The organism is Streptomyces composti, from assembly GCF_012034205.1.
Taxonomy (GTDB): Bacteria; Actinomycetota; Actinomycetes; order Streptomycetales; family Streptomycetaceae; genus Streptomyces; species Streptomyces composti.
Window position 1 is genome coordinate 1 of sequence record NZ_JAATEM010000041.1, and the last position, 56,322, is coordinate 56,322.

Consider the following 56,322-nt stretch of genomic DNA (forward strand, 5'->3'; position numbering starts at 1 on the left):
GAGTTTGGTCCCGCTGTAGTCGCCCCATACCTTCTCGCACTCCTTGATGGAGCGCTTGCGGTTCTCCTTCTGCTTCTCCTTGTTGACGAGCCGGTGCAGGGGCTCCTTCGCTCCCGGCACGCTCTTGCCGGGCCATGAGGGGAAGGTTCGCTCAGGTCGGTTCAGGGCGTCGTAGATGTGCAGGGCACTTTCGTTGACTGCGGGGTCCTTCTGGCTCATCACGAGTTCCACGCGGGCCTGCGTGAAGACGGTGCCCTTGTGCTTGCCCGCGATCTTTCCGGCGTAGTCGTAGCGGACGCTGGAGCTGTAGACGTTTCCGCCTCCAGTGAAGGGGGCGGCGTTGGGGGAGCTGGCGCTCAGGTCCATGGACACGGTGGAGAACACGCGCTGCTGGTTGCCCTGGTCGAACAAGGCGCCTTTGTCCGGTGAGGTGTAGGAGAGAGTCCACTGAGGCGTGCGGTCCCACCCTCCGAGTAGTTCGTCACGCTCCTGGGTCTGCGGTGCGGTCACCTTGGGATCGGGATCGCTCTTGGACGCGTTGATGTTGTGGCGGAAGTGCTGGCCGAGGCGCCACTTCGTGGCATCTTCGGTGGGTATCGGCTGGACGCGTATGTTCTCGATGCTGGCGACGTAGTCGACGCGCCGGCTGCCGTCGTACGCGAAGCCGAGGACCCACTGGTCGAACCAGAGGCGGCCGAGCGTGGTGGTGCCTTTCACATCACGCAGGACCAGGTCGAAGGGGCGCTTCTGGCAACTCTCGAAGCGGGACTTGATCCAGCCGGTGGCGGCCTTGGCCTGCGCCGCGTGGCTGGCGCACTGCTGCCGCAGGTCCTTTTCGTCGCCAGGCTCGGCGCCGGCTGAACCCTGCCGCGCTGCGGTCTTTGGCGTGTGAGATCCGGCGTATTCGGCGTAGGGGATGGGCTGGTCGAGGCCGCGCAGCTCGTCGTCGGGAAGCGACGCCGCGTCGACGAACACCGTGCCGTCGACCGCCGGGTCGTTCGCGGTAGGGGCGGCCTGGGCGACAGTGGTGGTGCCCGCTGTGAGCAGTGCCAGGACCGCAGTGGTGGTGGCGGTGCCGCGGGCGAGACGTATGAGTGCGGTGCGTATGTTCACCGATGGACTCCTTGGGGGCGTGTGGAAGCGACGGAACAGCGACGGTTCGTGGCGATCACGAGACGTCGCAGAGGTCGCCCCAGCACGCCTCCAGCAGTGCGCCGGTGCGTGCGGAGTAGTGGGCGGTGAATCCGTCGAAGCGGCGGTCGGTGTGCTGCAAGCCGCGGGTGGGACTGGTGGAGGTGACCGTCCATGAGGCTTCGGCGCTGTCAGCGGCTGCGTGGGAGCGGGCCTTCAGCGCTCCTGCCGGTGAAGCGGGCGGCTTGATGGTCAGTGAGTCACCTGGGACGTCGAATGCGGCTGCCGCGCGCTCCCGGACATCGCCGGCCGATACGCCCGCATCGGTTTCGGTGTCCGTTGAAGGCTCACCGGACGGCAGAGCGGCGGCGTTGCAGACCCGTACGGTGACCACGCACTCCGACAGGCCGGGCACGGTGGCCAGGCAGCTGTCGGGGTCGGTCTCCATGCAGGACTGCAGAGCCTGCTGGTCCACTCCGTTGAATGTGGCGGGCAGGCCGCCGACCCGGGTAGCGGCCGGACTGGCCGCAGGGGCCGCCGTCAGGGTGGTCGGCGAGCTCACGGCGGCGGCTTGCCGACGGGGCTTGCTCACGGTCCACTGGGTGAACTTGCTGTTGTCGGTCAGCTTGGTGGTGAAGCAGGTCGGCGGCTTGTGGCTCGCGCCGCACGCGGGCAGAGTGACGGACCTGGCCACGTTGGCGGTCGCCACCTGCTGCCACACCTTGTTCCCCGTCATGAACTGCATGCGGTTCGCGATGGAGGGGACGTCCACGTACTTCGGTCCGGTCACCTCAAGGCCGACGTCGATGCGGTTGGTGCTGCCCCCGATCACCTTGAGCTGTTTGGTGGTGGAGCCGACCTTGTTGAAGTCGTAGAGCACATCCCACTGGTTGCCGCTGGCCTGGCGGACGGTCATGTAGGTGTGGTTGCGCTTGTCCGGCTTGGTGGGGTTGACCCCGGCCTTGATGGCCTGAGTGCGGCCACCGCTGGTGGTCAGCTCCGACCAGCGGGGACCGTAGGTGGAGGTGGTTTTTCCTGTTTTCTCCGCGTACAGGCCGATCTCGATGTTGGGGGCGAGTGGCCCGCTCGACGTGTTCGGGCTGACGCGCAGATAGTTGGCTGCCTGGACGGTCGCCGAACCTGTATCACTTTGATCGAAGGTGATCGGTATGTTTCGCCACGTGGCGAAGCCGCCGATCATCGGCTCGCCCGGCTGGCTGCACGTCATCGCCCAGAAGGTGATGCGGGCGTTGTAGAGGCCGGTGCAGGCTTCCTTGGGTGCGGCGGCGCTCGCCGACGGAGCGGTGCCGAGAACGGTAAGTGCGGTGACTCCGGCGCAGACCGAAGCCAAGAATCTCGCGCGCGAACGCGACAAGTTTCCCCCTGGGACGATCAAGAATGGTCACAGGGGAACCTACAGCGGCACCTTTCCTGATGTGTCTGCTAATAAGATGAGTTGACTTGATCTCGCTGCATGATCCGTGTCACGTCGTCGGAGCGCACGCGCAGGAGCCTGCAGTCTCCGGCATCCCGTCCGGTCGCCTCCCCGGGCACTTGGCGTAGGGGCACAATCGCGACTGGCGCGAACACTGCTGCAGAAGCAGACGAGACCACCGATGCCTTGCGACGACGGCCTTTGAGAAACGGAGGGCTGCCTCTCGCTACCGCCAACCGTCAAGCGAGACCTGCGGCCCGCCGCAGAGGTAGCGGTGGAGCGCGCTGGCGGTGGTCTCGACGAAGTCCTCGGGGATGGCGTCGGCGTCGACCCAGCGGACCTGTGCGTGTTTGCGCGGTTCGCGGTTCTCGGGCTCGCCGGACCACTCGTGGGCGGCGAAGACGACCGTGAGGAAGCCGTTGGGGGCCTCTACGCCCCAGGCGCCGTGGATGATGTGGGCGACCTTGAGCGCTTCCGGCTTCACGGTCAGGCCGGTCTCTTCGTACAGCTCACGGACGGCCGTCTCGGTGATCGGCTCGCCGGGGTCGCTCTTGCCGACGGGTAGGTCCCACTTGCCCTTGGCGAATTTGGCCTGGTCGCTGCGCTGCAGGAGGACGACACGGTTGGCGGCCTTGTCGTGGACGATGACGGCGGCGACCAGCAGGGTCATGGATTCCAGGGCAGGCTTGAGCGCCTTGGGCTGGTCATCGGTTGTCGGCTGAGCCACGGGGGTCCCTTCGTCGGCCCGGTTGGTGGGCATGTTAGGCGAGCGCCTCTCGGGCGCGACGGGCGAGTTCGGCGGCACCGGGCACTTTGCGCCGCTGGTAGACCGCCAGGGTTGATCGGATGGAGGTGATCGCCTTGCGGGTGCGGTCGGAGGTCATGCCGTCCATCAGCGTGAGGGCCTGGTTCCAGGCGGCGACTGCCTCATCAGCGCGGGCCTGGGCGGCGAGGCTGTCGCCGAGGTCGGCGTATGTGAGGGCGTGGACGCGCTTGTACTTCACGGGGTCCCAGCGGACGAGCGCATCGCGGTGCTGTTGCTCGGTTCCGACGTGATCGGCGAGGTCGGTGAGGGTGCGGGCCGTGTGGCTGGCGACGGTGCCGGCGGCGGGTCCGCTGACGAGGGAGAAGCTGGGTTGTGGGCCGTCGTCACGGAGTAGGGCGTCCTCGGCTGCCAGCAGCGCCCGGGCTGCCGCGGGTTTCTCGCCAACTGCGGCAAAGGCACGGGCGTGGGCGATGTGGAGCAGCGCTTCGGTCTGGCCGTCGACGTGGCCGAGTCCGCGGCTGAGGGCTCCTTCGACGAGGTCGACGCAGTGGTGGGGCTGCTTGAGGCTGAGGGCCTGGTGGGCGAGGGCGCGCATCATCCAGGCGGCGTGGCCGTGTGGGTCGGCTTCGCAGGCGAGCTGGTAGCCGACCTGGTAATAGCGCTGGGCGGCGCCTTCCTGACCGAGGTCGTGGTGTTTCCATCCCGCGAGGTATGCCAGCTCGGCGACGGCGCCGAAGGCGGAGCGGCGTAGGGCGTCGGAGGGGAAGCGGGCGCGGAGAATGGGGGCGGCGGTGTCGGCGAGGTAGGCAGTGACCGTGGTCAGCCCGTGGCCGCCGCCCAGGCGTTCGTCGGCCGCACTGAATGCGGCGGTGATCTGCCGGACCACCTCGACGTCCTCCGCCCCGACCAGGGTCCTGCCGGTGCGGGCGCGGAGCATGCGGGATGCGGCCTCGTGGTCGTAGACCAAGGGCATGGCGACGCCTGCGGTGGTGAAGGCGGCCAGGGCCAGGAAACGGCGTCGTTCGACGTCGGCGCGGCCCAGCTCGGTCGCCGTGATGACGGGATCGGGGTCGTCAGGTACGGCCACGTCGGGATCGCGCAGGCCGATTTCGGTGAGGGTGATGGTGCGGCCGGCCCTGCGGGAGAGAGCCTCCGCGAGATAGTGGCCGGTCTGACCTGTTGGCTGCCGCGTGCCGTTGGCCCAGTGGGAGATCGCCGACTTGTTGGTGTGGATGATCTCGCCATTCTCCGCGGCGATTCTGCGCACGTCCTTGGCCAGCGCGTCGTAGGTGCAGCCGACCGTGCCGATGACCTCGCGTAAACGGACATTGGGTCTGTTGGGTGCCGCCATGACCTCCTCCGTCCTGGGGCTGTAAACCGCGTATACCGCTTGGCCTCGCCCTCACCGTACCCACTGTGCGTGACGGCAGGTTCACTTAGTCGCAGCCGCCCGGAACTGCCCGACCGCAATCCCCTGGTCCCGGGCGGCTCCCCGAAGTTCCGTACGCCCGATCCGGGTTCGGGCATTCCTGTGCCCGCCCCCGGCCGATCAGAGACGGAGACACGGTGACCACCATCGACACCACGGCCATCACGGTCGAGCTGCCGCAGGCGTTCGACGAGCGCTGGAGCCGCCTGCCGGGCATCCAGGTCGACGGCCGGCGCATCACGATCGACCCGGCCGAGTACTTCTTCCGCTTCGAGTCGAACACCTGGCTCGTCGCCGACTGGGAGCTGGTCAAGTCCCAGCTCCTGGACGTGCAGGAGACCACCGAGAGCGCGGTCGAGCAGCTCGCGCTGGACTTCATCAAGGCCCATGGCGAGTCCACCTCGGACGCCGCCCGCGTGCTGTCCACCGCGTACGAGGTGTACGCCTACCTGTTCCGCGACGAGCACCTCGACGGGCTCGGCCTGCCGCAGATCAACGCCGAGCACCTGCGGATGCTGCGCGAGGCCGCCACGCTGATGGCGCTCAACAAGGTCGAGGTGGACGGACACATCTCCAACGTCGGCCCCTGCTGGTTCTTCCCCGCCGCCACCTCGGTCGTCTTCGACCTGGACGACGAGATGGGAGGGATGCTGGACGAGGTCTACCACGGCGGTTGGTTCAACGAGCACCGCCGCATCGAGTCCATCAAGGCCCACGCCGCCCTCGGCGGACGGCTCGTGCACGGCTGCCAGTCCGTGCCGGACCAGTCCGGCGGCGTCGTCGCGCCCTACGGTGCGTCGATGGCGAACTTCCGTGACGACCTGGCCGCCTTCAAGGCCGGCTGGATCGAGCAGGTCTACGCCCACCGCGTGACACCCGCCGCGTAACACCCAGCAGGGCTCCGGGGCGGGCAGGCACGCTCGCCCGCCCCGGACGCCACCACAACGCAACGGAGACCCTGTGAACGACAACCTCACCGCCGACCTCCTCACCAACCTGTGCACCCTTGTCGACCAGCCCGCCCCCAAGCGTGAGGAGGTACGGGTGTGGTCGATGTCCGGCGTCGAACGCGTGACCTTCCCGGACGGCGGTACCCGGATCTTCAAGTACGCGAAGAGGCCCTTCGACAGCGAGGACCAGGCCCTCCGGCTGGCTGACACCCTCGGAATCCCCGCCGCGAAGGTCCACACCTCGGTTCACGTCGAGGGCTGGCTCGGCATGCTCCTGGAGGACCTCGGCACCCCCATCCGGGAAGCGGACGACCTCGACGGGGCCGCAGCGGCCGTGGTCCTCCACCGCACCCGCACCGCCGGCGCGCTGCCCGTACTGCACGAGGAAGGGCTGCGGGCCTTGCCCAGCCGCGCCCTGGACCACCTCGACCAGCTCCGCAAGGCCGACCGATGGCAGGACACCGACGACGTCGAGCACGCCCTCGATCAGATCGCCCAGGCCGCCGAGACCCGCGCGCAGGGAACCACCCTTGCCCCGTTCGGCTGGGTGCACTCCGAGTTCCACCCCACCAGCCTCCACATCGGCCAGCGCGGCTGGCGCCTGCTGGACTTCGCCCGCGCCTTCACCGGGCCGGGCCTGCTCGACCTCGCCAGCTGGCACGGCACCATCGACGACCCCGACCCCGTGCGCCTGCGCGTCTTCCTGGAGTCCTACGTCACCGAGGGCGGCACCCCCGACGCCCTCGCCGAGCGCGGCGGCCTGCCAGCGGAAAAGTGGGCGTTGGGATGGCACCGCGTTTGGGCCGTCGAGTGGTTCATGGAGCAGGCCATCCGCTGGATCAACGACCCTGCCACTGACCCCACCTACATCAAGGTCGTCCGCCGGCACCTCACCGACGCCCTCCAGCTCCTGGAGGTGTAGGTGCTCGCCCAAGCCTCTCCCTGGCACGCCCACGCCCTCCAACGCACGGCCGCCGGTCCGGCCGAGCCGCTCGCCCCACCCGCACGGATGGAGTGGACCACGCGGCCGGGCATCGGCCCCGGAGCCGAAATCCTCGGCTCCGACCTGCGCCGCAAGCGAGTGGTGGAACTCGGCTGCGGCCCCGGACACAATGCCGCCTACCTCGCCACCCGGCACGCGGCCCACGTCACCGGCGTCGACCTGGTCGGCCTGCAGGTACGCCGCGCCCGCTCGCACTACGGACGGCTGAACAACCTCACCTTCGTGGCCGGCCACGCCCTGCACTACCTGCACGCCTCCGACGAGCAGTTCGACTCCATCTACTCGGTCTTCGGCGCCGTCGGGCTTGTCGCGCCCGAACTCCTGCTCCCGGCCATCGCCCACCGCCTCAAGCCCGGCTGCACCCTCGCCTTCTCCGTCCCCCACCCCCAGCGCGTCGGCAGGACTCCTCCTGCCGACGACCGGCCCCGCCGCGACCACGTCACGCTGCCCGACCGCACCCGCCTGCCCGTCGCGCGCTGGGACTTCGACGCCGCCCGCTGGGAGAAGCACCTCGACCGCGCGGGCCTGTGGCTCGCCTCGGCCCAGGAGTTTCACGACCCCCGACAGGGCCGCTGGCCCACCACCCTGCTGATCACCGCGCGCAAGCTCTGACCCCCGGCTCCCCGTGGAGGAATCGATGCGCCCGCCCTACCTGCTTCTCGACATCGACGGCGTCCTCATACCCTTCCCCGACGCGGACGGCTCGACCCCGGACCCCCACGCCCGCCACGACGTCGTCCCCACCGGCCGCAGCGAAGACGACCCGGTCACCATCTGGCTCAACCCCGCCCACGGCCCCATGCTCATGGGCGTGATCCGTACGGGCCTGGTCACACCGGTCTGGTGCACGAGCTGGCGGCAGGACGCCACCACGCTGATCGGCCCACTCCTCGGCCTCCCTCCCCTGCCGCATGTCGACCTGCCGCGCCCTCAGATCACCACCAGCCACCCCAGCGGCTACCTGTGGAAGCGCGACCACGTCGATGCCTGGCTGGGGGACGCGCCGGCTGTCTGGATCGACGACGACTTCACCCGCCTGGACCACGCGTGGGCTGCGGAACGCACAGCCAGTGGTGCCCCGACCCTCCTTGTGCAGCCGAATCCCCACGTCGGGCTGCGGGCTGAACATCTGGCCGAGGCCCAATCGTGGGCCAGTCGGCTGCTCGATACGCGGACTGCCGGGCCCGCCGCTCCGAGCGAAACCGAAGCAGCCTGATGCGACCTGGGCGAAAAGTCGATGCCCTCGCCACGGCGCGTGACGAGGGCATCTGACCGGCGTCAGCGGTGCGGACGGTGATCTTCGGGCCTCATGGCCACCGGTGCGGCCGGAGGGTGTGGCCTGGGAGGCATGGGCGACGCGCCGCTGACGGTGCTGCGCCTCCGAGCCGCTTGAGCCCGCCTGTTCGGTTGCGCGGTGATGCGCCAGTTGAGCACCTCGGCGGGGCGCTCGGCGCTGTCGAGTTCTCGCTGGGCGCCGACTGTGGCCAGGAGGCGCCGGGTGTTGTGGCCAGCGGTCTCGGCGCGGGCGAGGGTTGTGGTGAGGGCGGTCCAGGCGGGGTCGGCGAGGACGCGGTCGGCGTGGCCGGGGAGGGCCGCGCGAAGGTCCTGCTCGTAGCGGCTGGCGGTTGTGGCGCGTGGGGCGCGGCGGGCGAGGTCCGCCAAGGCCGGTTTGGCGGCCTGCTGGTACCCCGCCTGGAGGTGGCGGAAGGCTTCCTCAGCTGCTGCCGCCTGTTGCGCGTGGCCGCGTTGTTCGTGCCACTTGGCGGCTGCGCGGGCCACGTGCATGGCCGCGAAAAGCACGGCTATCGCGAGCCCACCCGGCTCGCTGGAGGCATATACGAGTTCCTTGGCGGCCCGTCGCAGCGCGGTAGCGGCCTGGTGGTCGGCCCGGATCATTGAGCGGCGGGCGCGGTTGAAGGCCCTGGCCGCCGCCACCAATTCGTGCCGGTGCGGGCCAGGCGTGGCGCGAGTCACGTTGTGCAGGGCGTCGCCGAAGGCATCCAGGTGGCCCTGGGCCGCGGCGTCGTCGTCTGAGCCGAGGACGCCACTCGCCGTGTTGAGGGCGCTCTCGAAGTGCCACCATGGCGCGTTGGGGTCCGCCACGTGCTCGGGGCGGTCGGCTACTTCCTGGGTGTCGAGCCGTTCGCGCAGGCGGTTGATGGACAGGTCGGGGGCGAGTTTGGAGCCGCCGTACCAGACCGGTTCGCCGACCGCGTTGGTGTCGCCGGGGGCGGCGATGCTGTAGCCGATCACGTCGCCGGTCTCGGGGCCGAGGCGGGTCTTGACCTGGATGCCCAAGGACTGGAGCACGGTGAAGTAGTCGTCCACCGTGCGTACGGCTGCGGCCACGGCGTATGCCCGCTCGCGCAGCCACTGGCGGGCGGTGACCTGCTGGCCTTGGCGCTGGGCCTTGGCGCGCTCGGCTCCGGTGGGCGTGGGCGGGGCGGTGAGGTCGCCGGACTTCAGGCGCCGCAGCCCGAACTCGGCTTCGATCTTGCGGCATTCGGCTTGGGCACGCTGTCCGTCGCGGTGGGTGCGGGGTCGGCGTCCGTCGGCGCGGACGGTTGCGGCCATGATGTGGATGTGGTCGTCGGCGTGGCGCACCGCGATCCACCGGCATGCCTTTTCGTCGCCCTCGGGGGCGATGCCCGTGGCCGCGACGACACGGCGGGCGACTTCGGCCCACTCGGCGTCGGTGAGGTAGCGGTCGCCGGGCGCGGTGCGGACCGGGCAGTGCCACACGTGCTGCGGGGGCTTCTTGCCGCCCAGCTCGCGGGTGCGCAGGTCGACGTGGTGGTCGAGGCGCTTGGCGAGCTGGGTGTAGGTGGCTTCAGGGTCGCGTCCGGGGTCGGGGGCGCCGGCCATGTCCCAGGCGGCGACGATGTGCGGGTCGGTGTGCTCGTCGCGGCGGCCGGGACCGAAGAGGTAGACGATCAGGCCGCGTGTGTCGGAGCCGGTGGAGACGTCAGGCACCATGCGCGACACCCTCCGCCACGAGCTGGTCCATCAGCCGGTAGCTGCGCTGGACCGCTTGGTCGACATGCTCGAGCACGGCGTGGGCGTGCTCGGGGACCGTGCTCCGGTGGATTGCCCCGGTGATCTGGTTGAGGTTGTGGCCGATGCGGTTCAGCGCCTTGATGTGTCCCTCGATGGCCTCGATCAGCGGGCGGATCGGATCGTCCTCCGGGCTACCGGCCATGCCCGCCTTGCCGAGGGCTACGGCGAGCGCGGCGTCGCCGACGAACCCGGCGAACTTCTGGCCGCGCCGCTCGGCCTCCCTGGCGATGATGCGGATCGCGGTCGGGGTGAAGCGGATGGTCTTTTCGTGGTCGCGCTTCTCGGTGGTGCGCTTGCGGTTCATCAGCGCGGGCAGCACGGGAGCGTCGGGCTCGCGCCACGAAGGCTGCTCGACGGGCGGCTCGGCGTGTGCGGCGGCGGATTCGGCAACAGGCACGGTGCTGGGCTCGGCCGCCACCTCCCCAGGCTCGGGCGCCCCCTGGCGCGCGGCCGCCTCCTTCGCCACCCCTGGGGCGGGGGCAAGCGCGGACGAAGCCTCATTAGAGGCTCGTTCGCTCCAGCTTGCTGCTGGTCGACGGGCCACGCCGAACCATCCTCGACGGCGCGAGGAGGCCGGGTTGTTGTCGTTGTCAGTGTGCATGGTGATGCTCCGGGCAGTGGGGTGGCAGCGGTGTCGCCTCCGTCGCATGCGTCGCACGCCTGGTCAGCACAGGTACGGAGATGAGACCAGGTACGGAGGACTGCGTCCCGGCGAGAGAGTCCGTCCCCGCGCTGACCTGCACGGGGACGGACGCGACGCAGTGCTACGGACTACGCCCTTTGTGGGATCAGAGCCTTCGTGGCGGCCCGGCGGGGCCGCCGGGCGGGCCGACGGGCAGCGATCCCGCCGGGGCGGCGGGCGGCTTGCCCTGGACCGGGCGCGCGGGCGCAGCCTGTTGTTTGGGCTCGGTTGCCGCCTCGACGAGGTCCGGGCAGTTGCGCGCCCGGGCGTCCACGAACCGGTTGCGCATGTACGCCTTGGCCTGCCTCCCCTTCTCGAACCGGTAGTTGGCCGAGCTGATGTTGAAGTCCCGCAGCAGATTGCCCAGGTGGTAGGCGTTCAGGCCCTTGGTGCCGTACTCCGCCCACGGAGCGTCGGCGTCCTGGACCAGGGCGGCGACCAGGTCTTGGGTGGACAGGGCCTCGGGGTTGTCGTTCGCCTCGAAGATGCGGTGGATGTCGCGCAGTAGTCGCGTCTTCAGGCTGCTCTGTTCATCCTGGGCGGCCTCGTGCCGGGTCATGGCCACACACGCGGCGCGGGCGCGGGCGGGCCAGCGGCCGCCGGCCAGGTCGGCGATGATGACCAGCGGCTCCCAGGTGTCCGCCGCCCGGTCTTCCACCGGCATCGGGGGAACCATCCGGGAAGCCTGTCCGCGCAGCGGGCCCAGCCAGGCGGTCAGCTTGTCGCGCAGCGCGTTGAGCTCGGGCACTGAATACCGCAACCGGAACGAGGCGACCTTCTCACCCGTCTTGCGCTTCTGCATCCGCAGCACCACCGCCCGATCCATGATCGTGTCCGGCAGGTCGCCGATGCCCGCGAGCGCGGCCATGGCGAAGGTCGGGTACGGGGTGGGCTTGTGCTCCGGTCCGGAGATGCGCCAGGCGGGCCGGTTGCGCTGATGACCCGCGTTCAGTAGGCCGCGCAGATCCTCCTTGTCGCCTGCCTTGGGGCCGAAGATGGTGTCGGCCTCGTCCACCAGCAAGGTGGGCGGGTTCTTGCCGATGACGCGGTAGATGACCGCCGGTGAGGTGTTCACCGTGATCATCGGTTGGTGCGCGGTCTCGTGCACCACGTCCAGGACGCGGGACTTGCCGCAGCCCTTGGTCGGGCTCACCACCGCCAGACGCGGCGCGTACTGCAGTGCGGTCTGGATGTGCGTGGCTGCCACCCACAAGGTGAGCGCGGTCAGCGCCTCCTCGCTGGGCAGCACCACGTACTTGCCGACCGCTGACCGCAACTCGTCCAGCAGCGCAGCTCCGTCACCGGAAGTCGGCTCCGCTTGGTCCGCCGGTCCGGACGGCTCGCCCGGACCGGTCCGCGGGCCCTGGTCCGGTCCGCCGGCCTTGTCCGGCGACGGGACGTTGGTCCGCTCGTCGGCCGGGGCGCCGGTCCGCTCCCGGTCGTGCGGACCAGGACCCGCTGGCTGGTCCGCTCCGCCGCGGACCACCGGACCAGTGTGAGCGGACCGCTGCATGACGTGCGGACCGTCTTGGTCCGCGGCGACCGGTCCGGTCCGCCCGCCGCTGACCTGCGGTTTCTCTGCAGGTGGGGATATTCGGTCCGGTGACGAGAGTGCGGTCGGCATGGCTGCGGCGGATCGGTCCGCGACTGCCGCACGCAGCGGACCAGTCTGCGGACCAGAGCCACCGGGCGCGTATGGTCCGGCGAACCGGCCGTCGGTGTGGTCCGCCTCGCGCGGACCAACGCTTTGGCCGAGCACCGCCACCGGTGGCCAAACCACCTTGGGCTCGGTCCCCTCGGCGGAGGAGGCGGGGGATGCACTCGAAGTACCCGAGGACGTAGAGTCCTCCATAGACTTTCCTCTCTGGTGAGAGGCAGGACGGGCAAAGTCCCGCCCCTCACCGGTTCGTTCGTTCGTTCAGGGATGGGCGACGTGCAGAGGAATCTCCGGCCCTCGGCGTAGGCACGCCGAGGGCCGTTGCCGTGTCAGGACCTGCTCATGAGGCCAGGCCCCACTCGTCTTGGCCGTCGATCAGCGTGCGCTCGTAGCGCAGCAGCTCGGCTTCGGGGTACAGCACTCGCTTGCCGACCTTGATGCCACGCGGCCCCTTCTTGATCTGGCGCCAGTAGCGGACGGTGCTTTCGGCGGTGCGGTAGCGCTCGGCGACCTCGGCGGTGGTCAGGTATCGCATTCATTCCTATCCGGGTAGGGGCTGATTCGATCTGCATAAGGTTGTACTCGACGATCACCAGTTAGGCAAACCGGGAAGCGTATGTTTCAATCTGAATAGCGATGGACGGGATGGAGGTTCCGATGGCAGGTGACAAGCCCGAAGGCGGCGAGGTGCCGCTGCTCTACAGCGAAGGGAACGTGGCTGCGCGCGTGGCCCTGGAACGCGAGGTCAGAGGGTGGAGCACCACCGAGCTGGCGGAACGGGTGACGAGGGCCGGCGTCAAGATGAACCAGACGGCGGTCTGGCGCATCGAAAACGGCACCCCGCGCCGCCGGATCAATCTCGACGAGGCACTCGCCTTCGCCCGCGTCTTCGAACTCCCGCTGGAAGAGCTGATGTCCCCACCTCTGGAAGGGCTCGATGTCAACGGTCGGCGGCTCGTGCAGGAGGCCGTCGAGGCTTTCTACGAGACGCGTGAGGCGCAGGACCGCCTGCACCGAGCCGTGACCGCCATCGCGGAACACATCCAGGCCCACCCGACCAGCTCACGGGCCATTCACGAGCAGTGCCGTCGCCTCATGGGTGACGAACGCGACGCCCGCACCCTCGCCGAGGACATCGAGGGTGGCGGCTACTACCGATAACCAACCGAAGGGAGAAGCCACTTGGCCAACATCCAGAAGCGCCCCAACGGCAAATGGCGGGCCCGCTACCGCGACCTCGACGGCAAAGAGCACGCCCGCCACTTCGAGCGCAAGCTCGACGCCCAGCGCTGGCTCGACGAGGTCACCGCCAGCATCGTCACCGGCCAGTACGTCGACCCCCGCGCCGGACGGATCTCGTTCGAGAAGTATGCGGGGAGGTGGGAGGAATCGCTCATCGCAGGCGAGGCAGCCGAGCGCATCACCGACAACGCCCTCCGGCTGCACCTCGTGCCGGCGCTCGGCTCCCGCGCCATGGCCGCGATACGTCGCAATGACATACAGGTGCTGTTCAAGGGACTGTCCGAACAGCTCGGCCCCGGCAGCGTGCGCAACGTCTACGACGTCCTCGTGCGCGTCATGACCGCTGCTGTCGAGGACAAGGTCATCGCGTCCAGCCCGTGCCGCCGGATCACCCTTCCGCCCATGCCGGACGAGGAGGTCACCCCGCCCACGGTCGCGCAGGTAGAGGCCATGGCCCGCGTCATGCCGCCGTACACCCGGGCGGCCATCGTCACGCTCGCCGGATCGGGCTTGCGCATAGGCGAGCTGCTCGGCCTCAAGGTGTCGGACGTCGACTTCAAGGCCGGCACCATCCGCGTCGAGCGGCAGCGCCTTCAGTCGGGGAAGATCGGCCCGCCGAAGACCGCGAAGTCCCGGCGTACGGTGCCGGTCGGCGAGGTCGTCACCGACGCTCTCCTCGCGCACCTCGCCGCACGCCCCTCCAATGAGTGGCTGTTCACGATGGAGGAGGGCGAGCCCCTCAACTACCGCCGCTGGAAGACGGAGTGGAACTGCGCCCGCAGGGCGCTCCAGGCGGAGGAGAACAAGGCGGCCGAGCGCGAGGGTCGTAAACCCGTCGAGCTGCCGCACATGGTGACCCACGACCTGCGGCACTTCTACGCCTCCGCCCTCATCGCCGGCGGGGCGAGCGTCAAGCAGGTCCAGCTGGTCCTCGGCCACGCGTCCGCCGTGATCACGCTGCGGATCTACGCCCACCTGTGGCCGGGTGAAGAAGACCGCACCCGGTCCGTCATGGACGCCGTGCTCGGCGGACTGCGGACCGGGTGCGGACTGCAAGACCAGGCGATCAAGGAAACCGCAGGTCAGAGGGCATGACCGAAGATCAAGCCTTCTTCGTCTCCCAGAAGATCTTGTCGATCTGGGCGATGTAGTCCAGCGCCTTCTGACCGGTGGCCGGGTCCGTCGACGCCTTGGCGGCCGACAGGGCCTTCAGCGTGTCGTTCACCAGCTGGTGCAGCTCGGGGTACTTCTCGAAGTGCGGCGGCTTGAAGTAGTCGCTCCACAGCACGGAGACGTGGTGCTTCGCGAGCTCCGCGCGCTGCTCCTTGATGTGAGCGGCACGAGCCCGGAAGTGCGGGTCGTCGTTGCCGGCCATCTTCTCCTGGATGGCCTTCACCGACTCCGCCTCGATGCGGGCCTGGGCCGGGTCGTACACGCCGCAGGGCAGGTCGCAGTGCGCGCTGACCGTGACCTTGGGCGCAAACAGGCGGGAAAGCATGAAGCATTCCTCCCTCGTGATCGTCTTCTCAGGGGGGACATTACTCCCTGCGTGACCCCTTTTCGCGGGTGCCCCCGCAGGCTTAGGACAAAAGTCCGGGGTCACACTGAGACTGGTGGAGGAAAGACCGGGGAGGTGCCGGGTGATGCCGGAGTTGTCGGACGCCGAGCGGACGAGGTCGACCCTGCCCTTCGGGGTGGCCGAGGTGACGGGGCCGTCCATGGTGCCGACGCTGTATCACGGGGACCGGCTCCTGGTGCACTACGGAGCCCGCGTCCGGGTGGGTGACGTCGTGGTCTTGCGCCACCCCTTCCAGCAGGACCTGCTCGTCGTCAAGCGGATCGCCGAGCGGCGCGACGGCGGCTGGTGGGTGCTGGGGGACAACGGCTACGCGGGCGGCGACAGCACCGACTACGGGGTGGTGCCCGACGAGCTGGTGCTGGGCAAGGTGCGCTTTCGCTACCGGCCCCGCAAGCCCGCTCAGCGCTCGCCGCTGGCGCTGCTCGCCTGGGCGCTCTCCGCGGCCCGGCCGGTGTTCTCCTCCGAGCGGTCGGCCTCCAGGCGCTTGCGGGCGCGGTAGGCGGCCACATTGGCGCGGGTGGCGCAGCGGTCGGAGCAGTAGCGGCGCGACCGGTTGGTCGAGGTGTCCAGGTAGGCGTTGCGGCAGGGCGGCGCCTGGCACAGGCCCAGGCGGTCCACTCCGTACTCGGTGAGGTGGAAGGCCAGGCCCATCGCGGCGATCGCGGCGTAGCCGGCGGTGGCGTTGGACGGGTGGTCGGCCAGGTGCATGTGCCACAGCGGACGGCCGTCGTCGTCGCGGAAGTCGTGGCCGGAGATCTGCGGGCTGACCGGGAACTCGAGCAGCAGCGAGTTCAGCAGGTCCACCGCCAGGGTCTCGTCGCCGGAGTCGGCCGCCTCGAAGACGGCGCGCAGCCGGGCCCGGACCGAGCGGAACCGGGTGACATCGGCCTCCGTGGCGCGGCGGGCGGCCGACTGATTGGCGCCGAACAGATCGCGTACCGCCTCGACAGAGGTCAGCGTGTCCTTCCCCCGCGCCGGTTCCTCGGTGTTGACGAGGCGGACGGCGTAGTCGGAGTAATAGGCCAGTTCCACTTGTAGTCCTTACGCGTGGGCTCTATGGTCGTGCATGCGGTCAGGTAACAGACGATCGTGCATTCAGGGTATTACGTGACGAGTGCGAGGGAGCGCGGCTCGATGACGGGCACCGACAGGAGCACGGAAACGCACACCGGAGCGGCCGGCGAGGCCGGCAACCCGGCCGCCGACGGCACCACGGACACCTTCGGCACCGACTGGCGGGCCTGGCAGGAGAGCTGGGACCGCCAGCAGGAGTGGTACCTGCCCGACCGGGAGGAACGGTTCCGGGTGATGCTCGACATGGTCGAGGCGCTGGTCGGCACCGCACCCCGGGTGCTCGACCTGGCCTGCGGCACCGGCAGCATCACCGCCCGGCTGCTCGCCCGGTTCCCGGACGCCACCAGCACCGGGGTGGACCTGGACCCGGCGCTGCTCGCGATCGCCGAGGGCACCTTCGCGGGCGACGAACGCGTCACCCTCGTCACCGCGGACCTCAAGGACCCCGACTGGGTGTCGAGGCTGCCCCACGACTCCTACGACGCCGTACTGACCGCGACGGCCCTGCACTGGCTGCACCGGGAACCCCTCGCGGATCTCTACGGCCGGATCGCGGGACTGGTCCGCGACGGCGGTGTCTTCATGAACGCGGACCACATGATCGACGAGACGACGCCACGGATCAACGCGGCCGAGCGCGCGCAGCGCGAGGCCCGCATGGATCAGGCCAGGCGCGACGGGGCGCTCGACTGGGCTCAGTGGTGGCAGCTCGCTGCCAGGGACCCGGTGCTGGCCGGGCCGACCGCGCGGCGCTTCGAGATCTACGGCGATCACGCGGACGGCGACATGCCGTCCGCGGCCTGGCACGCACGGGTGCTGCGCGAGGCGGGCTTCGCGGAGGCCCGGCCGGTGTGGTGCTCACCGGCGGACACGCTGCTGCTGGCCCTGAAGTAGGCCGGGGCCGGCGGCCGGAGGGGAACACGGAGGGGCGGTACGGGTGACCGTACCGCCCCTCCGTGTGGCGCTCCGTGTGGCGCTCCGTGTGGCGCTCCGTGTGGCGCTCAGTGAGCGGGCAGGCCGTGCAGGCCATGCGAACCATGCGGGCCGCACGGGCCACGGCGACCGCGACCGCCGTGGCCGCCGTGGATCACAGCACCTTGGACAGGAACGCCTTGGTGCGCTCGTGCTGCGGGTCGGTCAGGACGTCGCGCGGGTTGCCCGACTCGACCACCACACCGCCGTCCATGAAGACCAGGCTGTCGCCGACCTCGCGGGCGAAGCCCATCTCGTGGGTGACGACGACCATCGTCATGCCCGACTGCGCCAGGTCCCGCATGACGTCCAGGACGTCGCCGACCAGCTCCGGGTCGAGGGCCGAGGTCGGCTCGTCGAAGAGCATCAGCTTGGGTTCCATGGCCAGCGCCCGGGCGATGGCCACGCGCTGCTGCTGGCCGCCGGAGAGCTGCGAGGGGTAGTTCGCGGCCTTGTCGGCCAGGCCCACGCGCTCCAGGAGCTGCATGGCGCGCTCCTTGGCCTGCGCCTTGTTCTGTCCCTTGACCTGCACCGGCGCCTCGATGATGTTCTCCAGCGCGGTCATGTGCGGGAACAGGTTGAAGCGCTGGAAGACCATGCCGATGTCGCGGCGCTTCAGGGCGACCTCGGTGTCCTTCAGCTCGTAGAGCTTGTCGCCCTTCTGGCGGTAGCCCACGAGCTCGCCGTCCACGTAGAGACGGCCGGCGTTGATCTTCTCCAGGTGGTTGATGCACCGCAGGAAGGTCGACTTGCCGGAGCCGGAGGGGCCGATGAGGCAGAAGACCTCGCCCTGCTTGACCTCCAGGTCGATGCCCTTGAGGACCTCCACCTGACCGAAGGACTTGTGGACGCCCTCCGCCTTCACCATGGGGACGGTGGTGTCCTTGGCCGGCGTGTCCTTCTTGGCGAGCTTGTCGGTCATGCGGTGCCTCCGTTCGGGCGACCGAGGGAGAGCAGGTTCGCCTTGATCTTCTGGAGCGGCGTCGGCGGCAGCTGGCGGGTCGAGCCCTTCGCGTAGTACCGCTCGAGGTAGTACTGGCCGACGCTGAAGACCGAGGTCAGCAGCAGGTACCAGGCCGCGGCAAGGAACAGCATCTCGGCCGGGGCGCCGGAGGTCTGGCCGATGTCCTGAGCGGCACGGAGCAGCTCGGGGTACTGGACGACCGAGACCAGCGAGGTCGTCTTCAGCATGTTGATGACCTCGTTGCCCGTCGGCGGCACGATCACGCGCATCGCCTGCGGGATGACGATCCGGCGCAGCGTCTTGGCGTGGCTCATGCCGAGCGCGTGCGAGGCCTCGGTCTGGCCCTCGTCGACCGAGAGCAGACCGGCACGGCAGATCTCCGCCATGTAGGCGGCCTCATTGAGGCCCAGACCCAGCAGCGCCGTCAGGAACGGGGTCATGAAGTCCGACCACTCGTCCTTGTAGAACGGCCCGAGGTTGATGTACTCGAAGACCAGGCCCAGGTTGAACCAGACGATCAGCTGGACCAGCACCGGGGTGCCCCGGAAGAACCAGATGTAGAACCACGCGATCGACGAGGTGACCGGGTTCTTCGACAGGCGCATGACGGCGAGCAGGATGCCGCCGACGATGCCGATCGCCATCGCGAGGACGGTGAGCAGCAGTGTCTTGCCGACACCGTCGAGGATGCGGTCGTCGAAGAAGTAGTTGGGGATCGCGTCCCACTCGATCTTGCCCTGGGAGAACGCGTAGACGACTCCGCCCAGCAGGGCGAGAGCGATCACTGCGGAGACGTACCGGCCGTAGTGGCGGACCGGGATGGCCTTGATGGCCTCCGGGCCGGCCGGGGGAGTGCCGGCCGGGCCCGTCGTCTTGTCGGTGTCGACTGTCACGGATGTTGCCTTTCAGTGCCGCTCGCGCGCGGTCACTTGCCGCCGTTGATCGTGGCTTCCTTGACGGCGCCCTCGGCGACGCCCCACTTGTCGAGGATCTTCTCGTACTCGCCGTTCTCGATGATCGCGTCGAGCGCGGCCTTCAGCGCGTCGCGCAGCTGGGTGTTGTTCTTGGCGACCGCGATGCCGTACGGAGCCGCTTCGACCTGCTCGCCGACCAGCTGGAAGTCCTTGCCGCCGCCGGAGGTCTTCACGGCGTACGCGGCGACCGGGAAGTCGGAGGAGCCGGCGTCGGCGCCGCCCGCGCGCAGGCGGGTCTGGGCCTGCTGGTCGTTGTCGAAGGCCTCGATGGCGATCTTCTTGCCGGCCGGGCACTTCTTGTTCTCGGCCTTGGCGAGGTCCTCGGAGACCGTGCCGCGCTGCAGCACGATCTTCTTGCCGCACAGGTCGGACCAGGTCTTGATGCCCTGGTCGTCGCCCTTCTTGGTGTAGATCGACACACCGGCGGTGAAGTAGTCGACGAAGTCGACGCCCTCACCGACCTTCTTGCCGGTCTCGGAGTCGATGCCCTCCTGGCGGTCCTTGGTGTCCGTCATCGCGGACATGGCGATGTCGTAGCGCTTGGAGCGCAGACCGGTGATCAGCGTGTCGAAGGTGCCGTTCTCGAATTCGAAGGTGACGCCGAGCTGCTTGCCCATGGCCGCCGCGAGGTCGGGGTCGATGCCGACCGTCTTGCCGGAGTCGTCCTTGAACTCGACCGGGGCGTATGCGATGTCCGAGCCGACCTTGATGACGCCCTTGTCGCGGATCGCCTTGGGCAGCTTGTCCGCGAGCGGAGCCGCCGACGTGGCGGTGTCCGTGTTGCTCGAGCCGTTGTCCTGGGTCTGGTCACCGCAGCCGGTGAGAAGCAGTGCGCCTGCGACCGCGATCGCGCCGACCGCTGCAATCTTCGAGCGTGCGGCGGTGGTACGACGGGTGGTGCTTGCGGTCATGGTGGGTTCCTCCGGCGGATGGGTGGAGATGCCGATGGGGCCGGCGACTGCTGTTACCAGGGAGTAAAGCAGCGCCATGGGTCGACGAGAGCACACGCCTTCGAGTGTCGCGACCTCGTGTGATTACCGCATCTTGCCATTCGGACTGCGCTATTCAGGGGGTGACCAATGTCAAAAATGGATAACGGGTGGCCGATGATGCGGCCCACCTGGCCGTGAACAGGCCGGATGGGTTGCGGGAAACTTCGGTTTAGGCCGGAAGATCTCCGGCGGAACGGGGTCGGGCGAGGATTCGGCCGTCACGTTTGCCGGGCCGCGAGCGCTTGCCGAGCGTTTGTCCAGGTCTTGTCCTGAAATTGGACGATGAGTCCCGGCCTCGGCATGTGACCTTCGCGTTATGGACTCGTCGTCGGCGGCGTCGGTCCGGTATGAAGGTTCTTTACACCCCTCATCCGGGGCTCAGGGCGCGTGTGCGGCGCGCCCGTCGCGTTTGGCCCGTACGCATCAACCCACCGGGCTCTGCGCGGTCCCGCCCACTTCTCACCTGAAGTGGTTAAACCCTCAAACCATGAACACTTAAGGGGTAAAACCTAGTGGCAGCGGAGATTGTGAATCCTCGCAGCGACAGTGAGGCCGGGAGCGACAGCGAGCAGGACGGGGCGGAGCCCCTCACGTCCCTCGACTCCTTCGACCCGGCGTTCGCGCTGCATCGCGGCGGCAAAATGGCTGTGCAGGCCACCGTGCCGGTCCGTGACAAGGACGATCTGTCCCTGGCGTACACGCCCGGCGTCGCGAAGGTGTGCAGCGCGATCGCCGAGCAGCCGGAACTCGTCCATGACTACACGTGGAAGTCGTCGGTCGTCGCCGTCGTGACGGACGGTACGGCCGTACTGGGCCTCGGTGACATCGGGGCCGAGGCGTCCCTCCCGGTGATGGAGGGCAAGGCGATCCTGTTCAAGCAGTTCGGTGGGGTGGACGCGGTTCCGCTCGCGCTGAGCTGCACGGACGTGGACGAGATCGTCGAGACGGTGGTGCGGCTGGCGCCGTCCTTCGGGGGCATCAACCTGGAGGACATCTCGGCGCCGCGGTGCTTCGAGGTCGAGCGGAAGCTGCAGGAACGGCTGGACATCCCGGTCTTCCACGACGACCAGCACGGCACGGCGGTCGTGACGCTGGCGGCGCTGCGGAACGCCGCGCGGCTCAGCGGGCGGGCGCTCAGCGAGCTGCGGGCGGTGATCTCCGGTGCGGGTGCGGCGGGGGTCGCCATCGCGAAGATGCTGGTCGAGGCCGGTATCGGGGACGTGGCGCTGGCGGACCGCAAGGGTGTCGTGTCGCGGGACCGGGATGATCTGACGCCGATCAAGGCGGAAGTCGCCTCGTTCACGAACAAGTCGGGCCTCTCGGGGTCGCTCGAGGCCGCGCTGGAGGGGGCCGATGTGTTCATCGGCGTCTCCGGCGGGACGGTGTCGGAGGCGGCGGTGGCGTCGATGGCGGAGGGGGCGTTCGTCTTCGCCATGGCCAACCCGAACCCGGAGGTGCATCCGGAGGTCGCGCACAAGTACGCGGCGGTTGTGGCGACCGGGCGGTCGGACTTCCCGAACCAGATCAACAACGTGCTGGCGTTTCCGGGGATCTTCGCGGGGGCGCTGCAGGTGCGGGCCTCCCGGATCACGGAGGGCATGAAGCTGGCGGCTGCGGAGGCGTTGGCGTCGGTGGTCGGGGACGATCTGGCCGCTGACTACGTCATCCCGTCGCCGTTCGACGAGCGGGTCGCTCCGGCGGTGACGGCGGCGGTGGCCGCGGCAGCGCGGGCCGAGGGCGTCGCGCGCCGCTAGGTTCGCCGCCCGGCTGCGGTGTCGTCTCGCCCGGCGTTCTCGTTCGGCCCCGTCCCCGGTTGGGGGCGGGGCCGAGCCGTGTGTATGCGCGCGTGCGGGTACACCCGTCCGGGTGAGCGGGGCGGTGCGCGTCCGACCGTGCCGGCGGTGCGGCTGCGGCACCACGCCAGGCTGGTGAGTGCCGGCCACCGCCGGCCGGCACCGGTGTCGGGTGCGCGGGCGGAGCGGGGCGGGGGCAGCCGGATGGTGAACGGAATGTGCAAGAGGGTGTGTGTCACAGACCCCGTTGGTTCCTCAAGCGGGGGCGGGAACCTATCGTCGACCCCATGTTCGCTGTCTACGCTGCCCGAATCGACCGTGACCAGCCCCTCACCGGTCTGGAGTTGGGAGAGCGGCCGGCTCCCGAGGCCCGCCCCGGCTGGAGCACCGTCACGGTGAAAGCCGCCTCGCTCAACCACCACGACCTCTGGTCCCTGCGGGGCGTGGGCCTCTCCGAGGACAAGCTGCCGATGATCCTCGGCTGCGACGCCGCCGGCGTCGACGAGGACGGCAACGAGGTGGTCCTGCATTCCGTCATCGGGCAGACCGGGCACGGGGTGGGGCCCCGTGAGCCGCGGTCCATCCTGACGGAGCGTTACCAGGGGACGTTCGCTGAGAAGGTGGCCGTGCCCACGTGGAATCTGCTGCCCAAGCCGAAGGAGCTGTCCTTCGAGGAGGCCGCCTGTCTGCCCACGGCCTGGCTGACCGCCTACCGGATGCTGTTCACCAACGCCGGTGTGCGGCCCGGTGACTCGGTGCTGGTGCAGGGCGCGGGCGGTGGGGTGGCCACCGCTGCGATCGTGCTCGGCAAGGCCGCGGGGCTCAGGGTGTACGCCACCAGTCGTGACGAGGCGAAGCGGAAGCGGGCGCTGGAGCTCGGCGCGGTGGAGGCGGTGGAGTCGGGGGCGCGGCTGCCGGAGCGGGTGGACGCGGTGATCGAGACCGTGGGCGCCGCCACCTGGTCGCACTCGGTGAAGTCGCTGAAGCCGGGCGGCACGCTGGTGATCTCCGGGGCGACGAGTGGTGACCGGCCCTCGCATGCGGAGCTGACGCGGATCTTCTTCCTGGAGCTGAAGGTCGTGGGGTCCACGATGGGGACCAAGGAGGAGCTGGAGGATCTGCTCGCGTTCTGTGCGGCGACGGGGGTGCGGCCCGTGATCGACGAGGTGCTGCCGATGGACCGGGCCCGGGAGGGCTTCGAGAAGATGGCGTCGGGCGAGCTGTTCGGGAAGGTCGTGCTGACGAACGGCTGAGTGACGCACGGTGCGGCGGCCGGTCCGGGGTTCGGGCCGGCCGTTTCGTTTGTCAACCGGGGTTGACGCGAAAGGGGGGGGCAACGTAGGTTGACAGGGTGAGTGAGGCAACCGATCTGGCCGAGCGGGCCGGGGACCGGGATCCGAGGGTCGGCCTGCGGGCCGTCGCCGCGCTGCGGAGGCTGCTGGAGCAGCTCGAGGCGGTGCAGGTGCGCAGCGCGCGCAATCAGGGATGGTCCTGGCAGGAGATCGCCAACGAACTCGGCGTGAGCCGGCAGGCCGTGCACAAGAAGTACGGGAGGCATTGATGTTCGAGCGGTTCACCAAGGACGCCCGTGCGGTGGTCAAGGGAGCGGTCGCGCAGGCGGCGTCGGTGGGGGCGGCGTCGGTGACGCCCGAGCATCTGCTGCTGGGGCTGCTGGAGAGCGAGGGGAGCCGGGGCTCGTTCGCGCTGGCCGCGCTCGGGGGCGGGGAGTGGAAGGACGCGGTGCGGGGGGAGTTGGAGGCTGCTCGGAGGCGGGGTGGGCTGACGCAGGCCGAGGCGGAGGCGCTGGCCGGGCTGGGGATCGATGTGGACGAGGTCGTGGCCCGGGTGGAGGACGTGCACGGGGTCGGTGCCTTGTCGGGAGGCCAGCGGGGGCGGCGGGGGCATGTGCCGTTCGGGAAGGGGGCGAAGGACGTGCTGCAGCGGACGCTGCGCATCGCCCTCGCCCAGCGGGAACGGCGCATCGGCGACGAGCACATCCTGCTCGCCCTCACCGGCCGGCCCGGTGTCCCCGCCGAGGTGCTCGCCGGTCACGGGGTGACCTATGAGTCCGTGAGCCGGGTGCTCTACGGGAGCGGCGAGGCCAAGGCGGGGTGACGGGCGTCAGCCGGTCTTCTCCCTGTGGAGCAGGGCGGCGATGTGGGCCGCGGCCGTGGACAGGTGGCGGCGTGCGTCGCGGAGCTGCTCCTCGGTGACGCCGTGGTCGCGGGCCGCGTCGCGGATGTCGTCGCGGAAGCGGTCGAGCAGGCGGTCCAGGTCGCGGGCCGGGTCCCCGGTGGAGTCCGTCGCCCCCTCGTGCGCCCACTCGGGGACATAGGCGGCGGGGAAGTCCTCCGGTGTCTGGGAGTACTCGGGCGCGGACGCCGGGTCCTTGGCGGCCCAGCCGTTCTTGCCGAAGTCGCCCACTTCCTTGATGAGTTCGCTCAGCCCCTCGCGCAGGCCCGTCGGCCAGTCGCCCCGGGCGAAGTGGTCCTGCACGTGCTCCTGGACCCGCCGGGCGATGCGCTGCACCTCCTCCCGCGCCCGGTCCTGGGCCTCCTTGGCCTGGAGGCGGGCGCGCTGGGCCTCCTCGCGGGAGCGGCGGCTCTCGTCCTTGGCGCGGCGGGCCTGCTCCTTCCATTCCTGCTTGGCCCGGCGCATCTCCTCCTTGGCGGCGCGCCAGGCCTCGCGGTCGGTGAGGCCGGTGAAGTCGCCGGAGAAGACGTCGTCGTCGGTGTGCGTGCCGGTGGTACGAGCCTTGCTGGCCGCGGCGCGCATCTCGCGGCGCAGGTCGCCCGCCGCCCCGCGGACGTCCGCCTTGATCTCGGCCGCCAGTTCGGCGACCGACTCGCGGATCTCCATTTCCAGGTCGGCCAGTTCGCCACTGCGGCCGGCCAGCTCGGCGCGGCCCGCGTCGGTGATGGAGTACACCTTGCGGCCGCCCTCCATGGTGTGGGTGACCAGGCCCTCCGCCTCCAGCTTGGCCAGCCGGGGGTAGACCGTGCCCGCGGAGGGGGCGTACAGGCCCTGGAAGCGCTCCTCCAGGAGGCGGATCACCTCGTAGCCGTGGCGCGGGGCCTCGTCCAGCAGCTTGAGCAGGTAGAGGCGGAGGCGTCCGTGGGCGAAGACGGGGGGCATGTCAGAGCACCTTCTTGTCGGTCGGGCCGTCGGCCTGGGTGTCCGTGGTGCCGGCGGGGGGAGCGTCCCACGGCTCGTCCTCGCGTGGTGGCCTGCGCAGCAGGGCGATGGAGCCGGAGACGGTGGTCGCCCGCAGCTTGCCGGTTCCGGCGCCCAGTCGGCCGGTGATCTTGTGGGCGCCCCACTGGCCGTGCACCCGGAGGTCGTCGAAGGCGTTGGAGACGGCGCCGCTGGCCGTGTTGGCCTCGACCTCCGTGTCGGCCGGGTAGGGCAGACGGATCGCTATCTCACCGGAGACGCTGGTCAGCCGGACGTCCGTCGGGCCGTCGGGGTCGAGGTCGACGATCATCGAGCCGCTGACCGAGTCGGCCTTGACCGAGGAGCCGGACCCGTCGAGCACGGTGAGGTCGCCGGAGACCGAGTTGAAGCGGAGGTCGCCGGTGACCGACTGGGCCTCCAGACTGCCGGACACCGTGTCCGCGCGGACCGGACCGGAGAGGGAGACCAGGGTGGTGTCGCCGGTGACGCCCTTGATCACGGAGGGGCCCCGCAGGCCGGAGACGACGGCCGAGGCGCCGACCACGCCGACCTCGACGCGCGTGGCGGCCGGGACGGCGAGGGAGACGACGGCGCTGCGGCGCCAGCCCTTGCGGTCCAGCCACTTGAGGAAGCCCTTCCAGGGCAGGTCCTCGTAGGCCACGCTGAGAGTGCCGCCCTTCTGGGTGACGATCAGAGGTGGCCCCTCCACCTCCGAGACCTCGAGGCGCGCGGAACTCTCCTCCGTGCCCACGACGTTCACCGTGCCGTTGACGATGCGCACATGGAGTTCGGTCACGGGCTCGTCGAAAGTGAGCTTCGTGGGCTCCGTGACGGACCACTCGGGCATGGTGGGACCTCCTAGACACGCGCCATATCGCGTATTACGTGATTCACGATATATCGCGGGGAGGGAAAGTCAAGGCACTCGTGTGGGTGGCGGTGGGTGGCCTTCGTTGACGCGGGCAGGACGGCAGGAGACCACGGCAGGACTGCGCCCGTGGGAGGGCGCCCCTGACCTGCGCGGGGAAGGGGGCTCCTGCGAGAGGGCGCCCCGGGCACCGGAGGGAGCGCCCCGGACACCAGAGGAAACGCGGGGGCGCCGGCGGCGGGCCGTGCGCCGGCCGGCGCGGAGACCCGTGGCAGGCCGCGAGAACCCCGACGGGCTCCCGCGGGCCTACTCGTCGTCCTCGTCGTCCAGCCGGGCCAGCCAGGTCGCCAGACGCTCGACCGGGACCTCGAAGTCGGGGTTCAGATCCACGAACGTGCGCAGCTGCTCGGCGAGCCACTCGAAGGTGATCTCCTCCTCGCCGCGCCGCTTCTCCAGTTCCTCGATGCCACGGTCGGTGAAGTACATGCCGTCCAGGATAAGTGGCCGCAAAGGGGCGGGCCGCACCCCCTGAGCAGGGGATGCGGCCCGGAGGAACCCCGCGGGGCGCGGGACCGTGAGGCGCGGGCTCAGGCCTCGAAGACCTCGCGGACCAGCTGCTCCTGCTCGGCCTGGTGGCGCTTGGCCGAGCCGACCGCCGGGGACGAGCTGTGCGGCCGCGAGATGCGGCGCAGACGCTCGGCGGGCGGGAGGTCGGCGCCGACCGCCAGGTCCAGGTGGTCGATCAGGTTGAGCGCGATGAACGGCCAGGCACCCTGGTTCGCCGGCTCCTCCTGGGCCCACAGGTACTTCTCGGCGTTCGGGTACTTCTTGATCTCCGCCTGGAGTTCGGCACCCGGCAGCGGGTACAGGCGCTCGATGCGGATGATCGCGGTGTCCGTCGCGCCGCGCTTCTGACGCTCGGCGTCCAGGTCGTAGTAGACCTTGCCGGCGCAGAAGACGACCTTCTTGACCGCGGCCGGGTCGACCGAGTTGTCGCCGATGACCGGCTGGAACTGCCCGGAGGTGAACTCCTCCGCCTTCGACGCGGCGGCCTTCAGGCGCAGCATCGACTTCGGGGTGAAGACGATCAGCGGCTTGTGGTGCGGGTTGTGCACCTGCCACCGCAGGAGGTGGAAGTAGTTCGCCGGCGAGGTCGGCATGGCGACCGTCATGTTGTTCTGGGCGCACAGCTGCAGGAACCGCTCCGGGCGGGCCGAGGAGTGGTCCGGGCCCTGGCCCTCGTAGCCGTGCGGCAGGAGCAGGACCACACCGGAGGTCTGGGCCCACTTCTGCTCGGCGGAGGAGATGAACTCGTCCACGACCGTCTGGGCGCCGTTGGCGAAGTCGCCGAACTGCGCCTCCCACAGCACGAGCGCGTCGGGGCGGGCCAGCGAGTAGCCGTACTCGAAGCCCATCGCCGCGTACTCGGACAGCAGGGAGTTGTAGACGTTCAGCCGCGCCTGGTCCTCGGAGAGGTACTGCAGCGGCGTGTACTCCTCGCCGGTGTTGCGGTCGATGATCACCGCGTGGCGCTGGCCGAAGGTGCCGCGCTGGGAGTCCTGGCCCGCGAGGCGGACCGGCACGCCCTCCAGCAGCAGGGAGCCGAAGGCGAGGGTCTCGCCCATGCCCCAGTCGATGGTGCCGTCCTCGACCATGGTCGCCCGGCGCTGCAGCTGGGGCAGCAGGCGCGGGTGGACCGTGATGTGGTCGGGGATGTTGACCTGGGACTCGGCGATCCGCTTGACGACCTCGCTGGTCACCGCGGTGTTCACGGCGACCGGGAACTCCGCCTGCGGGTCGGACGGCTCCACCGACGCCGGCTGCGAGGTGGCCTCGCGGACCTCGGTGAAGACCTTCTCCAGCTGGCCCTGGTAGTCCTGCAGGGCCTGCTCGGCCTCCTCCAGGGTGATGTCGCCGCGACCGATCAGCGACTCGGTGTACAGCTTGCGCACCGAGCGCTTCTTGTCGATCAGGTCGTACATCAGCGGCTGGGTGAAGGCCGGGTTGTCCGACTCGTTGTGACCGCGGCGGCGGTAGCAGATGAGGTCGATGACCACGTCCTTGTTGAACGCCTGGCGGAACTCGAAGGCCAGCCGGGCGACGCGGACGCAGGCCTCCGGGTCGTCGCCGTTGACGTGGAAGATCGGGGCCTCGATCATCCGCGCCACGTCGGTGGCGTACATCGACGAGCGGGACGACTCCGGGGCGGCGGTGAAGCCGACCTGGTTGTTGATGACGATGTGGACCGTGCCGCCGGTGCGGTAGCCGCGCAGCTGCGACATGTTCAGGGTCTCGGCCACCACGCCCTGGCCCGCGAAGGCCGCGTCGCCGTGGATCGCCACCGGGAGCACGGTGAAGTCCGTGCCGCCCTTGCCGATGATGTCCTGCTTGGCGCGGGCGACGCCCTCCAGGACCGGGTCGACCGCCTCCAGGTGGGAGGGGTTGGCGACCAGCGAGACCTTGATCTGCTCGCCGTCCAGGCCGGTGAAGGTGCCCTCGGCGCCCAGGTGGTACTTCACGTCGCCGGAGCCGTGCATCGACTTCGGGTCGAGGTTGCCCTCGAACTCGCGGAAGATCTGCGCGTACGACTTGCCGACGATGTTGGCGAGAACGTTCAGCCGGCCGCGGTGGGCCATGCCGATGACGACCTCGTCCAGGCGGGACTCGGCGGCCGAGTCGAGCACCGCGTCGAGCAGCGGGATGACGGACTCGCCGCCCTCCAGCGAGAAGCGCTTCTGGCCGACGTACTTGGTCTGCAGGAACGTCTCGAAGGCCTCGGCGGCGTTCAGCCGGCGCAGGATGCGCAGCTGCTCCTCGCGCTCCGGCTTGGAGTGCGGGCGCTCCACCCGGTCCTGGATCCACTTGCGCTGCTTGGGGTCCTGGATGTGCATGAACTCGATGCCGGTGGTGCGGCAGTACGAGTCGCGGAGCACGCCGAGGATGTCGCGCAGCTTCATCATCGACTTGCCGGCGAAGCCGCCGACGGCGAACTCGCGCTCCAGGTCCCACAGCGTCAGCCCGTGCTCGACGATGTCGAGGTCGGGGTGCTTGCGCTGCTTGTACTCCAGCGGGTCGGTGTCGGCCATCACATGGCCGCGGACCCGGTAGGCGTGGATCAGGTCGAAGACCCGGGCGGCCTTGGTGACGTCGTCGTCGTGGCTGGCGTCGATGTCCTTGAGCCAGCGGACCGGCTCGTAGGGGATGCGCAGCGCCTCGAAGATGTCGTCGTAGAAGTTGTTCTCGCCGAGCAGCAGGTTGGCGACGGTGCGCAGGAACTCACCGGAGGCGGCGCCCTGGATCACCCGGTGGTCGTAGGTCGACGTGAGCGTCATGACCTTCGAGATGCCGAGCTTGTTCAGGGTGTCCTGGCTGGTGCCCTGGAACTCGGCCGGGTAGTCCATGGAGCCGACGCCCATGATCAGCGACTGGCCGGGCATCAGGCGCGGCACCGAGTGGACGGTGCCCAGGCCACCGGGGTTGGTCAGGGAGACCGTCACACCGGTGAAGTCGTCCATCGTGAGCTTGTTGTCGCGAGCACGACGGACGATGTCCTCGTAGGCCTGCCAGAACTCGAAGAAGTTCATGGTCTCGGCCTTCTTGATCGCCGCGACGACCAGCTGGCGCTCGCCGTTGGGCTTGACCAGGTCGATGGCGAGACCGAGGTTGATGTGCTCCGGCTTGACCAGGGTGGGCTTGCCGTCCACCTTCGCGTAGGACCAGTTCATCGACGGCATCGCCTTGATCGCCTGGACCATGGCGTAGCCGATGATGTGCGTGAAGGAGATCTTCCCGCCCCGGGCCCGCTTGAGGTGGTTGTTGATGACGATCCGGTTGTCGAACAGCAGCTTCACCGGAACGGCGCGCACGGAGGTGGCCGTCGGCAGCTCCAGGGAGGCGTCCATGTTCTTGGCCACCGCGGCGGCCGGACCGCGCAGGGTCACCTTCTCGGGACCGCTCGGGGCCTCACCGTCGGCCTTCGCCGGAGCCTTCGCCTGAGCCTTCGGCTGGGCGGCGGCGGGCTTGGCGGCCGGGGCCGCGGCCTTCGCCGGAGCCTGTGCCTGGGCCGGCTTCGCGGCGGGCTGCGCCGGAGCGGCGGGCGCCTGCTGCGCGGCGGGCTTGGCCGGGGCGGCCTGCGCCTGCTGCTGTGCGGGGGCCTCGGCGGTGGGCTGAGCGGTGGGGGAGGTGCCCGCGGCCCCCGTGGCCGCGGTACCCGCCGGAGCCGAGGCGGAGGGCGCCCCTGGCTTGTAGTCGGCGAAGAAGTCCCACCAGGCTCGGTCCACCGAGTTCGGGTCCTGGAGGTACTGCTGATAGATCTCGTCGACGAGCCACTCGTTCGCACCGAACGCGGCCGCGGGGTTCTTGCCCGCTTGGTCGGTGTCGGTCGAGATGCTCGAGTTACTGGGGGACTGTGGCGACACGGCGGCAACCGCCCTCTTCCGCTTCACAAGGTGATGGACAGCGGAAATAAAGGCTACGCCCCCAGGCGCGAGAAGGTCAGGCCGGGCCCGTTCAACGTCGTGCAAGTCACATTGATCAGCGTGTTTCGGCGCTGGAAATGGCGGGAAACAAGCGAGGTTTTGCTTCTTCCGGCCGTATCAGGGATGCGTCGGCCGAGGCCCGTCGCGCGGCGCGCGCGGGTCCGTGGCTGATCACACGTGTCCGTCAGCGTGGACGCCTGTGGATCTTGAGGCTCAGGTTCGAACTTTACGTCAACTTTGCCGAGGCGGGCTGCCCGGAAGAGTGACAAGGATTCGGCAACCGCGCTCCGATTCGGCCACGCCGATCTTGCCGCCGTGCAGATCGACGGCCCAGCGGGCGATCGCCAGGCCCAGACCGGTGCCGCCGTCGCTGCCCGGGCCGTGCGGCCGGTTGACGCTGCCGCGGTTGAAGCGTTCGAAGACGCGGTGCCACTCGGCGCGCGGGATGCCCGGCCCCTCGTCGAGGACCTCCAGCTCCAGCGACTCCGGCTGCGGGCCGCGCCGCGCCTTGACCGTCACCCGGCCGTGCGGCGGGCTGTGCTTGACCGCGTTGTCGATCAGGTTGGCGACCACCTGGTGGATGCGCTCGGGGTCGGCGTGCGCGGTGAGCTCCGGCGGGGAGACGTCGAGGTGCAGATGGACGTCGGTGCGGGTGTGGCTGCCCGAGTCGCTGGCGATGCCGGCGCGGGCGGAGGCGACCAGGTTGGCCTCCTTGAGCACGCCCGACAGATACGGCCACACCTCGAAGCGCCGCTGCTTGAGCGGGACCACGCCGTTGTCCAGGCGGGACAGGTCCAGCAGGGTCTCCACCAGGCGGCCGAGGCGCTCGGACTGCTTCAGCGCCGTGCGCATGGTCTCCGGGTCGGCCTCGGTGACCCCGTCGACGATGTTCTCCAGCACCGCGCGCAGGCCCGCGATCGGGGTGCGCAGCTCGTGCGAGACATTGGCCACGAGCTCCTTGCGGCGCCGGTCCTGGGCCTCCAGCTCGTCGGCCATGACATTGATCGTCTGTGCCAGGTCGCCCAGCTCGTCCTTGCGGTTCACCTGGACGCGGCGGGTGTAGTCGCCCTGCGAGATCGAGCGGGCCACCGCGTTCATGTCGTCCAGCGGCGCGGTCAGCGAGTGCGCCACGAACTGGGTGATCAGCAGCGTGGCGATCATGGAGAAGACCATGATGAACCGCAGCTCGGTCTTGGTGTGCACCGCGATCATGGACAGACCGGTGGTGATCAGCACCGAGACGACCACCAGGGCGGCCAGCTTGGTCTTGATCGAGAACGGGCTGACCCCGGCCCAGGACCTGGGCACCCCGGCACTCCTGCGCGCGGCCGGCCCGTCGCTCATGGCGTCGGCGTCTCCAGGGCGTAGCCCACGCCGTGCACGGTACGGATGCGCTCGGCGCCGATCTTCCGGCGCAGCGCCTTGATGTGGCTGTCGACGGTCCGGGTGCCGGAGGCGTCCGCCCAGTCCCACACCTCGGCCAGCAGCTGCTCGCGGGAGAGCACCGCGCGCGGCGTGTTGGCCAGGCAGACCAGCAGGTCGAACTCGGTGGGCGTCAGGTGGACGTCCTCGCTGCGCACGCGCACCCGGCGCTGGGCGTGGTCGATCTCCAGCTCGCCCAGGCGCAGGATGCCGCTGCGCGGGGTGGTGGCCGCGAGCGCGGCCCGCTCCATGCGGCGCAGCAGCACGTGCACCCGCGCCGCCAGCTCGCGCATGGAGAACGGCTTGGTCATGTAGTCGTCGGCGCCGACGCCGAGGCCCACCAGCATGTCGGTCTCGTCGTCACGCGCGGTGAGCATCAGCACCGGAACCGGCCGCTGCGCCTGCACCCGCCGGCAGACTTCCAGGCCGTCGAAGCCCGGCAGCATGACGTCGAGGATCAGCAGGTCGGGCTGCCAGGCCTCCGCGGTGTCCACCGCGGACGGGCCGTCGCCCGCCGTCTGCACCAGGAAACCCTCGGCGCGCAGGCGGGTCGCGATGGCGTCCACGATCGTCGCGTCGTCCTCGACCACCAGGATCCGGCGCTGCGCGCCGGGTGTGGTCGCCGCCGTGCCGTTGTGGGAGGTGTGTGTCTGCTCCATCGCCCGCCCCTGAGGTGTGCTTTCCGGAATCCGTGGGGTGATCCGTGATCAGCGCAGGACTGCGCTTGACGCTTGAATGATCTGCGTCAGTGCAGCAGCGTACGGGGAGTCGCGGCGCCTTAGCTATCCAGGGCGTACGCCGAGGTGCACGACGTCCGGAACGCCCCGGGCAACGGGGATCTCTTCGGTACGCACCTGACGGAATCCGGCATTCCGCAAGGTTTCTTCGAAATCCGGGGAGGGCTGCGCCGACCACACCGCGAGCACGCCGCGTGACCTCAACGCCCGCGCGCACGCCGACAGTCCGGCCGGTGAGTAGAGCCCCTCGTTGTCCTCGGTGACGGTCCAGTCGGGGCCGTTGTCGATGTCGAGACACAGGGCGTCGAACGTGGCGTATGTCTCATTGACGTAGGTGATCAGGTCCGCCTCGACGATCTCGGTGCGCGGGTCGGCGAGCGCCTCGGCGCTCAGCGTGCCGAGCGGTCCCGTGCGGTGCCAGTCGATGACCGCGGGCTCGCGTTCCACCACGGTGATCCGGCCCCAGCGCGGGTCCGCGGCGGCGTGTGCGAGCGAGAAGCCCACACCCAGCCCGCCGATCAGCACGTGCGGCGCCGGGCGCGGCTCGTCCCCGGCGCGCCGGTCGGCGGCGTCCAGCTCGGCCAGGGCGGCGTCGACGAGACGCCGCTCCGAGCGGCCGTCGGAGGTGTCCATCAGGAAGCATCCGTTGGCGATGATCTGCAGCAGGCCGCCGTGCCTGCGCAGCACGACCTCGCCGTACGGGCCCTCGCGGCGGTCCAGGGCTTCGGGTGCATCGGGAATGTCGTACGGGGTGGACATCCGTTCATCTTGGCAGGCGCCGCCGTCCGTCCGGGGCGGGCGCTTCCCTCGCTCGGGTGATGGTCCGGTGCCCCGGGTTGATCGCCGGCCGGCGCCGGAGCGAGCGCCGCGCCGCCCGGCGTCGATCGCTCTGAGCGAACAAAGCTTGGGGAACATTCTGAGGCTCACGAGCATTGAGTCGGTGTAGCTCAACTTGACTGCCGAAGGGACGATCATGGCTGCTGAGTCCACACCGCTCGCCCTGCCCGTGCTGCCGCTCGACGACGAGGTCGTGCTGCCCGGGATGGTGGTCCCGCTGGACCTGAGCGACTCCGAGGTGCGCGCGGCTGTGGAGGCCGCGCAGGCCGCAGCCCGCAACGAGGGGGGCAAGCCGAAGGTGCTCCTGGTCCCCCGTATCGACGGCACCTACGCCGGCACCGGCGTCCTGGGCACCGTCGAGCAGGTCGGCAGGCTCGCCGACGGCGATCCCGGCGCCCTCATCCGCGCCAGGACCCGCATCCGGATCGGCGCGGGCACCACCGGGCCCGGGGCGGCGCTGTGGGTGGAGGGCACCCCGATCGAGGAGCACGTGCCCGACCCGCTGCCCGGCCAGGTCACCGAGCTGGTCAAGGAGTACAAGGCGCTCGCCACCTCCTGGCTGCGCAAGCGCGGCGCCTGGCAGGTGGTCGACCGGGTGCAGGCGATCGACGACGTCGCGGCGCTCGCCGACAACTCCGGCTACTCACCGTTCCTGACCACCGAGCAGAAGGTGGCGCTGCTGGAGACCACCGACCCGGTGGCCCGGCTGAAGCTGGCCACTCAGCAGCTGCGCGACCACCTCGCCGAGCAGGACGTGGCCGAGTCCATCGCCAAGGACGTCCAGGAGGGCGTCGACAAGCAGCAGCGCGAATTCCTGCTGCGCCGCCAGCTGGAGGCCGTGCGCAAGGAGCTGCGCGAGCTCAACGGCGAGGCCGAGGGCGAGGAGTCCGACGACTACCGCGCCCGCGTCGAGGCCGCGGACCTGCCGGAGAAGGTGCGCGAGGCCGCGCTCAAGGAGGTCGACAAGCTGGAGCGCGCCTCCGACCAGTCCCCGGAGGGCGCCTGGATCCGCACCTGGCTCGACACCGTCCTCGAGATGCCGTGGAACGAGCGCACCGAGGACTCCTACGACATCCGCGCCGCCCAGGAGGTGCTGGACGCGGAGCACTCCGGCCTGGAGGACGTCAAGGAACGGATCATCGAGTACCTGGCGGTGCGCAAGCGGCGGGCCGAGCGGGGCCTCGGTGTGGTCGGCGGCCGGCGCGGCGGTGCCGTGCTCGCCCTGGTCGGGCCGCCCGGCGTCGGCAAGACCTCGCTCGGCGAGTCCGTCGCCCACGCGATGGGCCGCACGTTCGTGCGCGTGGCCCTCGGCGGCGTCCGCGACGAGGCCGAGATCCGCGGACACCGGCGCACCTATGTGGGCGCCATGCCCGGCCGGATCGTGCGGGCCATCAAGGAGGCCGGGTCGATGAACCCGGTGGTGCTGCTCGACGAGATCGACAAGGTGGGCTCGGACTTCCGGGGCGACCCGGCAGCCGCCCTGCTCGAGGTGCTCGACCCGGCGCAGAACCACACCTTCCGCGACCACTACCTGGAGGTCGAGCTCGACCTGTCCGACGTGGTCTTCCTGGCCACCGCCAACGTCCTGGAGGCCATCCCGGAGGCGCTGGCGGACCGTATGGAGATCGTCCGCCTGGACGGCTACACCGAGGACGAGAAGATCGTCATCGCCCGCGAGCACCTGCTGCCGCGGCAGCTGGAGCGGGCCGGGCTCGCCCCGGACGAGGTCACCATCGAGGAGGCCGCGCTGCGCAAGCTGGCCGGCGAGTACACGCGCGAGGCCGGCGTGCGCAATCTGGAGCGCTCCATCGCACGGCTGCTGCGCAAGGTGGCCGCCCAGCACGAGCTGGGCGAGCGGGAGCTGCCGTTCACCATCACCGAGGCCGACCTGCGTCCGCTGATCGGCCGCCCGCACCACGTGCCCGAGTCCGCCCAGGACCCGGCCGAGCGCCGCACCTCCGTCCCCGGTGTCGCCACCGGGCTCGCGGTGACCGGCGCCGGCGGCGACGTGCTCTACGTGGAGGCGTCGCTGGCGGACCCGGAGACCGGCGCGGCCGGCCTGACGCTGACCGGGCAGCTGGGCGACGTGATGAAGGAGTCCGCGCAGATCGCGCTGAGCTTCCTGCGCAGCCACGGCGCCGAGCTGGAGCTGCCGGTGAGCGACCTGAAGGACCGGGGCGTGCACATCCACTTCCCGGCGGGCGCGGTCCCCAAGGACGGCCCCAGCGCCGGCATCACCATGACCACGGCCCTCGCCTCGCTCCTGTCGGGCCGGCTGGTCCGCAACGACGTGGCGATGACCGGCGAGGTGTCGCTGACCGGGCGGGTGCTGCCCATCGGCGGGGTGAAGCAGAAGCTGCTCGCCGCCCACCGGGCGGGCATCAAGACCGTGATCATCCCCAAGCGCAACGAGCCCGACCTGGACGACGTGCCCGACGAGGTGCTGGACAAGCTCGACGTCCGCACCGTCACCGACGTCCGCCAGGTCCTCGAGCTGGCGCTGTCGCCGGCCACCGACGGCGCGGCGCCCGAGGTTCCGGTCGCCGCGTGACGGGGGCGACCGGATGAGGGGAGGCCCGGGTCCCGTGAGGGAGGCCCGGGCCTTCACCCTGAGTGCGCCCCCGGCCGGACGACCGGGGGCGGCACGTGCCGTGCAGGCGCTTCTCAGCTGCCCAGGGCCAGCTTGCGCAGCTGGTCGAGGGTGCCGTTGAAGCGGTCGTGGTCGCCGACCGTGGGACCGGTCGAGGTGTACTGCCACATCGTGTAGTAGCTCCAGCCGGCCGGCAGCTCGCCCGCGGTGGAGGCGTACCGGGCGATCCACAGCGGGGTGGTGGCGGCGAAGCCGGAGTAGTTGCCGGTGCACAGCTTCCACCAGCTGGTCGAGGTGTAGAGCACCGGGTAGCGGCCGGTGCGGGCCCGGTACTGGTTCATGAAGTCACGGATCCAGCTCACCATCGAACTGGCGGACTTGCCGTAGCAGTCGTCCCCGTACGGGTTCCACTCCATGTCCAGCGCGCCCGGCAGGGTACGGCCGTCGGCGGACCAGCCGCCGCCGTGGTCGACGAAGTAGTCCGCCTGGGTGGCGCCGCTGGAGGTGTCGGGGGTGGCGAAGTGGTACGCGCCGCGGATCATCCCGACGTCGTACGAACCGCCGTACTGCTGCGCGTAGTAGGGATTCCGGTAGTACGTGCCCTCCGTCGCCTTGGCGTAGGCCCAGCGGACGCCGCTGTTCCAGAGGGTCGGCCAGGCCACATTGCCCTGGTGGCTGGAGACGTCCACGCCTTCGGTCTGCGCCGCGCGCTCGACCGGCAGACCGCCCTGGCCGTCGTGGGCTACGACGCCCATGCCCATGTAGGCGGAGCCGCGGGGCGGGACGGCGGGCGGGGACTCGGCCGCGGTGGCCGGCCGGGGCAGCCAGAGGACGGCGAGCAGGGCCGCGACCCCGGCCGTGAACGCCCTCAACCCGGGCAGACCGGATATGCGTCCGGGCATGAAGTACCTCCGTCGGTGGGGTGAGCCGGGCGCTGACACGTGTCAGCCGCCGCCCGTGCGGCGGGCATGACACATCCGCGCCTGGTGAAGGGAAAAGCTGCGCACGCAGACCGTGCAGCGGGAAGGGGGTCCGGGCGCTGCCGCTGGTCTACGCCTGCGAAATACTTACCGGACGGCATTGATGTCGCCACTTGGCGCAAACGTTCACGACCGGGAAACCTAGGCAGGGGCTGACGTGCAGGAAGACGGAAACGGCAGCGCGGGGCGCGACGCGTCCCCGGCGCCCGGAGAGGGCGCGGACCGGCCCGGGTTCCTCGCGCTGGAACGGGAGTTGACCGTCCTGTTGCGGCGCGCCCGGGCCAACCAGGGGGAGATGGCCAGGGAGGTCCACCCGGACCTGGAGTCCTCCGCGTACGGGCTGCTCGTCCGCTTGGATGAATGCGGCCGGCAGCGGGCCACCGAACTCGCCGCCTACATCGGCGTCGGCAAGGCCACCATGTCCCGCCAGCTGCGCGCGCTGGAGGAGCTGGGGCTGGTCGCCCGCGAGCCCGACCCGGCCGACGGCCGCGCCTGGCTGGTCGCGCTCACCCAGGAGGGGCAGGACCGGGTCCGCAGGGTCCGCGAGGCGCGCCGCGCCCGTTACGCCGGACGGCTGGCGGACTGGGACCCGCGGGAGGTGGCGGAGCTGGCGCGGCTGCTGGGGGAGCTGAACAGGAGCATGGAGAAGTAGCCGGCCCCCGGCCGGCCCCGTGGCTCCGGTGCCGCCCGCCGGTCCGGTTCCCCGGGTGCTTCCGGCCGGCCCGGTTCCGGGCGCCTTCGGCCGGTTGCGTTGCTCGTTTCCCGGGTGCTTCCGGTCGGCTCCGTTGCTCAGGCACCTTCGGGCGGCTCCGCTGCCCGGGTGCTTCCGCCCCGCTCCATAGCGCGGGTGCCTCCGCCGGGAGCCGGCCGTGCGCCGCTCCCTGCGTGCCGCCGTCTCACAGCTCCACGTGGACCGCCGTCGCGTCGTCGTGGCGCTTGCCGCGGCCGGCGGCGGTGCCCTCGGCCGCCGCCCGCTCCAGCTCCCGCACCCGGTCCACCAGGGCCTGCGTGCCCTCCTTGCGGACCAGGGCCAGGCAGTCGGACCAGTCGCCCTGGCCGAAGCGCTCCACCCAGCGGGCGGCGCCGTCCGTCAGGGCGAGCAGGGCCCGCACCTGCCCGCGCGGCAGCGAACCGGTGACCGCGCGCGCCGCCACCGACGGGTCGGCCGCGGCGGTGAAGAAGCCGCCCTCCTTGTTGCGCAGCGTGGCGTCCACCAGGGCGTCCGTGGCCAGCGCCGAGCGGGGCAGCAGGGACAACCGTTCGTCCAGCAGCGGGATGACCTCACCGGCCGGCGACTCGGCCAGCAGGACCGAGTCGGACAGGACGAGCCAGTCCACCGAGGCCAGTGACCAGCGGGCCAGAACGACCGTCGCCTGGGGCGTACGGGGGTGAGAAAGGTCACAGTTGTCGGCGTGGCCGCGGGCCGTCCTGGAGATGGCCTCGGCCAGCACCTCGGTCAGCGGCACATCCGGGAGCGAAACGGTCAGTTCCGTCAGTGCTCCGCCCAGCCGGGCCGTGAACCACGGGACCGAATGCAGACACCCCGTCCCGGTCCTCGGCGGCGTCACCCCGTCGAGCACGACGAGCGCGCCGCCCTGTCCGGAGGCCGGAAGTCCGACGCTCGCGAAGTCCTCGTTGGGGCGGTCCGGATCCCCGGGTTCCGAAACAAGCTCCGTACGCATCCGGCCAGTCTGCACGACCCCTTCACAACGGGCGCAACGGGCTGGCAACGTCCGCCGGATCCTCGCTCTTGTGCAGGTCAGCCGCCCACTTTGGGGCGGAATGCTGTGCTCCGGGAAGACGTGACGGCGAATCCTGCCACCGCCCGGCCCGGACGTCCAACCGGCGTGCCGCGCAAGGCCGCTGCATCGGACAGCGGAACTTGCCCCCCAACTCACGTCCGATGTTCACTCCTTCGAGTGGCGGGTCAGGTGATGCGCATCCACTGCCCACTGGCACTGCAAGGGTCGGGGAGCGATGGGGGCGCCTCGCGGCCCGGACACGGTCGACGGCTCGGGGCAGGCGTCCGCGCCCGTTGACGGAGCGTCACCCGGGCCCACGGGTACACGAGTCAGGAATGCGAGCACCGGTGCAGAAGACGCGGCCTCGTGGCACAGGCAAGCAGACGACCCCCACAGGGGACACGGAGCAGAAGCCCACCGTCGGCAGGGGCCGCCCCACACACGTACGCAACCGGCTCGTCGTCGCCGTGGCCGTGGTGGCCGCCGCGATCGCCGGTGCGGGTACTCCCTCGCTGCTCACCGCCTCCGGGCAACTCAGCGACTCCCAGGAGCTGGTGACGCTCTCCGAGCAGACCCAGAACGCCCTGACCCTCGCCCACTCCCTCGCCGACGAGCGGGACGAGGTCACCTCCTTCATCGCCGCGGGACGCCCCCGGTCCAAGGCGCCGTCCGAGCAGCACAGCGCCCGCGTCGACCGGCAGGTCGACGAACTCCGCGCGGACAGCGACACCTCCGACGAACTCCGCGACGACCTCGACGCCATCGCCGCCGTCCGCCGCGCCGCGCTGACCGGCAAGAGCAGCGCCCTCGAGGCCCACCAGGCGTACTCGACCGCGATCAACGAACTGCACCGCCTGGCCGAGCGGCTCGCGGAGAAGACCCCGCCGCGCGCCGGCTCCGGCGCCCACGCCCTGGCCGAGCTGGACTCCGCCGTCCAGCAGGCCGCCGCCGCCCGCGGTCTGCTGCTGGCCGCGCTCAGCGTGCCGCGCAGCACCAGGACCGTGATCGACCCGGTCACCGGACTGCCCACCACGTCCACCGGCTCCAGCGCCGCCGACACCAGGCGGCGCGACGCGCTCACCGCCGCCGCGGTCCAGGCCCGGCTGCGCTCCGACGCCGCGCTCGCCGACTTCCGCGAGACCGCGCCCAGGTCCGCCCGCAGCTCGTACGACTCCACCGTCACCGGGCCCGAGGTCAACTCCGCCGAGAAGTACCTGGCCCGGCTCACCGACCAGCCGGCGCTCTCCGAGTCCGAACTCGGCACCGACCCCAAGAAGCTGCGGGCCGCGCTCACCGCGCGCATCGACATGATGCGCGGCGTGGAGTCCGCGCTCTACGAGCAGCGCAGCAAGGAACTCGCGCAGCTCAGGGACGACGACGTCACCGCGCTGGAGATCCGCGTGGCCGTCCTGGGCGCGCTGATGCTGCTGGCCGTCGGCATCGCCACCGCCCTGGCCCGCACCCTGACCCGCCCCCTGTCGGTGCTGCGGCGCGGCACCGCCCGCCTCGCCGAGGCCGAGGACCCGGCGAGCCAGGAGCCCATCGCCTTCACCGGCCGCAACGACGAGTTCGCGCAGGTCGTCCGCTCCGTGAACGCGCTGCACGCGCACGCCGCCCGGCTCGCCGAGCGGATCGCCACGCTGGAGACCGACCGCAAACACCTGGTCGGCCAGCGGCAGAAGATGGCAGACGCCCGCGAGGAGCTGCGGGCCGAACTCGCCGACGCCACCGCCAGGCTGGAGCGGCACCGGGCGGCCATCGGCGGCACCTTCGTCAACCTGGCGCTGCGCACCCTCGGCCTGGTCGAGCGTCAGCTGAGCGTCATCGAGGGCCTGGAGGAGCGCGAGCAGGACCCGGACCGGCTCGCCACCCTGTTCAAGCTCGACCACTTCGCCACGGTGATGCGCCGGCACAGCGAGAACCTGCTGGTCCTGGCCGGCGCCGAGCACGGCCAGCAGACCGCGGGCCCGGTCCCGCTGGTGGACGTGGCGCGGGCCGCGGTGAGCGAGATCGAGCGCTACGAGCGGGTCAGGATCGCGGCCCTGCCGCCGCACGTGCACATCGTCGGGTTCGCCGCGGACGACCTGTCCCACCTGCTCGCCGAACTCCTGGAGAACGCCACCTCCTTCTCCCCGCCGGACCTGCCCGTGGAGATCTCCGGCTGGCTGATGGAGAACGGCGAGGTCATGCTCTCCGTCCAGGACGAGGGCATCGGCATGACCGCCGAGCGGCTGGAGCGGCTCAACGCCCGCCTGTCCGAGTTCGACCCGGAGGCCGGCTACGACTCGGAGGGCGAGGACGGTCTCGGCCTCGGCCTGTACGTGGTGGCCCGGCTCGCCCAGCGGCACGGGGTGCGGGTGCAGCTGCGGGCGCAGAAGCAGGGCGGCGTGGCCGCGGTCGTGGTGCTGCCCAAGGCGCTGCTCGCCGACGACAAGGCGGCGGTCCCCAGCTCCGCCCCCGTCAAGGGGCCCCATCACGGCTTCTCCCTCCCCGGCGCCGACGCCGAGGCCAACTCCAACGTCCTGCACGGCCGTACGGAGCAGGGCGACCGCGTGGTCGCCCTGGCCGAGGAGGCGGTGCGCCGCCAGGAGGCGGAGGAGCGGCCGGAGGAGGCCGACGCCACCGCCGGGCCGGTGGCGGACACCACGGAACGAGCGGACACCACGGAACGAGCGGCGGCGGACGCGACCGCGGCCGAGGTCGGCGAGTCCACCCCGGCACAGGCGTCCGCACGGTCCGGTGAGGCGGCCGGAGACGGCCGGTCCGGGCAAGCGCGGGAGCCGTCGTCCGCGCAGGACGGCGACCGCTCGACGGAGCCCGCGCAGGACGCCGGGGAGTCCGCTGCCGAGTCCGCCGGCTCCGAGTCCCCGCAGCCCGGCGGCGAGTTCGAGCGCCTCTGGCCCAAGGACGCCGACCGGTACCGGCCCGGAAAGCCCGGCGACGACGAGCCGGAGCCCGCGGAGCACGGCCGGGACGCCGACGGCGAGGACCGCGGCCAGGACGGCACCGAGCCCCCCTCCGACGCGGCCGACGAGCCGGCCGGTGAGCACGGCGGACCCGCCGGCGACGAGCGCGCGGCGAGCACCCCACGGAGCGGGAGCGAGGCGGCCGAGAGCGCCGCGAAGACCTCGGCGGGCGCGCCCGAGCGGCCCGCCGAGACCACGATGGAGCTGCTGCTTCCCCTGACGGACCGCCCCGCCGAAGCGCCCGCGGAGCAGGACGCGCAGCAGGACGAGCGCACGGCGGCGGCCGAGGAGGCCGGTCCCGCCGGCCCCACCCGGACCGGCACCGGCGACTGGACCCTCCCCGGCGAGTCCGCCGAGCCCTCCGGCGGGCGGACCCCCGACGGCGGCACCACCTCCACCACCGGTACCTGGACCGCGCACGACGACACCGCGCGCACCGGGCAGCGGGCCCGGCCCGACGAGTCCGGCGAGGCCGAGGAGCCGCCCTCCGAGGGCGGCCGGGACGAGCAGGCGACCCGCGCCGGCCTCCCGACGCGCCCGGTGCCCGGCTCCGGCGCGTCCGGCCGGGCGGCCGGCTCCGGGCTGCCCAGGCGGCCCGTCGCCGACGGCCCCGAGGACGAGCACGCCCGGGTGCCCGACGGCTCCGGCGAGGAGGAGGCCGTCACCGCCAAGGGCCTGCCCAAGCGCACCCCGAAGATCACCCCTCCCGCCTCCGTGCCGCGGCCGCGCACCGGCGGCGTGGACGCGGAGGCGCTGCGCAGGAGGCTCGGCGGCTTCCGGCGCGGCGCGGAGGCCGGACGCCGGGACGTCGAGGCGGAGCTCGCGGAGGAGACCGGCCGCCATCAGCGGCCCGACCAGACCACTTCCACTTCAGGCACATCCGAGGAAGCCACGGGGGGCACCGTCGAGGAGGCAAGCAGTTGACCGCGCCCAGTACCTTCGGACTGAGCAGTGAGGCCCGCAATCTGCACTGGCTGCTGACCAACCTGGTCGAGGAGGTGCCCGGCATCCTCTCCGTCGCGGTGGTCTCCTCGGACGGCCTGCTGCTCCTCTCCTCCGACTCCGCGCACGTCGCCGAGGCCCGTGAGGCCCGCACCCGGCAGCGCACCGGTCCCCGGGGCTCCGCCGCCGACCTGGCCACCGTCGTCTCCGGCATCGGCAGCCTCACCGTGGGCGCCGCCCGGCTGATGGACTACGGGCCGGTCAAGCACACCATGGTCGCCATGGACGAGGGCAGCCTGTTCGTGATGTCCATCAGCGACGGCTCCCTGCTCGGTGTGCACGGCTCCGCGGAGTGCGACATGAGCGTCGTGGCCTACCACATGGCCCTGTTCGTCGGCCGCGCCGGCCATGTGCTCACCCCCGAGCTCCGCAGCGAACTGCGCAAGTCCCTGGAGAACGAGTCCACCGGGAGTCCCCGATGAGCAGCACGTCCAGGAAGCACCTCCCGAAGCGGGGTGCCGACCGCAAACCCGCCCGGGTACGCCCGTACTCGCTCACCGGCGGCCGTACCCGCTTCGGGCACGTGCTGCTCGTCGAGACCTTCGTCGGCGCCACCGCCGCGGCGACGGCCGGCGGCGGCACGGCTGCCCTGGACGCCGCCGACGAGCGGCGGGAACTGACGAGTGGTTCGCTGGCGTCGATCATGCCGGAGATGCGGGCCATCGTCGAACTGTGCCGCCGGATGCGAACGGTGGCCGAGATCGCCGCGCTGCTGAAGATGCCGCTCGGCGTGGTCCGCGTGCTGCTCAGCGACCTCGCGGACCAGGGAAAGATCCGTGTGTACGGCACCGGTACGGGCCACGGCACGGGCCGTCCGGACCGCGCTCTGCTGGAAAGGGTGCTCAGTGGACTCCGCCGTCTCTGACGTCTCCGACGCCACCCGAGGCGTCTCCGACTCCCCGCTCGTCGCCGCGCCCGAGGAGCCGATGCAGCCCTGGCAGGCGGACCGCACCCGCGCACCGATCGCGACCAAGATCGTGGTGGCGGGCGGTTTCGGCGTCGGCAAGACCACGCTGGTCAGTTCCGTCTCGGAGATCACGCCGCTGCAGACCGAGGCGCTGATGACCGAGGCGAGCGAGGAGACCGACGACCTCACCGGCACGCCGGACAAGCGCACCACCACCGTGGCCATGGACTTCGGCCGCATCACGCTCGACGACGACCTGGTGCTGTACCTCTTCGGCACCCCGGGCCAGCAGCGCTTCTGGTTCATGTGGGACGACATCGTGCGCGGTGCGATAGGCGCCGTCGTCATGGCCGACACCCGGCGCCTGAAGGACTGCTTCCCGGCGCTCGACTACTTCGAGAGCTGCGGACTGCCGTACGTCGTCGCGGTGAACCACTTCGACGGCAGCGAGCTGTACGAACCGGAGGACGTGCGGGAGGCGCTCACGATCCCCGCGCACATACCTGTCATGATCATGGATGCGCGCCGCCGGATCTCGGTCATCGAGACCCTTCTGTCCCTCGTGGGCCACGCGCTCGACGAAACCCCCGAGTAGGAGACACCCCACCCATGCGGAAGATACTCGTCGTCGGAGCCGGGCAGTCCGGTCTCCAGATCGCCCTCGGCCTCCAGTCACACGGGTACGAGGTCACCCTGATGTCCAACCGGACCGCGGACGAGATCCGTACCGGCAGGGTGATGTCGACGCAGTGCATGTTCCACACCGCCCTCCAGCACGAGCGCGACCTGCAGCTGAACTTCTGGGAGTCCCAGGCCCCGAAGATCGAGGGTCTCGGTGTCTCGGTGGCCGCACCCGGTTCGTGGGAGCCCGGTCCGACCCAGCGGGCGGTCGACTGGCTCGGCAGGTTCGCCGACGGCTATGCGCAGTCGGTCGACCAGCGGGTGAAGATGGCCGGATGGATGGAGACCTTCGCCCAGCGCGGCGGCCAGCTCGTCATCCACGGCGCGGCCGTGGGCGACCTCGACTACTTCTCCCGCACCTACGACCTGGTGCTGGTCGCGGCGGGCAAGGGCGAGCTGGTGCAGATGTTCGCCCGGGACCCGGAGCGCTCCCCCTACAGCGAGCCGCAGCGCGCCCTCGCCGTCGCCTATGTGCACGGCCTCGGCCCGCGCCCGGAGCACCCGGACACCGAGGCGGTCCGCTGCAACCTGGTGCCCGGCGTCGGCGAGATGTTCATCATGCCGACGCTCACCACCTCGGGCCGCGCCGACATCCTGTTCTGGGAGGGCATACCCGGCGGCCCGCTGGACGTCTTCAAGGACGTCAAGGACCCCTCGGAGCACCTCTCCCTGACCCTGGAACTCATGGAGAAGTACCTCCCCTGGGAGTACGCGCGGGCCACCAAGGTCGAACTGACCGACGCGGGCGGCACCCTGGCCGGCCGGTACGCGCCGACCGTGCGCAAGCCCATCGGCCGGCTGCCCAGCGGCGGTCTGGTCCTGGGCGTCGCCGACGTGGTCGTCGCCAACGACCCGATCACCGGCCAGGGCTCCAACTCGGCGTCCAAGTGCGCCGCCGCCTACCTGGCGTCCATCCTCGAGCACGGCGACAAGCCGTTCGACGAGGAGTGGATGCAGCGCACCTTCGACCGCTACTGGGAGACGGCCCAGTACGTCACCAAGTGGACCAACGCGATGCTGGCCCCGCCGCCCGAGCACGTGCTGAACCTGATCGGCGCCGCCGGCCAGTTCCAGCCGGTCGCCGACCGCTTCGCCACCGCCTTCAACGACCCGTCGGACTTCGAGAACTTCTTCTTCGAGCCGGAGAAGACCGAGGCCTACCTCAAGGAGGTCGCCGAGGCCGCCGGCGCCTGAGCCCGGCCCGCGTCCGGGCCGGCCATCGCGCGCCCGGGAAGCTCCGGCGGCTGGTAGTGCCGCAGGGGCTTCCCGGCCGGGTCGGGGCGTACGGCGCCCAGGACGGGGCCGGGCCCGGCGACGGGGGAGACCTTGATCCGCGCGCCCGGCCGGGGTGCCTGGACCACCTTGCCGTCGCCGACGTAGAGGGCGACATGGGTGGCGTCCGGGAAGTACACCACCAGGTCGCCCGGGCGCAGCCGTTTCAGCGGGATCCGCTCCAGCCGGGCCCACTGCTCCTGGCTGGTCCGGGGGACGGGCGTGCCGGCCGCCTCCCAGGCCTGCGAGGTCAGCCCCGAGCAGTCGTAGGTGCCCGGGCCCTCCGCTCCCCACTGGTAGGGCTTGCCCACCTGCCGCACGGCGTAGCTCACCGCTTGGGCACCGGCCGCGGTGGGTGCCGGGGCCGTGCCGGGGACGGGCAGGGCGCCGGAGGTGACCAGCCGCTGCTGCTCCGCGTCCGCCTCGGCGCGCTCCAGCTTCTCCACCGCCGCCACCTCCTCCGGGGAGAGGGAGGCGATCAGCTCCTCCACCTCGCGCAGCCGCTCGCGGACCTGGTCGCGCTGCTTGCGGCTCCGCTCGGTGAGGGCGCGCTGCGTGTCGAGCGCCTTGCGGGCCCTGCGCGCCAGTTCGGTGGCCTTCTGCGCCTCGCCGGTCAGCCGGCCCACCGCCCGGGCCCGCTGCCGGGCCAGCCGGCCGATCACCTGCCCCTGGTCGAGGACTCCTTGGGCGTCCCGGGCGAGCAGCAGCCGCAGATAGGGGGAGAGGTCGCTGCGGTTCTGGTACTGCTGCCGGGCCAGCCGCCCCGCGGCGCTGCGGCTGTCGTGCAGGGAGTTCCGGGTGCGGGCCAGGGCGGCCTGCAGCCGCTCGGCCAGCGCGCGCTGCCTTTCCAGCCGTTCCTCGGTGGCGTTGTACGCCTCGGTGGCCCGCTCCGCCTCCCGGTACAGCCGCTGAAGCTCCGTCAGCAGCCCTGCCGCGCCGCGCTCAGAGGCCGCGGGCGGATCCGGGGCGGCCGCCGCCGGCATCGGCGCCAGCGCGGTCCCGGCCGCCACCGCCGCCGAACACACCAGACGCAGAAGCACTCCTGACACGACGTCACCTCCGATGCGGGGCGGCACCTCCGTCCCGCATCGCGAGCATCAGCCGACCTGTCGTACCGCGCTCGCCGAGTGTGCGCGGTTCGGCGCAACCGGGTCACCCGTCCGCGTCGTCCGGCTTGCCCTTCGGCGTGGCGTCTGGATCGGGGGCCTGCGGCGCCGCCGGGGGCCGCGACCAGGGCCATCTCGGGCGGCGGGACGGGGCGCCCTCGGGGGCGTAGACGTACTTCCACCCCCGGCTCAGGCCGGTCCGCCCGCCGCTGCCGCGCGGTGTCCGCACGTACACCAGCACCGTGGGCGGACCGCCGTCCGGCGCCGGCACGGGGATGCGGTAGATCTTGGGCGGGTGCCCGGTGATGCCCAGCAGGACGGGCAGGACGCGGCCGTCCATGGGCCCGCCCTCGAAGGGGGTGTCTTCGCTCTTCACGCCACCAGTGTCCCGCCCCGCGCTCAGAGGTCCGCGACCAGCGCCCGGACCAGGGCCTTCGTCTGCCCGTCCCGCCGGGCCGTGACCTCGAGGGCGGCCACGAACTGCTCCACCAGCCAGTCCCGCAGCTCGTCCGCGGGCGGCTGCTTGCCCTCGTCCAGCCAGATCAGCGAGGCCGCCTCCACCGCGGTGATCCACATGCGGATGGTCATGCGCAGCCGGGGCCCGGGGTGGGGCACCTCCAGGTGGCTGAGGATGTGGTCGGCGGCGGCCCGCCGCACCCCGTCCACGATCGCCGTCGTCCGGGAGGTCTCGACGACGCTGCCGCCCTGCAGCAGGGCGCTGAAGCCGGTGCCGTGCTCGTCGACGAAGGCGAGATAGCGGTCCAGGGCGCGGGACAGACGGGGGAGCAGGGGGCCCTCGTGGGGCTCGTCGAAGCAGTGCTGCAGCTCGTCGGCGGCGGAGCGCAGCGCGGCCTCGTAGAGCTGCTGCTTGCCGCCGGGGAAGTAGCGGTAGACCAGCGGGCGGGACACTCCGGCCGCTTCGGCCACGTCGTCGAGGGAGACCTCCTCCGGCGGGTGATGCGCGAAGAGGCCGAGCGCGGCGGTCAGCAGCTGGCTGCGGCGCTCCTCGACGCTGAGTCGCCGGTAGGCGGGGGCGGCGGTCATGAGGTGCAGGGTAATCGCCGCGGGCCGCTCCGGTCGCGCCCGGCGAGGACCGCGCGGTGCCGTCCCCGCCCGCGCGACGTGTACGCGCCTGAGCCCGGGAGTCCCGTGCGCCCCCGGGCCCGGCAGATCAGGAGACGGCGGGCTTCAGGCCAGCAGGCCCGACGACTTCCACAGCCGCCGGCCCACCCCGCGCAGCACGCCGATGTCGTCCAGGAAGTCCGTCAGGCGCTTGGCGCCGGTCTGCATCACCTCGCGGCGGTGGGCGCTCGCCTTGACCTGCGCCATCGCCTCGCGCTTGTCCAGGCCCACGTTCGTGTAGACCTCGGGGTTGACGAAGGCGACGGAGAAGACGCGGGCGAACTCGCCGGAGGTGAGCCGGGTGAACTCCTGGGACCACCTGGGGGCGGTCACCATCTGCCGGCGCAGCTCCTCGCGGGCGTAGCGGACGTGCCGGGACTCCTCCACCACATGGATCCGGGTGACGCCCCTGATCAGCGGCTGGACCCGCTCGTCGGGGAAGGTGAGCCGCTGCATCCAGTCCAGGACCTCCTCGCCGAGCAGGGTGGCGGTGAAGGAACCGGGCGTGGTGGAGACCGTCTTGAACAGGCGGCCCAGGCTGTGGTGGATCCGGCTCACCGGGTACCAGGGCGTGTCACCGCGGCTGATCACCCGGGCGAACATCTTCGAGTGCCGGCACTCGTCCTCGATCTCGGTGAGCGCGTACCGCACATGCGCGCTGGTCGCCGCCTTGTCGTAGATGTGCCGCACCAGCAGCTGCATCAGGATCAGCTCGAACCAGATGCCGAGCGAGGCCAGCGCCGCCGCCTCGTGCTGGGAGAGCAGGATGCGCTGCTCCTCGCTCATCCGCTTCCACAGCGGCGTGCCGTACAGCGAGACCAGCTCCGGTGGCCAGAACCACTTGCCCTCCTCGAAGGGCGCGTCCCAGTCCAGCTCCTTGTCCGGGTCGAAGGAGTGCCGGGCGGACGCCTCGAGCAGCCGCCGGGCCACCTGCTCCCGGTCCTTGAGCAGCCCGAGTGCGTCGCGCATGCCGTCGAGCGCGTCGGCGTCCGTGAGGGTCGTCATGACTGTCCCACCTCGTCGTACCGGAACGGCGGGTGCCCGGCGTGACTCACCCGTCCTCTGTGCCTCGTCCTGCCTGACTCGGTCTTATGAGACTGCCCGTCAGCAAGCCCGTCAATCCCCCGTGCAGTACTTGTTGACCCCGCGTCTACTCCGTGTGAGCCTGCGAGACATGCCCACCTTCGACCGTTACGCCACCGATCCGGGTGATTCCCACTGGCAGGTGCCCGCCACCGGCTCGGCCCGCTTCAGCTGGGGGTACGACGACGGCCGGGACCGGCTGCTCGCCCTCTACCAGAAGGGCAAGGACAAGCAGTGGGACGGCCAGAAGCGGATCGACTGGGACCTTCAGGTCGATCCGTACGACCCGCTCGGCACCCCGGACGAGGCCATGAGCCTGTACGGCACCAGACACTGGGACAAGCTCAGCGGCAAGGACCGGGGCGAGCTGCGCCGGCACTACGCCTCCTGGCAGTTCAGCCAGTTCCTGCACGGCGAGCAGGGCGCCATGGTGTGCGCCGCCCGGATCGTGGAGTCGGTGCCCGACCTGGACGCCAAGTTCTACTCGGCGACCCAGGTGATGGACGAGGCCCGGCACGCCGAGATCTACGGCCGCTTCCTGCACGAGAAGATCGGGCTGCTCTACCCGATCAACGACAATCTGCAGTCCCTGCTGGGCGACACCCTGCGCGACTCCCGCTGGGACATGCCCTACCTCGGCATGCAGGTGCTGATCGAGGGCCTGGCGCTGGCCGCCTTCGGCATGATCCGGGACACCACCGACAAGCCGCTGCCGAAGCAGATCCTCGCCTACGTCATGCAGGACGAGGCCCGCCATGTCGCCTTCGGCCGGATGGCCCTGCGTGACTACTACAAGCAGCTCACCGACGCCGAACTGCGCGAGCGCGAGGAGTTCGTGATCGAGGGCTGCTACCTGATGCGGGACCGGCTGCGCGGCGTCGAGGTGCTGCAGAACTTCGGCGTGCCGAAGGCCGAGGCGGAGGAGTACAGCGAGCGCTCGGAGTTCCTCGCCCTCTTCCGCAAGCTGCTGTTCAGCCGCATCGTGCCCTGCGTCCGGGACATCGGCCTGTGGGGCAGGCGGCTCCAGCAGGCGTATGTCGACATGGGCGTGCTGGAGATGGGCGACGCCAACCTGGACCAGCTGATGCGCCAGGACGAGGAGATCGCCGAGAGGCTGGACGCGGAGCGCTTCGCGGCGGAGGAGCGGGAGCGGGTCGCCGAGGTCGAGGCGGCGATCGAGGCGGGCGGCCGCTAGGTCACCGTTCGCACACGGCATTGCGCGGCCGGGAGCCTTCGGCGGGCCGGGATCGCACAAGCCGTGTCCCGGGAGCGGGACCGCACAGCCGGGTCCGAGGGCTCAGGGATCGAGCACCGCCTCCATCACCGACCGGGCGATCGGGGCCGCCGTGCCGCCGCCGCTGATCTCCCGGCGGTTGGCCGCCGCGTCCTCGACCACCACCGCCACCGCCACCCTCGGCTGGATGTCGTTGCGGTCCTGCGCCCAGCCCACGAACCAGGCGTACGGCGTACCGGAGTTGCCCAGACCGTGCTGGGCGGTGCCGGTCTTGCCGCCGACCACGGCGCCCGGGATCGCGGCCCGTTCCCCGGTGCCCTTCTCCACCACCCCCCGCATCAGCTGCTGCAGCCGCAGGGCCGTGCCCGGCTGCATCGCCCGCCGGACCGGGCGGGAGCCGCCCGAGGACACCGTGCCGCCGTTCGCCCGGGTGGTGCGCTCCACCAGATACGGCTCGCGCAGCTGCCCGCCGCTCGCCACGGCCGCCGCCACCATCGCCATCTGCAGCGGCGTGGCCCGCGTGTTGTACTGCCCGATCGAGGCCAGCGCCAGCTGCGCCCGGTCCACCGTGGTGTCGAAGGTGCTGCGGGCCACCGGGAACGGAATGCGCAGGTCCTCGTCGTTGAAGCCGAAGGCACGGGCTGTCGCCGCCATGTCCCGCACACCCGTGCGCACCCCCAGCTCGGCGAACACCGTGTTGCAGGAGAGGGTGAACGCCTCCCGCAGCGAGGCGTCCTCGCAGCCGGGCGTCCCGTTGGTCAGCCGGGTCGTGGTCCCCGGCAGCACGTACGGGTCGGGCGAGCCGGCCGGCTCGTCCAGGTCGCGGACCACCCCCGCCTCCAGCGCCGCCGCCGCGGTGACCACCTTGAAGGTCGACCCCGGCGGATAGGTCTGCCGCACCGCCCGGTTCAGCAGCGGCTTGTCCGGGTCGGCGTTCAGCCGCTGCCAGGCCGTCCGTGCCGTCTCCCCGTTGCCCGAGAGCAGTTCCGGGTCGTAGGAGGGCAGGGACACCAGGGCCAGGACCCGCCCGGTGGCGGGCTCCACCGCGGCCACCGCGCCCTTGCGGGAGCGCAGCCCCTCGTACGCCGCCCGCTGCGCCGCCGGGTGGATCGTGGTCTCCACGTCGCCGCCCGCGCTGCGGGAGCGCGTGAACTCGTTCCACAGCGGCAGCGGCGCCAGCACCGGGTCCGTGCCGGACAGCACCGCGTCCTCGGTGTGCTCGAGCAGCGTCGTGCCGTACTCCTGCGAGGCGAAGCCGGTCACCGGCGCGTACAAAGGGCCGTCCCGGTAGGTCCGTTCGTAACGCAGATGCTCCTCGGTGTCCCGGGAGCCGGTGACCGGGCGGCCGGCCACCAGGATGTCGCCGCGCGGCTGGTGGTAGCGGGCGATGGTGTCGCGGCGGTTGGCGGGGTTGTCCCGGTAGCTCTCGGCCCGCAGCAGCTGCACCCGCGCCGCGTTCACCAGCAGCGCCACCAGCAGCAGGGCGCAGAACGCGGCCGCGTGCCGGATGTAGCGGGTCACCCGCGCCCACCCCCGGACGTCCGGCGGCGCGCCGAGTGGCTCAGCCGGACCAGCAGCGCCACGATCGCCCAGTTGGTGACCACCGAGGAGCCGCCCTGCGCCAGGAACGGCATCGCCATCCCGGTCAGCGGGATGAGACCGGTCACCCCGCCCGCGATCACGAACACCTGCAGCGCCACGATCGAGGAGAGGCCGACCGCGAGCAGCTGCCCGAACGGGTCCCGCAGCGCGAGGCCCGCCCGGTAGCCGCGGTCCACCAGCAGCCCGTAGAGCAGGAAGATCGCGCACAGCCCGGCCAGGCCCAGCTCCTCGCCCGCGGTGGCCAGGATGAAGTCGGACTTGACGGCGAACCCGATGAGCACCGAGTGCCCCAGGCCGAGCCCCGTGCCGAGCAGCCCGCCCTCGGCGAAGGCGAACAGCGACTGGGCGAGCTGGTTCGGTCCCTCGCCGGCCTCGATCGAGGCGAACGGGTGCAGCCAGGTCTCGATCCGGCCGTGCACATGCGGCTCCAGCCGGCCCACCGCCACCGCCCCCAGCGAGGCCAGCAGCAGACCGACGGCGATCCAGCCCGCCTTGCCGGTGGCGACGTAGAGCAGGACCACGAACAGCCCGAAGAACAGCAGCGAGGTGCCGAGGTCCCGCTCGAGGGCGAGCACGCCCACGCTCACCAGCCAGACGGCGACGATCGGGCCCAGCACCCGGCCGGTGGGCAGCTGCAGCCGCCAGACGCGGCGGCCGGAGTACGTCAGCGCCTTGCGGTTCTCGGCCAGGTAGGCGGCGAAGAACACCGCGAGCAGCACCTTGGCGAACTCGCCCGGCTGGATGGAGAAGCCGGCCACCCGGATCCAGATGCGGGCCCCGTTCACCGCGGGGAAGAGGATCGGCACGGTGAGCAGGATCAGCGCGGCGGTCACGCACAGCCGGGTGCAGCGTTGCAGCACCCGGTGGTCGCGCAGCACCAGGATCACCACGATGAACAGCGCCACGCCCAGCGTGGACCACACCAGCTGGGTGGGGGCCGCCCGGTTGTGCGGCGTCTCCAGGTCCAGCCGGTAGATCAGCACCAGGCCCAGCCCGTTGAGCAGCACGGCGATGGGCAGCAGCAGCGGATCGGCCCACGGGGCGCGGAAACGTACCGCCAGGTGGGCGACCAGCGCGAGCACGCCGAGCCCGGCGCCGTAGCCGGCGGCGCCGGGCGGGACGGAGCCGTTCTTGGCGAGTCCGACGGCGCAGTAGCCGTAGACCGACAGCAGGACGGCCAGGAGGATCAGGGCCAGTTCGATGCCACGGCGCCGGGGGAGACGGACGGGGGGCGCGGACGTCTCCGCCGTCGCCAGGGTGATTCCGGCCTTGCTCATGTCCGGAACCTACCCAAGTGCCATGAGTTGCGAGCTTTGCCGGTCAGCACCAGCGTGGCGCCGGCCCGATGTTCTCGATGTAGCGGGCCGCACCCCAGGCCCAGGTGCCGTCGGTGAGCAGGTACCACAGCGGGTTGCCGTCCACCCGGTCGCCGGGGACCTTGCAGAAGATGTGGACCACCTCGCCGCGGTGGGCGTAGCGGATGATCTGCGAACCCCGGTTCGGGGCGGTGCGCAGCGCCAGCCGGTCCGCCGTGACGCGGCCCTTGTACTCGCCCTGGTTGCCGTGGTGGCCGCCGGACTGGTTGGACTGGTTGCCCCAGTCGCCGCCACCACCGCTCTGGGCGTTGCCGTTGCCGCCGCCGGGCTGGTTGCCCCCCTGCTGGTTCCCGCTCTGCTGCTGGCCGTTCTGCTGGTTGCCGTTCTGCTGGTTGCCGCCGGTGTTGCCGCTCTGCTGCTGGCTCCAGTGGTTGCTGTTGCTGCTGCTGGCGTTGCCGCCACCGCCGTCGTCTCCGCCGTCGCTGGCGACGGCGGGAGTGACGGCGGCCGCGACCGCCAGCGCGCCGGCGGCGAGCGCTATGGGCAGGCGGCGGGGGGAGCGCAGGGACATGGCAGTACCTCCCTATGAGGGACGAACGTGTCGAAGGTGACTTGTCACCACATGTCGTCACACTAGGAGCGCCCACAGCGGTACCGCCCGCCGTACTGCGCCATCGGAGAACCCGTCAGACCACACCGTCGGCGGTTGCGTCCCCGCTCTGAGGGAGCGTCAGCGTGGTCACGGCACCGCCGTCCGGGGCGTTGGCGAAGTCCAGCCGGGCACCGAGCACCTCCGCCTGGCCCAGGGCGATGGTCAGCCCGAGCCCGTGCCCCTTCTTCCCGCTCTCCGTGCGGAACCGCTGAGGCCCGTGCGCGAGCAGGTACTCCGGGAAGCCGTCCCCGTGGTCCCGCACGGTGACCACCGGCCCGTCCACCGTGAGCGTCACCGGCGTCCGACCGTGCCGGTGCGCGTTGGCCACCAGATTGCCCAGCACCCGCTCGAGCCGCCGCCGGTCGGTCTCCACGGTGACGTCCCGTACGACCTCGACCTCCGTGTCGGTCCCCGAGGCGCGCACCACGCGCCGGGCCAGCGCCCCGAGCTCCACGGTGTCCAGGTCCAGCCGCTCGCGCCGGGCGTCCAGCCGGGAGATCTCCAGCAGGTCCTCGGTGAGCGTGCGCAGCGCCGCCACCCGGTCGCGCACCAGTTCGGTCGGCCGGCCCGGCGGCAGCTGCTCGGCCGCCGCGTGCAGCCCGGTCAGCGGGGTGCGCAGCTCGTGCGCCACGTCCGCGGTGAACCGCTGCTCCGCCAGCAGCTTCCCCTGCAGCGAGGCCGCCATGGAGTCCAGCGCGGCGGCCACCGCGGCCACCTCGTCCTGCGGACGCGTCCGGTCCCGGGCCCGCGGGTCGTTCACCCGCGCGTCGAGGTCGCCCGCGCTGATCCGCCGGGCCACCCGCGCGGTGGCGTGCAGCCGCCGGGTCACCCGGGTCACCGCGAAGGCCCCGACCAGCAGCGTGGCCCCGATCGCCAGCGCCGAGGAGGCCACGATCGCCCGGTCGAGCCCCTCGATGGTCCGCTCGCCCTGCGAGTAGTCGACCCGCACGGCCAGCGCCCGCCCGCCGTCCACGGGGCCGGCCGCCCACATGGCCGGCCGGCCCTGGTGGCGCGCCAGCATCGTGCCGCGCCGGCCGGAGACGGCCAGCTCACGCAGCTCGGCCGGCAGCCCCGGCGGGTCCACCGCGACCCCGCCGCGCGGCGCGTCGCCCGCCTCGTAGGCGCGGGTCGCCTCGGTCAGCCGCCGCAGCGCGGCGTCCCGCGCCTGGCCGACGGTCTGATCGGTCACCTGGACGTGCACCAGCACACCGAGCAGCGCGGCGAGCGCACAGCACATCACGGTGATGAACACGGCGGCCCGCACCGCGAGCGGCCCTGTCCAGCGGGGCAGCCCGAGCCTCACGGGACGCCCGCCGGCGACGGCTGCACGGACGACGACCGCGCTGACGGCGACTGCGCCGACGGCGACCGCGTCAACGCCTGCGACTGCTGCGCCTGCTGCGACGACTGCGCCGACGGCGACCGCGAGGGCGCGGGCCCGGACGAGGAGCCGGCACTCGGTGAGTGCTGGGGCGAGGGCCGCTTGCGGCCGGTCGGGAGCATCTCGTCGTGCGTCAGCAGCATCGCCCGCTGCCGCGGATCCCAGGTCCACTGCAGCCGGTACTCGTACCCGGCGACCTCCGACGGCGAGCGGATGATCACCGAACGCCCGGCCAGCTCCACCCCGCTCAGGGCGTCGTCGTACGCCATGACCTGCACCAGCCGGTGCTTGTGCACCGTGTAGACGCGCACGCCGGTCAGGTCCTCCGGCATCAGCCGCACGCCCAGCGTGAGCTCGGCCCGCCCGTCACCGGTCAGGTCCCGGTAGTACGGCCTGAGCACCGGGCAACCGGGGCGCCGCCACCCCCGCTCGCCCCGGCCGCACTTGTCCATCGCCCCCGCGGTGTCCCGGTACGGCGCCTCGGCGCCCTCGTACTCGTCCGCGTGCGCGGCGATCTCGGCCCGTACCACCGTGACCGGATCCACCCGGCGGATGTCGTCGCCGGGCACGGCGACTCCCTCGACCACCTCGGTGTCCACCTCGCCCAGCTCGTACGCCGGACTCGACGCCGGCGTCAGCTCGGGCCACAGCCGCGCCGGGCTGATCGCGGTCGGTGTCTCCCCCGCCGCCCGCAGCCCGCCGCTGTCGCCGCAGCCCGCGGCCGCCGACAGCACCATGGCGACGACGGCGGCACGGCCAAGGGCGCGCATGCGGCGGCTGACGGGCACGGGACTCCTGATAAACGTTCGTGAACCACTTCGGTTGCGCACACCCTATTCGCGCAGCCGCCGCCCCCGCGTCCAGGGTGACGCCGCCGGGGGATCCGGACGGGCGGTGTCTATTCGGCCAGCTCCTCGAGCAGCCGCACCGTCGGCAGGCCCGTCCGCAGATAGTCGACGAAAAGGTCGTTGTGCAGGGCCCACGGGGAGCGGCGGGCCCGGATCAGCCGGATCGCGGAGTCCGCGGACTCGCCCCCGCGCATCAGCGCGTGCGCCACCACCAGACCCGAACGGTTGTACCCGTGGTAGCAGCGCACCAGGACCGTGCGGCCCCGCTCCAGCGCCTCGCACACCGCCTCCGCCAGCCGGATCACCCCGGCCAGCTGCGTCCCGTCCAGCGGCCCGTCCGGGATCGGCCACACCTGGTGCTCGACCTCCGGGTCCGGCCCGTACCCCGGCATCCGCAGCAGCGTCTGCACCAGATCGAACTCGCGCCGCACCACCGCGAACTGCAGCCGCCCGGAACGGCCTCTGAACTCGTGTCCACCCATCCACAGACCGGGCACGATCTCGTCCCACGGACGGTCCGGAGCCGGTACGTCGGGTCGCTCTCGGCGGGTTCGCAACGGCGCCTCCCCACGATCCCCAACTCCTACCCAAGGTAGCCGGGTTCTTGCCCCTGCAGCACCCC

At 71.2% G+C, this 56,322-nt stretch carries 52 protein-coding genes; 20 read left to right on the top strand and 32 right to left on the bottom strand.

Annotation, left to right across the window (positions count from 1 at the left end):
• The 4 genes from HCJ93_RS26720 to HCJ93_RS26735 form a co-directional block, all read right to left on the bottom strand.
• On the bottom strand, nt 1-1,113 hold a 1,113-nt coding region (locus tag HCJ93_RS26720), incomplete at its 3' end, for a hypothetical protein (protein WP_167998394.1).
• Nucleotides 1,114-1,168: 55 nt separating this feature from the next.
• Entirely contained in the window at nt 1,169-2,506 is a 1,338-nt protein-coding gene (locus tag HCJ93_RS26725; protein WP_240967897.1) for a hypothetical protein, read from the bottom strand.
• 286 nt (nt 2,507-2,792) lie between these two features.
• Entirely contained in the window at nt 2,793-3,326 is a 534-nt protein-coding gene (locus tag HCJ93_RS26730) for an NUDIX domain-containing protein (RefSeq protein ID WP_167998395.1), read from the bottom strand.
• Nucleotide 3,327: 1 nt separating this feature from the next.
• Nucleotides 3,328-4,683: an NsdA family TPR-like regulatory protein gene (locus tag HCJ93_RS26735; protein WP_167998396.1), complete on the bottom strand. Its 1,356-nt coding sequence runs from the start codon at nt 4,681-4,683 to the stop codon at nt 3,328-3,330.
• 215 nt (nt 4,684-4,898) lie between these two features.
• On the opposite strand from HCJ93_RS26735, the gene HCJ93_RS26740 reads away from it, so the two are divergent.
• The 4 genes from HCJ93_RS26740 (at nt 4,899) to HCJ93_RS26755 (ending at nt 7,930) form a co-directional block, all read left to right on the top strand.
• Complete coding sequence (locus tag HCJ93_RS26740; protein ID WP_167998397.1) at nt 4,899-5,648, top strand: hypothetical protein; 750 nt, start codon at nt 4,899-4,901, stop codon at nt 5,646-5,648.
• 73 nt (nt 5,649-5,721) lie between these two features.
• The gene (locus HCJ93_RS26745) at nt 5,722-6,633 is read left to right on the top strand and encodes a phosphotransferase family protein (RefSeq protein ID WP_167998398.1); all 912 of its coding nucleotides are present in this window, start codon (nt 5,722-5,724) and stop codon (nt 6,631-6,633) included.
• On the top strand, nt 6,634-7,326 hold the full coding sequence (locus HCJ93_RS26750) for a class I SAM-dependent methyltransferase (protein WP_167998399.1): 693 nt from the start codon (nt 6,634-6,636) through the stop codon (nt 7,324-7,326).
• Between the two features lie 25 nt (nt 7,327-7,351).
• Nucleotides 7,352-7,930 (top strand): HAD domain-containing protein, encoded by a 579-nt coding sequence (locus HCJ93_RS26755; protein WP_167998400.1) that lies wholly within the window; start codon nt 7,352-7,354, stop codon nt 7,928-7,930.
• 62 nt (nt 7,931-7,992) lie between these two features.
• Here the strand turns inward: HCJ93_RS26755 and HCJ93_RS26760 are convergent, their stop codons facing one another.
• The 4 genes from HCJ93_RS26760 to HCJ93_RS26775 form a co-directional block, all read right to left on the bottom strand.
• Nucleotides 7,993-9,690, bottom strand: coding sequence for a relaxase/mobilization nuclease domain-containing protein (locus HCJ93_RS26760; protein WP_167998401.1), 1,698 nt, complete (start codon nt 9,688-9,690; stop codon nt 7,993-7,995).
• Entirely contained in the window at nt 9,680-10,237 is a 558-nt protein-coding gene (locus tag HCJ93_RS29740; RefSeq protein WP_167998441.1) for a hypothetical protein, read from the bottom strand. Before HCJ93_RS29740 ends, HCJ93_RS26760 begins: the two co-directional genes overlap by 11 nt.
• A gap of 322 nt (nt 10,238-10,559) precedes the next feature.
• A complete protein-coding gene (locus HCJ93_RS26770) occupies nt 10,560-11,729 on the bottom strand; it encodes a DUF3631 domain-containing protein (protein ID WP_167998442.1) in 1,170 nt (389 codons plus the stop codon).
• Nucleotides 11,730-12,450: 721 nt separating this feature from the next.
• Nucleotides 12,451-12,645 (bottom strand): helix-turn-helix transcriptional regulator, encoded by a 195-nt coding sequence (locus HCJ93_RS26775; protein WP_167998402.1) that lies wholly within the window; start codon nt 12,643-12,645, stop codon nt 12,451-12,453.
• 122 nt (nt 12,646-12,767) lie between these two features.
• Between HCJ93_RS26775 and HCJ93_RS26780 the strand changes: the two genes are divergently transcribed.
• Both HCJ93_RS26780 and HCJ93_RS26785 read left to right on the top strand, forming a co-directional pair.
• Complete coding sequence (locus tag HCJ93_RS26780) at nt 12,768-13,271, top strand: helix-turn-helix transcriptional regulator (RefSeq protein ID WP_167998403.1); 504 nt, start codon at nt 12,768-12,770, stop codon at nt 13,269-13,271.
• 21 nt (nt 13,272-13,292) lie between these two features.
• Nucleotides 13,293-14,447: a tyrosine-type recombinase/integrase gene (locus HCJ93_RS26785; RefSeq protein WP_167998404.1), complete on the top strand. Its 1,155-nt coding sequence runs from the start codon at nt 13,293-13,295 to the stop codon at nt 14,445-14,447.
• Nucleotides 14,448-14,454: 7 nt separating this feature from the next.
• Here HCJ93_RS26785 and sodN read toward each other — a convergent pair whose 3' ends face one another.
• Nucleotides 14,455-14,850 carry a superoxide dismutase, Ni gene (gene sodN, locus HCJ93_RS26790; protein ID WP_167998405.1) on the bottom strand — a complete coding sequence of 132 codons (396 nt, stop codon included), beginning with the start codon at nt 14,848-14,850 and terminating at the stop codon, nt 14,455-14,457.
• 145 nt (nt 14,851-14,995) lie between these two features.
• Between sodN and sodX the strand changes: the two genes are divergently transcribed.
• Nucleotides 14,996-15,430: a nickel-type superoxide dismutase maturation protease gene (sodX, locus tag HCJ93_RS26795; protein ID WP_167998406.1), complete on the top strand. Its 435-nt coding sequence runs from the start codon at nt 14,996-14,998 to the stop codon at nt 15,428-15,430.
• Here sodX and HCJ93_RS26800 read toward each other — a convergent pair.
• On the bottom strand, nt 15,331-15,963 hold the full coding sequence (locus tag HCJ93_RS26800) for a CGNR zinc finger domain-containing protein (protein ID WP_167998407.1): 633 nt from the start codon (nt 15,961-15,963) through the stop codon (nt 15,331-15,333). The genes sodX and HCJ93_RS26800 overlap by 100 nt on opposite strands.
• A 102-nt stretch (nt 15,964-16,065) precedes the next feature.
• On the opposite strand from HCJ93_RS26800, the gene HCJ93_RS26805 reads away from it, so the two are divergent.
• Nucleotides 16,066-16,899: a class I SAM-dependent methyltransferase gene (locus tag HCJ93_RS26805; RefSeq protein ID WP_167998408.1), complete on the top strand. Its 834-nt coding sequence runs from the start codon at nt 16,066-16,068 to the stop codon at nt 16,897-16,899.
• A 193-nt stretch (nt 16,900-17,092) separates the two neighbouring features.
• On the opposite strand, the gene HCJ93_RS26810 is transcribed toward HCJ93_RS26805, so the two are convergent.
• The 3 genes from HCJ93_RS26810 to HCJ93_RS26820 are packed head-to-tail and all read right to left on the bottom strand — an operon-like array spanning nt 17,093 to nt 19,826.
• Nucleotides 17,093-17,899 (bottom strand): amino acid ABC transporter ATP-binding protein, encoded by an 807-nt coding sequence (locus tag HCJ93_RS26810; protein WP_277350785.1) that lies wholly within the window; start codon nt 17,897-17,899, stop codon nt 17,093-17,095.
• Nucleotides 17,896-18,834, bottom strand: coding sequence for an amino acid ABC transporter permease (locus tag HCJ93_RS26815; protein ID WP_167998409.1), 939 nt, complete (start codon nt 18,832-18,834; stop codon nt 17,896-17,898). Before HCJ93_RS26815 ends, HCJ93_RS26810 begins: the two co-directional genes overlap by 4 nt.
• Before the next feature lie 32 nt (nt 18,835-18,866).
• Complete coding sequence (locus HCJ93_RS26820) at nt 18,867-19,826, bottom strand: ABC transporter substrate-binding protein (RefSeq protein ID WP_167998444.1); 960 nt, start codon at nt 19,824-19,826, stop codon at nt 18,867-18,869.
• Nucleotides 19,827-20,419: 593 nt separating this feature from the next.
• Between HCJ93_RS26820 and HCJ93_RS29955 the strand changes: the two genes are divergently transcribed.
• From HCJ93_RS29955 to HCJ93_RS26840, 4 genes are all read left to right on the top strand, one after another.
• Complete coding sequence (locus HCJ93_RS29955; protein WP_167998410.1) at nt 20,420-21,661, top strand: NAD(P)-dependent malic enzyme; 1,242 nt, start codon at nt 20,420-20,422, stop codon at nt 21,659-21,661.
• 326 nt (nt 21,662-21,987) lie between these two features.
• A complete protein-coding gene (locus HCJ93_RS26830) occupies nt 21,988-22,953 on the top strand; it encodes a zinc-binding dehydrogenase (protein WP_167998411.1) in 966 nt (321 codons plus the stop codon).
• A 98-nt stretch (nt 22,954-23,051) separates the two neighbouring features.
• A complete protein-coding gene (locus tag HCJ93_RS26835; protein WP_167998412.1) occupies nt 23,052-23,261 on the top strand; it encodes an HTH domain-containing protein in 210 nt (69 codons plus the stop codon).
• Nucleotides 23,261-23,815 carry a Clp protease N-terminal domain-containing protein gene (locus tag HCJ93_RS26840; RefSeq protein ID WP_167998413.1) on the top strand — a complete coding sequence of 185 codons (555 nt, stop codon included), beginning with the start codon at nt 23,261-23,263 and terminating at the stop codon, nt 23,813-23,815. Before HCJ93_RS26835 ends, HCJ93_RS26840 begins: the two co-directional genes overlap by 1 nt.
• Nucleotides 23,816-23,821: 6 nt before the next feature.
• On the opposite strand, the gene HCJ93_RS26845 is transcribed toward HCJ93_RS26840, so the two are convergent.
• From HCJ93_RS26845 to HCJ93_RS26875, 7 genes are all read right to left on the bottom strand, one after another.
• Nucleotides 23,822-24,835: a PadR family transcriptional regulator gene (locus HCJ93_RS26845; RefSeq protein ID WP_167998414.1), complete on the bottom strand. Its 1,014-nt coding sequence runs from the start codon at nt 24,833-24,835 to the stop codon at nt 23,822-23,824.
• A 1-nt stretch (nt 24,836) separates the two neighbouring features.
• On the bottom strand, nt 24,837-25,721 hold the full coding sequence (locus HCJ93_RS26850) for a DUF4097 family beta strand repeat-containing protein (protein WP_167998415.1): 885 nt from the start codon (nt 25,719-25,721) through the stop codon (nt 24,837-24,839).
• Between the two features lie 327 nt (nt 25,722-26,048).
• Nucleotides 26,049-26,228, bottom strand: coding sequence for a DUF6104 family protein (locus tag HCJ93_RS26855; RefSeq protein ID WP_028420339.1), 180 nt, complete (start codon nt 26,226-26,228; stop codon nt 26,049-26,051).
• A 101-nt stretch (nt 26,229-26,329) separates the two neighbouring features.
• Nucleotides 26,330-30,160: a multifunctional oxoglutarate decarboxylase/oxoglutarate dehydrogenase thiamine pyrophosphate-binding subunit/dihydrolipoyllysine-residue succinyltransferase subunit gene (locus HCJ93_RS26860; protein ID WP_167998416.1), complete on the bottom strand. Its 3,831-nt coding sequence runs from the start codon at nt 30,158-30,160 to the stop codon at nt 26,330-26,332.
• A 291-nt stretch (nt 30,161-30,451) separates the two neighbouring features.
• Nucleotides 30,452-31,564 (bottom strand): HAMP domain-containing sensor histidine kinase, encoded by a 1,113-nt coding sequence (locus HCJ93_RS26865; protein WP_167998417.1) that lies wholly within the window; start codon nt 31,562-31,564, stop codon nt 30,452-30,454.
• Nucleotides 31,561-32,301, bottom strand: coding sequence for a response regulator transcription factor (locus HCJ93_RS26870; RefSeq protein ID WP_167998418.1), 741 nt, complete (start codon nt 32,299-32,301; stop codon nt 31,561-31,563). Before HCJ93_RS26870 ends, HCJ93_RS26865 begins: the two co-directional genes overlap by 4 nt.
• Nucleotides 32,302-32,424: 123 nt before the next feature.
• Complete coding sequence (locus HCJ93_RS26875; RefSeq protein ID WP_167998419.1) at nt 32,425-33,138, bottom strand: spermine/spermidine synthase domain-containing protein; 714 nt, start codon at nt 33,136-33,138, stop codon at nt 32,425-32,427.
• A 214-nt stretch (nt 33,139-33,352) separates the two neighbouring features.
• On the opposite strand from HCJ93_RS26875, the gene lon reads away from it, so the two are divergent.
• Nucleotides 33,353-35,767 carry an endopeptidase La gene (gene lon, locus HCJ93_RS26880; RefSeq protein ID WP_167998420.1) on the top strand — a complete coding sequence of 805 codons (2,415 nt, stop codon included), beginning with the start codon at nt 33,353-33,355 and terminating at the stop codon, nt 35,765-35,767.
• A gap of 113 nt (nt 35,768-35,880) precedes the next feature.
• On the opposite strand, the gene HCJ93_RS26885 is transcribed toward lon, so the two are convergent.
• Nucleotides 35,881-36,708 (bottom strand): lysozyme, encoded by an 828-nt coding sequence (locus HCJ93_RS26885; protein ID WP_167998421.1) that lies wholly within the window; start codon nt 36,706-36,708, stop codon nt 35,881-35,883.
• A gap of 235 nt (nt 36,709-36,943) precedes the next feature.
• Here HCJ93_RS26885 and HCJ93_RS26890 point away from each other — a divergent pair, with 235 nt between their 5' ends.
• The gene (locus HCJ93_RS26890) at nt 36,944-37,438 is read left to right on the top strand and encodes a MarR family winged helix-turn-helix transcriptional regulator (RefSeq protein WP_167998422.1); all 495 of its coding nucleotides are present in this window, start codon (nt 36,944-36,946) and stop codon (nt 37,436-37,438) included.
• Nucleotides 37,439-37,682: 244 nt separating this feature from the next.
• Here HCJ93_RS26890 and HCJ93_RS26895 read toward each other — a convergent pair whose 3' ends face one another.
• Complete coding sequence (locus HCJ93_RS26895) at nt 37,683-38,468, bottom strand: hypothetical protein (protein WP_167998423.1); 786 nt, start codon at nt 38,466-38,468, stop codon at nt 37,683-37,685.
• A gap of 407 nt (nt 38,469-38,875) precedes the next feature.
• On the opposite strand from HCJ93_RS26895, the gene HCJ93_RS26900 reads away from it, so the two are divergent.
• The 5 genes from HCJ93_RS26900 to HCJ93_RS26920 are packed head-to-tail and all read left to right on the top strand — an operon-like array spanning nt 38,876 to nt 45,278.
• Nucleotides 38,876-42,418: a nitrate- and nitrite sensing domain-containing protein gene (locus HCJ93_RS26900; RefSeq protein ID WP_167998424.1), complete on the top strand. Its 3,543-nt coding sequence runs from the start codon at nt 38,876-38,878 to the stop codon at nt 42,416-42,418.
• The gene (locus HCJ93_RS26905) at nt 42,415-42,918 is read left to right on the top strand and encodes a roadblock/LC7 domain-containing protein (protein ID WP_167998425.1); all 504 of its coding nucleotides are present in this window, start codon (nt 42,415-42,417) and stop codon (nt 42,916-42,918) included. Before HCJ93_RS26900 ends, HCJ93_RS26905 begins: the two co-directional genes overlap by 4 nt.
• Nucleotides 42,915-43,361 (top strand): DUF742 domain-containing protein, encoded by a 447-nt coding sequence (locus HCJ93_RS26910; protein ID WP_167998426.1) that lies wholly within the window; start codon nt 42,915-42,917, stop codon nt 43,359-43,361. The genes HCJ93_RS26905 and HCJ93_RS26910 overlap by 4 nt, the downstream gene beginning before the upstream one ends.
• Nucleotides 43,342-43,998: a GTP-binding protein gene (locus tag HCJ93_RS26915; RefSeq protein WP_167998427.1), complete on the top strand. Its 657-nt coding sequence runs from the start codon at nt 43,342-43,344 to the stop codon at nt 43,996-43,998. Before HCJ93_RS26910 ends, HCJ93_RS26915 begins: the two co-directional genes overlap by 20 nt.
• Before the next feature lie 14 nt (nt 43,999-44,012).
• Nucleotides 44,013-45,278 carry a styrene monooxygenase/indole monooxygenase family protein gene (locus HCJ93_RS26920; protein ID WP_167998428.1) on the top strand — a complete coding sequence of 422 codons (1,266 nt, stop codon included), beginning with the start codon at nt 44,013-44,015 and terminating at the stop codon, nt 45,276-45,278.
• Here the strand turns inward: HCJ93_RS26920 and HCJ93_RS26925 are convergent.
• From HCJ93_RS26925 to HCJ93_RS26940, 4 genes are all read right to left on the bottom strand, one after another.
• The gene (locus HCJ93_RS26925; protein ID WP_167998429.1) at nt 45,242-46,405 is read right to left on the bottom strand and encodes a C40 family peptidase; all 1,164 of its coding nucleotides are present in this window, start codon (nt 46,403-46,405) and stop codon (nt 45,242-45,244) included. The genes HCJ93_RS26920 and HCJ93_RS26925 overlap by 37 nt on opposite strands.
• A gap of 103 nt (nt 46,406-46,508) precedes the next feature.
• Nucleotides 46,509-46,838: a DUF8847 domain-containing protein gene (locus HCJ93_RS26930; RefSeq protein WP_167998430.1), complete on the bottom strand. Its 330-nt coding sequence runs from the start codon at nt 46,836-46,838 to the stop codon at nt 46,509-46,511.
• Between the two features lie 23 nt (nt 46,839-46,861).
• On the bottom strand, nt 46,862-47,506 hold the full coding sequence (locus HCJ93_RS26935; RefSeq protein WP_167998431.1) for a TetR/AcrR family transcriptional regulator: 645 nt from the start codon (nt 47,504-47,506) through the stop codon (nt 46,862-46,864).
• Nucleotides 47,507-47,650: 144 nt separating this feature from the next.
• Nucleotides 47,651-48,589, bottom strand: a complete 939-nt coding sequence (locus HCJ93_RS26940) for an AurF N-oxygenase family protein (protein WP_167998432.1) — start codon at nt 48,587-48,589, stop codon at nt 47,651-47,653.
• 169 nt (nt 48,590-48,758) lie between these two features.
• Here HCJ93_RS26940 and HCJ93_RS26945 point away from each other — a divergent pair, with 169 nt between their 5' ends.
• Nucleotides 48,759-49,862 carry a ferritin-like domain-containing protein gene (locus HCJ93_RS26945; protein WP_167998433.1) on the top strand — a complete coding sequence of 368 codons (1,104 nt, stop codon included), beginning with the start codon at nt 48,759-48,761 and terminating at the stop codon, nt 49,860-49,862.
• Between the two features lie 102 nt (nt 49,863-49,964).
• Here HCJ93_RS26945 and HCJ93_RS26950 read toward each other — a convergent pair whose 3' ends face one another.
• The 6 genes from HCJ93_RS26950 to HCJ93_RS26975 all read right to left on the bottom strand — a co-directional run bounded on the left by HCJ93_RS26950 (nt 49,965) and on the right by HCJ93_RS26975 (nt 56,257).
• Nucleotides 49,965-51,422 (bottom strand): penicillin-binding transpeptidase domain-containing protein, encoded by a 1,458-nt coding sequence (locus tag HCJ93_RS26950; protein ID WP_167998434.1) that lies wholly within the window; start codon nt 51,420-51,422, stop codon nt 49,965-49,967.
• Nucleotides 51,419-52,780, bottom strand: coding sequence for an FtsW/RodA/SpoVE family cell cycle protein (locus tag HCJ93_RS26955; protein ID WP_167998435.1), 1,362 nt, complete (start codon nt 52,778-52,780; stop codon nt 51,419-51,421). The genes HCJ93_RS26950 and HCJ93_RS26955 overlap by 4 nt, the downstream gene beginning before the upstream one ends.
• 43 nt (nt 52,781-52,823) lie before the next feature.
• Nucleotides 52,824-53,390 carry an SH3 domain-containing protein gene (locus HCJ93_RS26960; protein ID WP_167998436.1) on the bottom strand — a complete coding sequence of 189 codons (567 nt, stop codon included), beginning with the start codon at nt 53,388-53,390 and terminating at the stop codon, nt 52,824-52,826.
• 115 nt (nt 53,391-53,505) lie between these two features.
• On the bottom strand, nt 53,506-54,774 hold the full coding sequence (locus tag HCJ93_RS26965) for an ATP-binding protein (RefSeq protein WP_167998437.1): 1,269 nt from the start codon (nt 54,772-54,774) through the stop codon (nt 53,506-53,508).
• On the bottom strand, nt 54,771-55,622 hold the full coding sequence (locus tag HCJ93_RS26970) for a hypothetical protein (RefSeq protein ID WP_240967905.1): 852 nt from the start codon (nt 55,620-55,622) through the stop codon (nt 54,771-54,773). Before HCJ93_RS26970 ends, HCJ93_RS26965 begins: the two co-directional genes overlap by 4 nt.
• Nucleotides 55,623-55,750: 128 nt before the next feature.
• Nucleotides 55,751-56,257: a protein-tyrosine phosphatase family protein gene (locus HCJ93_RS26975; protein ID WP_167998438.1), complete on the bottom strand. Its 507-nt coding sequence runs from the start codon at nt 56,255-56,257 to the stop codon at nt 55,751-55,753.
• Nucleotides 56,258-56,322: the final 65 nt, after the last annotated feature.

Coding starts and splice junctions, on each gene's coding strand:
- HCJ93_RS26730 (WP_167998395.1), bottom strand. CDS start 3,326: ATGCCCACCAACCGGGCCGACGAAGGGACCCCCGTGGCTCAGCCGACA.
- HCJ93_RS26735 (WP_167998396.1), bottom strand. CDS start 4,683: ATGGCGGCACCCAACAGACCCAATGTCCGTTTACGCGAGGTCATCGGC.
- HCJ93_RS26755 (WP_167998400.1), top strand. CDS start 7,352: ATGCGCCCGCCCTACCTGCTTCTCGACATCGACGGCGTCCTCATACCC.
- HCJ93_RS26760 (WP_167998401.1), bottom strand. CDS start 9,690: ATGGTGCCTGACGTCTCCACCGGCTCCGACACACGCGGCCTGATCGTC.
- HCJ93_RS26775 (WP_167998402.1), bottom strand. CDS start 12,645: ATGCGATACCTGACCACCGCCGAGGTCGCCGAGCGCTACCGCACCGCC.
- HCJ93_RS26780 (WP_167998403.1), top strand. CDS start 12,768: ATGGCAGGTGACAAGCCCGAAGGCGGCGAGGTGCCGCTGCTCTACAGC.
- sodN (WP_167998405.1), bottom strand. CDS start 14,850: ATGCTTTCCCGCCTGTTTGCGCCCAAGGTCACGGTCAGCGCGCACTGC.
- sodX (WP_167998406.1), top strand. CDS start 14,996: ATGCCGGAGTTGTCGGACGCCGAGCGGACGAGGTCGACCCTGCCCTTC.
- HCJ93_RS26805 (WP_167998408.1), top strand. CDS start 16,066: ATGACGGGCACCGACAGGAGCACGGAAACGCACACCGGAGCGGCCGGC.
- HCJ93_RS26810 (WP_277350785.1), bottom strand. CDS start 17,899: ATGACCGACAAGCTCGCCAAGAAGGACACGCCGGCCAAGGACACCACC.
- HCJ93_RS26820 (WP_167998444.1), bottom strand. CDS start 19,826: ATGACCGCAAGCACCACCCGTCGTACCACCGCCGCACGCTCGAAGATT.
- HCJ93_RS26830 (WP_167998411.1), top strand. CDS start 21,988: ATGTTCGCTGTCTACGCTGCCCGAATCGACCGTGACCAGCCCCTCACC.
- HCJ93_RS26840 (WP_167998413.1), top strand. CDS start 23,261: ATGTTCGAGCGGTTCACCAAGGACGCCCGTGCGGTGGTCAAGGGAGCG.
- HCJ93_RS26845 (WP_167998414.1), bottom strand. CDS start 24,835: ATGCCCCCCGTCTTCGCCCACGGACGCCTCCGCCTCTACCTGCTCAAG.
- HCJ93_RS26850 (WP_167998415.1), bottom strand. CDS start 25,721: ATGCCCGAGTGGTCCGTCACGGAGCCCACGAAGCTCACTTTCGACGAG.
- HCJ93_RS26855 (WP_028420339.1), bottom strand. CDS start 26,228: ATGTACTTCACCGACCGTGGCATCGAGGAACTGGAGAAGCGGCGCGGC.
- HCJ93_RS26865 (WP_167998417.1), bottom strand. CDS start 31,564: ATGAGCGACGGGCCGGCCGCGCGCAGGAGTGCCGGGGTGCCCAGGTCC.
- HCJ93_RS26870 (WP_167998418.1), bottom strand. CDS start 32,301: ATGGAGCAGACACACACCTCCCACAACGGCACGGCGGCGACCACACCC.
- HCJ93_RS26875 (WP_167998419.1), bottom strand. CDS start 33,138: ATGTCCACCCCGTACGACATTCCCGATGCACCCGAAGCCCTGGACCGC.
- lon (WP_167998420.1), top strand. CDS start 33,353: ATGGCTGCTGAGTCCACACCGCTCGCCCTGCCCGTGCTGCCGCTCGAC.
- HCJ93_RS26885 (WP_167998421.1), bottom strand. CDS start 36,708: ATGCCCGGACGCATATCCGGTCTGCCCGGGTTGAGGGCGTTCACGGCC.
- HCJ93_RS26895 (WP_167998423.1), bottom strand. CDS start 38,468: ATGCGTACGGAGCTTGTTTCGGAACCCGGGGATCCGGACCGCCCCAAC.
- HCJ93_RS26910 (WP_167998426.1), top strand. CDS start 42,915: ATGAGCAGCACGTCCAGGAAGCACCTCCCGAAGCGGGGTGCCGACCGC.
- HCJ93_RS26920 (WP_167998428.1), top strand. CDS start 44,013: ATGCGGAAGATACTCGTCGTCGGAGCCGGGCAGTCCGGTCTCCAGATC.
- HCJ93_RS26935 (WP_167998431.1), bottom strand. CDS start 47,506: ATGACCGCCGCCCCCGCCTACCGGCGACTCAGCGTCGAGGAGCGCCGC.
- HCJ93_RS26940 (WP_167998432.1), bottom strand. CDS start 48,589: ATGACGACCCTCACGGACGCCGACGCGCTCGACGGCATGCGCGACGCA.
- HCJ93_RS26945 (WP_167998433.1), top strand. CDS start 48,759: ATGCCCACCTTCGACCGTTACGCCACCGATCCGGGTGATTCCCACTGG.
- HCJ93_RS26955 (WP_167998435.1), bottom strand. CDS start 52,780: ATGAGCAAGGCCGGAATCACCCTGGCGACGGCGGAGACGTCCGCGCCC.
- HCJ93_RS26960 (WP_167998436.1), bottom strand. CDS start 53,390: ATGTCCCTGCGCTCCCCCCGCCGCCTGCCCATAGCGCTCGCCGCCGGC.
- HCJ93_RS26970 (WP_240967905.1), bottom strand. CDS start 55,622: ATGCGCGCCCTTGGCCGTGCCGCCGTCGTCGCCATGGTGCTGTCGGCG.